This window comes from Pseudoalteromonas sp. C12FD-1 (assembly GCF_037414265.1).
In the GTDB taxonomy this organism is placed as follows: Bacteria; Pseudomonadota; Gammaproteobacteria; order Enterobacterales; family Alteromonadaceae; genus Pseudoalteromonas.
The window spans coordinates 1-57671 of the sequence record NZ_JBBEVD010000044.1; the positions used below are offsets into that span (position 1 = coordinate 1).

General features: G+C 41.2%; 49 protein-coding genes (1 of these 49 running past the window's edge). 20 read left to right on the plus strand and 29 right to left on the minus strand.

The features are described 5' to 3' along the window. Positions 1 to 501 precede the first annotated feature (501 nt). The 3 genes from WDB87_RS04315 to WDB87_RS04325 all read right to left on the minus strand — a co-directional run bounded on the left by WDB87_RS04315 (position 502) and on the right by WDB87_RS04325 (position 1875). On the minus strand, positions 502 to 717 hold the full coding sequence (locus tag WDB87_RS04315; RefSeq protein WP_337849178.1) for a hypothetical protein: 216 nt from the start codon (positions 715 to 717) through the stop codon (positions 502 to 504). 104 nt (positions 718 to 821) lie between these two features. Then, the gene (locus WDB87_RS04320; protein ID WP_337849179.1) at positions 822 to 1331 is read right to left on the minus strand and encodes a GNAT family N-acetyltransferase; all 510 of its coding nucleotides are present in this window, start codon (positions 1329 to 1331) and stop codon (positions 822 to 824) included. 115 nt (positions 1332 to 1446) lie between these two features. Continuing rightward, a complete protein-coding gene (locus WDB87_RS04325; protein ID WP_337849180.1) occupies positions 1447 to 1875 on the minus strand; it encodes a DUF4262 domain-containing protein in 429 nt (142 codons plus the stop codon). A 239-nt stretch (positions 1876 to 2114) separates the two neighbouring features. Here WDB87_RS04325 and WDB87_RS04330 point away from each other — a divergent pair, with 239 nt between their 5' ends. Next, entirely contained in the window at positions 2115 to 3083 is a 969-nt protein-coding gene (locus tag WDB87_RS04330) for an integron integrase (RefSeq protein WP_286247505.1), read from the plus strand. A gap of 252 nt (positions 3084 to 3335) precedes the next feature. Here WDB87_RS04330 and WDB87_RS04335 read toward each other — a convergent pair whose 3' ends face one another. The 7 genes from WDB87_RS04335 to WDB87_RS04365 all read right to left on the minus strand — a co-directional run bounded on the left by WDB87_RS04335 (position 3336) and on the right by WDB87_RS04365 (position 11046). Then, entirely contained in the window at positions 3336 to 4106 is a 771-nt protein-coding gene (locus tag WDB87_RS04335; RefSeq protein WP_286247502.1) for an SDR family oxidoreductase, read from the minus strand. A gap of 9 nt (positions 4107 to 4115) precedes the next feature. Next, the gene (gene mmsB / locus WDB87_RS04340) at positions 4116 to 5015 is read right to left on the minus strand and encodes a 3-hydroxyisobutyrate dehydrogenase (protein ID WP_337849181.1); all 900 of its coding nucleotides are present in this window, start codon (positions 5013 to 5015) and stop codon (positions 4116 to 4118) included. 10 nt (positions 5016 to 5025) lie between these two features. Then, complete coding sequence (locus WDB87_RS04345) at positions 5026 to 6177, minus strand: enoyl-CoA hydratase/isomerase family protein (RefSeq protein WP_337849182.1); 1152 nt, start codon at positions 6175 to 6177, stop codon at positions 5026 to 5028. Beyond that, a complete protein-coding gene (locus WDB87_RS04350) occupies positions 6177 to 6962 on the minus strand; it encodes an enoyl-CoA hydratase (protein WP_286247496.1) in 786 nt (261 codons plus the stop codon). Before WDB87_RS04350 ends, WDB87_RS04345 begins: the two co-directional genes overlap by 1 nt. A 10-nt stretch (positions 6963 to 6972) precedes the next feature. After that, positions 6973 to 8130, minus strand: coding sequence for an acyl-CoA dehydrogenase family protein (locus tag WDB87_RS04355; RefSeq protein ID WP_286247494.1), 1158 nt, complete (start codon positions 8128 to 8130; stop codon positions 6973 to 6975). Positions 8131 to 8271: 141 nt separating this feature from the next. Next, complete coding sequence (locus WDB87_RS04360) at positions 8272 to 9762, minus strand: CoA-acylating methylmalonate-semialdehyde dehydrogenase (protein WP_286247492.1); 1491 nt, start codon at positions 9760 to 9762, stop codon at positions 8272 to 8274. A gap of 102 nt (positions 9763 to 9864) precedes the next feature. Beyond that, positions 9865 to 11046, minus strand: coding sequence for a thiolase family protein (locus tag WDB87_RS04365; protein WP_337849183.1), 1182 nt, complete (start codon positions 11044 to 11046; stop codon positions 9865 to 9867). A gap of 330 nt (positions 11047 to 11376) precedes the next feature. On the opposite strand from WDB87_RS04365, the gene WDB87_RS04370 reads away from it, so the two are divergent. From WDB87_RS04370 to WDB87_RS04410, 9 genes are all read left to right on the plus strand, one after another. Next, on the plus strand, positions 11377 to 11811 hold the full coding sequence (locus WDB87_RS04370; RefSeq protein ID WP_286247488.1) for a MerR family transcriptional regulator: 435 nt from the start codon (positions 11377 to 11379) through the stop codon (positions 11809 to 11811). A 54-nt stretch (positions 11812 to 11865) separates the two neighbouring features. Continuing rightward, positions 11866 to 13041 carry an isovaleryl-CoA dehydrogenase gene (locus tag WDB87_RS04375; protein WP_286247486.1) on the plus strand — a complete coding sequence of 392 codons (1176 nt, stop codon included), beginning with the start codon at positions 11866 to 11868 and terminating at the stop codon, positions 13039 to 13041. Positions 13042 to 13051: 10 nt separating this feature from the next. Beyond that, positions 13052 to 14659 (plus strand): carboxyl transferase domain-containing protein, encoded by a 1608-nt coding sequence (locus tag WDB87_RS04380; protein WP_337849184.1) that lies wholly within the window; start codon positions 13052 to 13054, stop codon positions 14657 to 14659. Between the two features lie 13 nt (positions 14660 to 14672). Further along, entirely contained in the window at positions 14673 to 15443 is a 771-nt protein-coding gene (locus WDB87_RS04385; protein ID WP_337849185.1) for an enoyl-CoA hydratase/isomerase family protein, read from the plus strand. An 8-nt stretch (positions 15444 to 15451) separates the two neighbouring features. Next, positions 15452 to 17443 (plus strand): acetyl/propionyl/methylcrotonyl-CoA carboxylase subunit alpha, encoded by a 1992-nt coding sequence (locus WDB87_RS04390; protein ID WP_337849186.1) that lies wholly within the window; start codon positions 15452 to 15454, stop codon positions 17441 to 17443. Next, positions 17443 to 18345: a hydroxymethylglutaryl-CoA lyase gene (locus WDB87_RS04395; protein ID WP_337849187.1), complete on the plus strand. Its 903-nt coding sequence runs from the start codon at positions 17443 to 17445 to the stop codon at positions 18343 to 18345. The genes WDB87_RS04390 and WDB87_RS04395 overlap by 1 nt, the downstream gene beginning before the upstream one ends. 45 nt (positions 18346 to 18390) lie before the next feature. Beyond that, complete coding sequence (locus WDB87_RS04400) at positions 18391 to 19089, plus strand: CoA transferase subunit A (protein WP_337849188.1); 699 nt, start codon at positions 18391 to 18393, stop codon at positions 19087 to 19089. A 14-nt stretch (positions 19090 to 19103) separates the two neighbouring features. After that, positions 19104 to 19760 carry a CoA transferase subunit B gene (locus WDB87_RS04405; RefSeq protein ID WP_286247477.1) on the plus strand — a complete coding sequence of 219 codons (657 nt, stop codon included), beginning with the start codon at positions 19104 to 19106 and terminating at the stop codon, positions 19758 to 19760. Between the two features lie 313 nt (positions 19761 to 20073). Further along, complete coding sequence (locus tag WDB87_RS04410) at positions 20074 to 20955, plus strand: LysR family transcriptional regulator (RefSeq protein ID WP_286247475.1); 882 nt, start codon at positions 20074 to 20076, stop codon at positions 20953 to 20955. Between the two features lie 609 nt (positions 20956 to 21564). On the opposite strand, the gene WDB87_RS04415 is transcribed toward WDB87_RS04410, so the two are convergent. Both WDB87_RS04415 and msrA read right to left on the minus strand, forming a co-directional pair. Next, positions 21565 to 22236: a substrate-binding periplasmic protein gene (locus WDB87_RS04415; protein WP_286247474.1), complete on the minus strand. Its 672-nt coding sequence runs from the start codon at positions 22234 to 22236 to the stop codon at positions 21565 to 21567. Between the two features lie 201 nt (positions 22237 to 22437). After that, positions 22438 to 23727 carry a peptide-methionine (S)-S-oxide reductase MsrA gene (msrA, locus tag WDB87_RS04420; RefSeq protein WP_337849189.1) on the minus strand — a complete coding sequence of 430 codons (1290 nt, stop codon included), beginning with the start codon at positions 23725 to 23727 and terminating at the stop codon, positions 22438 to 22440. Between the two features lie 196 nt (positions 23728 to 23923). On the opposite strand from msrA, the gene pxpB reads away from it, so the two are divergent. From pxpB to WDB87_RS04440, 4 genes are all read left to right on the plus strand, one after another. Beyond that, positions 23924 to 24583, plus strand: coding sequence for a 5-oxoprolinase subunit PxpB (gene pxpB, locus WDB87_RS04425; protein ID WP_337849190.1), 660 nt, complete (start codon positions 23924 to 23926; stop codon positions 24581 to 24583). 1 nt (position 24584) lies between these two features. Further along, on the plus strand, positions 24585 to 25517 hold the full coding sequence (locus WDB87_RS04430; RefSeq protein ID WP_337849191.1) for a biotin-dependent carboxyltransferase family protein: 933 nt from the start codon (positions 24585 to 24587) through the stop codon (positions 25515 to 25517). Positions 25518 to 25931: 414 nt separating this feature from the next. After that, complete coding sequence (asnB, locus tag WDB87_RS04435) at positions 25932 to 27605, plus strand: asparagine synthase B (protein ID WP_286247466.1); 1674 nt, start codon at positions 25932 to 25934, stop codon at positions 27603 to 27605. After that, positions 27589 to 28428, plus strand: a complete 840-nt coding sequence (locus WDB87_RS04440) for a PhzF family phenazine biosynthesis protein (RefSeq protein ID WP_286247464.1) — start codon at positions 27589 to 27591, stop codon at positions 28426 to 28428. The genes asnB and WDB87_RS04440 overlap by 17 nt, the downstream gene beginning before the upstream one ends. A gap of 4 nt (positions 28429 to 28432) precedes the next feature. On the opposite strand, the gene egtD is transcribed toward WDB87_RS04440, so the two are convergent. Together egtD and egtB are read right to left on the minus strand one after the other, a co-directional pair. Next, entirely contained in the window at positions 28433 to 29407 is a 975-nt protein-coding gene (gene egtD, locus WDB87_RS04445; protein ID WP_337849192.1) for an L-histidine N(alpha)-methyltransferase, read from the minus strand. Next, positions 29404 to 30678: an ergothioneine biosynthesis protein EgtB gene (gene egtB / locus WDB87_RS04450; protein ID WP_286247460.1), complete on the minus strand. Its 1275-nt coding sequence runs from the start codon at positions 30676 to 30678 to the stop codon at positions 29404 to 29406. Before egtB ends, egtD begins: the two co-directional genes overlap by 4 nt. 434 nt (positions 30679 to 31112) lie before the next feature. Here egtB and WDB87_RS04455 point away from each other — a divergent pair, with 434 nt between their 5' ends. Continuing rightward, positions 31113 to 32693, plus strand: coding sequence for a BCCT family transporter (locus tag WDB87_RS04455; RefSeq protein ID WP_286247458.1), 1581 nt, complete (start codon positions 31113 to 31115; stop codon positions 32691 to 32693). A gap of 71 nt (positions 32694 to 32764) precedes the next feature. On the opposite strand, the gene WDB87_RS04460 is transcribed toward WDB87_RS04455, so the two are convergent. The 5 genes from WDB87_RS04460 to trhO form a co-directional block, all read right to left on the minus strand. Next, positions 32765 to 33469, minus strand: coding sequence for a 3'-5' exonuclease (locus tag WDB87_RS04460; RefSeq protein WP_337849193.1), 705 nt, complete (start codon positions 33467 to 33469; stop codon positions 32765 to 32767). A gap of 3 nt (positions 33470 to 33472) precedes the next feature. Next, the gene (locus WDB87_RS04465; protein ID WP_337849194.1) at positions 33473 to 35368 is read right to left on the minus strand and encodes a DUF294 nucleotidyltransferase-like domain-containing protein; all 1896 of its coding nucleotides are present in this window, start codon (positions 35366 to 35368) and stop codon (positions 33473 to 33475) included. Positions 35369 to 35505: 137 nt separating this feature from the next. Then, the gene (locus WDB87_RS04470; protein WP_337849195.1) at positions 35506 to 38583 is read right to left on the minus strand and encodes an efflux RND transporter permease subunit; all 3078 of its coding nucleotides are present in this window, start codon (positions 38581 to 38583) and stop codon (positions 35506 to 35508) included. Between the two features lie 2 nt (positions 38584 to 38585). Further along, positions 38586 to 39602 (minus strand): efflux RND transporter periplasmic adaptor subunit, encoded by a 1017-nt coding sequence (locus WDB87_RS04475; RefSeq protein ID WP_337849196.1) that lies wholly within the window; start codon positions 39600 to 39602, stop codon positions 38586 to 38588. Positions 39603 to 39854: 252 nt separating this feature from the next. After that, complete coding sequence (gene trhO, locus WDB87_RS04480) at positions 39855 to 40862, minus strand: oxygen-dependent tRNA uridine(34) hydroxylase TrhO (RefSeq protein ID WP_337849197.1); 1008 nt, start codon at positions 40860 to 40862, stop codon at positions 39855 to 39857. Positions 40863 to 41060: 198 nt separating this feature from the next. On the opposite strand from trhO, the gene WDB87_RS04485 reads away from it, so the two are divergent. Both WDB87_RS04485 and WDB87_RS04490 read left to right on the plus strand, forming a co-directional pair. Continuing rightward, positions 41061 to 42386: a DEAD/DEAH box helicase gene (locus WDB87_RS04485; protein ID WP_286247446.1), complete on the plus strand. Its 1326-nt coding sequence runs from the start codon at positions 41061 to 41063 to the stop codon at positions 42384 to 42386. Between the two features lie 2 nt (positions 42387 to 42388). Continuing rightward, positions 42389 to 43219: a CvfB family protein gene (locus WDB87_RS04490; RefSeq protein WP_337849198.1), complete on the plus strand. Its 831-nt coding sequence runs from the start codon at positions 42389 to 42391 to the stop codon at positions 43217 to 43219. A gap of 249 nt (positions 43220 to 43468) precedes the next feature. Here WDB87_RS04490 and WDB87_RS04495 read toward each other — a convergent pair whose 3' ends face one another. The 10 genes from WDB87_RS04495 to gyrA form a co-directional block, all read right to left on the minus strand. Further along, the gene (locus tag WDB87_RS04495; RefSeq protein WP_286247442.1) at positions 43469 to 43843 is read right to left on the minus strand and encodes a hypothetical protein; all 375 of its coding nucleotides are present in this window, start codon (positions 43841 to 43843) and stop codon (positions 43469 to 43471) included. Positions 43844 to 43934: 91 nt separating this feature from the next. After that, the gene (gene pyrF, locus WDB87_RS04500) at positions 43935 to 44639 is read right to left on the minus strand and encodes an orotidine-5'-phosphate decarboxylase (protein ID WP_286247440.1); all 705 of its coding nucleotides are present in this window, start codon (positions 44637 to 44639) and stop codon (positions 43935 to 43937) included. A gap of 46 nt (positions 44640 to 44685) precedes the next feature. Continuing rightward, the gene (lapB, locus tag WDB87_RS04505; protein WP_337849199.1) at positions 44686 to 45822 is read right to left on the minus strand and encodes a lipopolysaccharide assembly protein LapB; all 1137 of its coding nucleotides are present in this window, start codon (positions 45820 to 45822) and stop codon (positions 44686 to 44688) included. Positions 45823 to 45824: 2 nt separating this feature from the next. Further along, the gene (locus WDB87_RS04510) at positions 45825 to 46106 is read right to left on the minus strand and encodes a lipopolysaccharide assembly protein LapA domain-containing protein (protein WP_004587873.1); all 282 of its coding nucleotides are present in this window, start codon (positions 46104 to 46106) and stop codon (positions 45825 to 45827) included. Between the two features lie 21 nt (positions 46107 to 46127). Next, the gene (ihfB, locus tag WDB87_RS04515) at positions 46128 to 46415 is read right to left on the minus strand and encodes an integration host factor subunit beta (protein ID WP_004587872.1); all 288 of its coding nucleotides are present in this window, start codon (positions 46413 to 46415) and stop codon (positions 46128 to 46130) included. Between the two features lie 65 nt (positions 46416 to 46480). Beyond that, on the minus strand, positions 46481 to 48148 hold the full coding sequence (gene rpsA, locus WDB87_RS04520) for a 30S ribosomal protein S1 (RefSeq protein ID WP_004587871.1): 1668 nt from the start codon (positions 48146 to 48148) through the stop codon (positions 46481 to 46483). Between the two features lie 95 nt (positions 48149 to 48243). Further along, positions 48244 to 48954 carry a (d)CMP kinase gene (cmk, locus tag WDB87_RS04525; RefSeq protein WP_004587870.1) on the minus strand — a complete coding sequence of 237 codons (711 nt, stop codon included), beginning with the start codon at positions 48952 to 48954 and terminating at the stop codon, positions 48244 to 48246. Positions 48955 to 49061: 107 nt separating this feature from the next. Then, positions 49062 to 50339, minus strand: a complete 1278-nt coding sequence (gene aroA, locus WDB87_RS04530; protein WP_337849200.1) for a 3-phosphoshikimate 1-carboxyvinyltransferase — start codon at positions 50337 to 50339, stop codon at positions 49062 to 49064. Then, positions 50339 to 51421 carry a 3-phosphoserine/phosphohydroxythreonine transaminase gene (gene serC / locus WDB87_RS04535; RefSeq protein ID WP_337849201.1) on the minus strand — a complete coding sequence of 361 codons (1083 nt, stop codon included), beginning with the start codon at positions 51419 to 51421 and terminating at the stop codon, positions 50339 to 50341. Before serC ends, aroA begins: the two co-directional genes overlap by 1 nt. A 110-nt stretch (positions 51422 to 51531) precedes the next feature. Continuing rightward, on the minus strand, positions 51532 to 54231 hold the full coding sequence (gene gyrA, locus WDB87_RS04540) for a DNA topoisomerase (ATP-hydrolyzing) subunit A (RefSeq protein WP_286247428.1): 2700 nt from the start codon (positions 54229 to 54231) through the stop codon (positions 51532 to 51534). A 178-nt stretch (positions 54232 to 54409) separates the two neighbouring features. On the opposite strand from gyrA, the gene ubiG reads away from it, so the two are divergent. From ubiG to nrdA, 3 genes are all read left to right on the plus strand, one after another. Beyond that, positions 54410 to 55120: a bifunctional 2-polyprenyl-6-hydroxyphenol methylase/3-demethylubiquinol 3-O-methyltransferase UbiG gene (ubiG, locus tag WDB87_RS04545; RefSeq protein WP_286247425.1), complete on the plus strand. Its 711-nt coding sequence runs from the start codon at positions 54410 to 54412 to the stop codon at positions 55118 to 55120. After that, a complete protein-coding gene (locus tag WDB87_RS04550) occupies positions 55120 to 55800 on the plus strand; it encodes an HAD family hydrolase (RefSeq protein WP_337849202.1) in 681 nt (226 codons plus the stop codon). The genes ubiG and WDB87_RS04550 overlap by 1 nt, the downstream gene beginning before the upstream one ends. Before the next feature lie 412 nt (positions 55801 to 56212). Beyond that, positions 56213 to 57671 carry the 5' portion of a class 1a ribonucleoside-diphosphate reductase subunit alpha gene (gene nrdA, locus WDB87_RS04555; RefSeq protein WP_286247421.1) on the plus strand. Its footprint extends 824 nt past the window's final position, so only the first 1459 of its 2283 coding nucleotides appear in the window; the start codon lies at positions 56213 to 56215; the stop codon falls past the right edge of the window.

Genomic DNA, 57671 nt, shown 5'->3' on the forward strand with positions numbered 1-57671 from the left:
AAGAAGTGGTGCTAACGCCAGTAAATACAAAACTTAGATTGGCAAGAGTACCTGCATGATAAACGAATTAGAGTTAATGCATAGGATCAAGCATCGGGAGTGGCACAACCACCGACGGCGTTAGGATGGCAATGTAGCTAACGCTGCATTGAACCACGAACATAGACTGAAGACAGGTGCCCCGACGAAATAAGTAAGGTCTGCTCTGTTACTAGAGATAGTAATAACCAACGAATATCAGCAAGATAACCGACGACATTACTTGCTTCATCCTATGTATTAACTCGCTCTAATTCGAGCTGAAGTAATTATGGCTTAAAAAGTTAAGCAAGGTTCAGTGTGTTTAACTTGACAATGGGAGTCATACCAACGCCCCACTAAGGGGCAGTAATACGTAGGCTAAAATTTGGAGCGAAGCGACAGAGCCTACGTGTTACTGTCCCAGCGAGCGAAGCGAGAGCCTTAAGTGGTTTGTTATATGCAATTTCACTACCTTAACGCTTAACTATTTAAGTAAGTGACAACAACTTCAGTAGTTTGTTTGTTACCACATACTTTGCAATTACCTTCTAGGTATTGCTTTTCATCTAAAATGTAAATATTAGGCTCTGTGATACCTAGATCTGCTTCGTCACAGTAATCACACCAAGAGTCATTAATAAAAAACTCTTTATCACATTGCTCCAAATCATCGAAATTTAGATATTGTTTCTTCATAGTTTCAATTGCATATAACGCCGCGATAACCGGCAGGCAAAAGTGGCGCGGCTTTTGCGACAGCAAAAGACGTGACGCTTTTGACTGTCCGGTTCATTGCCTTGTTAGGCGAGTTCTTGGCTACATGCGTAGACGTAGTGATTGAAACCAGATTTCATAATTTCTTTTTCTACTTTCATGCCATTTTTCTCTGCTACCTTACGTGATGCTACATTTTCTGGCCGGATTAGTGAAATCACCTTGCTAAAACCTAGATTTGAAAAGGCGTAGTCGCGACACGCTACTGCAGCTTCCGTAGCATAACCTTTGCCCCAAAATTTTTTGTTAACATGATAGCCAATTTCAACTTCTTCAATGCCTTCTACAGTTTGATTTATTAGACCACAGTCTCCGATGACTTCACCGGTATTCTTTTTCACAAGAGCCCATAGACCGTAATTGTATGTTGCGTAATTATCGATATTCCAAGAGATCCAAGCATTAACCTGATCTTTATCAAATGGAGCTGGATAGTAAGCCATTGTTTCCGCGTCTGAGAATATCTCATATAGAGGAATGAAATCATCCTTCGTCATTTCTCGTAATAAGAGGTTATTGGTTTCTACGATCATCATTATTCGCCTAACACCCCACTAAGGGGCGATAACACATAGGCTAAAATTAGGAACGAAGTGACGCAGCCTATGTGTTAGCGTCCCAGCGAGCAGCGCGAGTGCCTTTAGTGTTTTGTTATACGACACTTACAGCCTCTGCCTGAACTGTAAGCTCACAATCGTTTTCTAATGGAAGTACATTATTCTTGTCAGGCCAGAACAAGACCCAAATTGGTATTTCTCTATCATAGTAATCCAATGCAATACCGGCATATTCGCTTTTCCATTCACTTCGCATTTCTTTAAACATTGTTTCAAAGTTATCGCTAAGAAAGCCGCTAAACTTTGTATCACAGTTAAAAGTCGCTCCGTTTTTTATTTCAGCAGCGATGTTTGAAAGAAGTGTATGCATAACATCCTTTCTCAGGCCGAATACCATAATTTCAGGGTGAGAATAACTTTCGAACAAACCTATTGTATACGCAAAATTTGGTCTATCCCCTTCGGCATCAAATACATACTGGAATTGCCATCCATATTTTTCAATATTATCCGTTATCTGCACAATGTCTCCATGTCGTATAACAACTTTATCAGAGTACACTTTCCTCTTTTAATGAGTAATGTATGTCCTCTTAATTATTTTTAATATTAATAACAAATCCTGTAACACATTGCCAGCTTTAAACTTTAAGTCAGGCTGTTCTTTTATTAAAATGAAGAAAAGAGGAAAACGTCCTCCTTTCTTGACTTAGGAGGAAAAATATCAATACTGTATATAAATACAGCTAAATAGGATTTGAAATGAAAACTAAGTCCCCTTTCCTTAATAGTATTATCGACTATATGTATAGCCATCATTATGCTAAAAAATCTATTGAAACTTATGTCTTTTGGATTACTGCCTATATCCATTTTCATAATAAGCGACACCCTACCAGTATGGGCAATAATGAAGTAGAAGTATTTTTAAATCACTTAACAGTTACAAAAAAAGTGGCAGCGAGAACACAAGCAACCGCTTTAAATGCACTTGCTTTTTTATATAAACATATTATCAAGAATGAACTTTCATTAGATTTAAATTTCATCAAAAGTAACCGCCAACAGAAGCTTCCTGTCGTACTTACACAAACTGAGGTATCGCTACTTTTTAGAAATATACATAAGCGACATTATTTGATAGCAAGCCTGCTATATGGAAGTGGTTTACGGCTTATGGAAGCAGTAAAAATAAGAGTTCAAGATATTGATTTCGAATATAAAAATATACGCATATGGAACGGTAAGGGTAATAAAAATCGTATTGTGACACTTGCTGAAGAATTAATACCAATGCTAAGAAATCAAATAATTCAAGTTGATGAATATTTACAGTTAGATTTAAAAAATGATGCTTACGCCGGTGTATGGATGCCTCATCGACTTAGTAAAAAATACCCAAGTGCTAATAAGTCATTACAATGGCAGTTTCTGTTCCCATCACATAAATTAAGTACAGACCCTGAAACAGGAGAAATAAGACGCCATCACTTAGATCGTTCAGGGGTAAGAAAGGCAGTTAAACTGTCTTCAACAAAAGCTGAAATTAATAAACACGTTACCCCACATACTTTGCGCCACTCATTTGCTACGCACTTGCTGCAAAGCGGCGCTGATATACGTACAGTACAAACACAGTTAGGTCACAGTGATGTACGTACTACACAGATTTATACGCATGTTTTACAACAAGGTGCTAACGGGGTTGTTAGCCCTTTTTCAAGATTATAAATAGCTCAGTAACAAGGCAAAAAGTTAGTTATATAGTTTTTCTACATGAGAAGTTTTTAACGCAGTTAATGAGTTATTTAGAGCGCTAAAATGGTCAACGTTTTAATTCAGCGGGTATCCTACCCATGTACTACAACAAGGTGCCAACGGGGTTATTAGCCCTTTTTCAAGATTATAAACCTCCCCTATTGAAAACAAAAAAGCACAACTCGTTTGAGCTGTGCTTCGAATAATTAAATGAGAGCTGACAAATTACAAACGAATACCGCCGTCTATTTCAACCACGCGACCGGTAAAAAAGTCGTTTTCGATTATGTATTGTGCAGTATGGGCAATTTCGTCGCTTTCACCTAAGCGCCCTACGGGTGTGACTGCCAGCATACGCTGTTTGGCTTCGGGTTTCATGACGTCGGTCATCGCGGTGCTTATTACGCCTGGTGCAATAGCCCCTACGCGTATTCCAAAACGGCCGAGCTCTTTAGCCCATGTGGTGGTAAGTGCTACTACGCCAGCTTTTGATGCTGCGTAGTTTGTTTGGCCTATGTTACCTGCGCGCGCTACGCTCGACATATTAACGATTACGCCGCCTTTGCCTGATTCAATCATGTGGCTTGCAGCTTCTCGCCCTGCTAAAAATACGCCAGTAAGGTTTACATCAATCACTGATTGAAATTGCTCAAGGGACATTTTTTTTACCACTTTGCCGTCTTTAGCTTTTATAAACATGCCGTCGCGTAAAATACCGGCGTTATTTATAAGCACACCAATGTGGCCTAAATCGCTATTAATGGTATTAAATACGTTTTCTACTTCGCTCTCTACGGTTACGTTTGCAGCGTAACCTTTAATAGTGCCAGATACACCGTCAAGCTGTGTTAGTTGCTCGCATGCTGTGTTTAATAACTCTTGCGCCATATCTATAAGTGCAATGTTAGCGCCCATAAGGGCAAATTTTTGCGCCATTGCAAAACCTAAGCCTTGTGCGCCACCGGTTATTACTACCGTGTTATTTTTAATTTCCACGCCTTGCTCCTACTTAGAAAACAGTTTAAAAATGGCACTAAAATCATCACTGCCTGCACCTTGGTGCTGAAGCATAATGTATAAATTTTTAGCCATTGACCCCATTGGGGTTGATGAATTACTTTGCTGCGCGGCTTCCATGGCAAGGCCTAAATCTTTAGCCATTAAATCGACCATAAAGCCTGGTTTGTAATCGTTACTTGCAGGGGCAGTATCCATCACCCCTGGGCATGGGTTGTAAAGTTCAAGCGTCCAGTTACGGCCAGAGCTTGCAGTCATAATGTCGCTAAGTACTTTTGCATCTAGCCCGTTATTAATACCCATTTGCAGGGCTTCGCTGGTGCCTGCCATTAAAATACTTAACAGCATGTTGTTACATATTTTTGCAACTTGCCCTGCGCCAATGTCGCCTGCATGGAATATGTTTTTACCCATATCACTGAGTATTGGCTGTGCGGTATTAAACGCAGCTTTACTACCACCTACTATAAACGTAAGCGTGCCAGCCGCTGCGCCTGCAACGCCGCCCGATACCGGTGCATCTACAAAGCTAATACCCTGCTCGCCAAGTGCGCTGCCAACCACTCGGGCCGACTCTGCATCTATTGTTGAGCAATCAATAATTAGGGTGTTTTTGCTCAGCACATTAATTAGGCCGCTGTCGTCGTTATTACCTAAGTAAAGCGATTTAACATGCTTGCCTGCTGGTAACATACTAATGAGTATATCGGCATTGCTTGCACATGCTTTTGCATTTTCAGCTGCGTGTGCACCTTTGCTTGCAAGTTCATTTAAGACCGACTGGTTTAAATCGAATGCCGTAACAGTGTGGCCGGCTTTAATTAAGTTAGCCGCCATTGGGCCGCCCATATTACCTAAGCCGATAAAACCAATATTGAGTTTAGTCATCGTCTTTCCTTTATGTGTGTGATGGCGTGTGTAAGCCATTGAGTGGGTGGTTTTCGCCAAACCGGTTAGCAAAAAAGCTGTCTATTATTGTTTGTGGTACATCGCTCAGTGTTTTGTACTGCCAATTTGGCGCGCCGTCTTTATCTATTAATAGCGCCCTTACGCCTTCTTGAAACTCTCCTACTTCGCCAGCGCGTATCGACATACCCAGCTCCATTTTAAAACACGCTAATAAGCTTTTGCCTTTACTGGCCTTTAATTGCTCACTAACCAGTACGCAACTTAGTGGGCAACCATGCTTAAGTGACTTTTGAGCACGTTGCAGCCATTTATCGTCAGTAGTTAGGCCTAAAATATAATCAACCTGTTCTTGTAGTGTATTAAGGTCAGCTAATTTTTGAATGGTTGCTAAGTTAGCTTTAATATTACCTTTTGGCATACGCGCAGATTGGTTGTCTAAATCGGTTAATAATTTAGTTAAACGCTCATGATTTAAGCTTGCAGTTTTGCCCCACTTAGCAGCTAAAATTTGCGCTAGCATGTCATCATATTTAGTGCTGTCGATAAAGTGATCGGCAAGCGATACAAAGCGTGCATCTTCACAATTAATAGACGCCGACGTTAGCCCTAAAAATAGCCCTACACTGTGTGGCATTTTATGTAAAAAATAACTGCCGCCTACATCTGGGTATAAGCCTATGGTTTGCTCTGGCATGGCAATGCGCGATGTTTCGGTTACTACGCGGTGGCTAGCACCGGCCATTAAGCCTAAACCGCCACCCATTACTATGCCGCTACCCCAGACTAGAATTGGTTTATCAAAGGTATGAATAAGGTAATCAAGTTTGTACTCAAGGGTAAAAAACTCTTCAACTAGGCTTGTGGGTTTACCTTGCGCCATTGCATTATGCAGGCTTACTACATCACCACCAGCGCAAAAGGCTTTATCGCCTGTGCCTTTTAACAATACCATTGCGATTGCATCATCGTCTTGCCAAGCGCGCAGCTGCGGCTCTAGTAATTTGATCATGTCAAAATTAAGGGCGTTTAATGCTTTTGGTACGTTGAGTGTAATAACCCCAATTAAGCTGCCGTTTGCTGCGGTTGCCGTTTCAAATAGCACGGGGTCGTCGGCATTATTTAATAATGTTAAATTACTCATTAGCCGTTTACCCAATTAGCACGGCGTTTTTCTAAAAAGGCATTAACGCCCTCTTGTTGATCTTGTGTATCAAACAAACCAACAAACAATTCACGCTCAAGTGGTAATACACTGGCCATAGGTTGATGGCGGCCTTTTTGTATAAGCGTTTTACACGCAGAAACAGAGCTTGGGCTTTGTTCGCTTACTTGGTTGGCAAGTTTTAACGCCGCTGCAAAACTCTCACCTTGTGGTACTACTTCTTCTACTAAGCCAATTTGCAGGGCTTTATCGGCTTTTAAGCGCTCGCCGCATAAAATCATGCGTTTTGCCCATCCTTCACCTACAAGCCATGCTAAATTTTGTGTACCGCCCGCGCATGGTAATAAACCCACTTTTGCCTCTGGCAGTGCCATTTGTGCTTGCTCTTCTGCTATACGAATATCACACGCAAGGGCCACTTCTAATCCGCCGCCCATGGCATAACCATTAATGGCTGCAACCGACACCCCGGTAAAATTAGTCAATGCTTCAAATGCTTCACCAAATACACGCGACATATCAGCAGCAACACCTTTATCGCCACTGGCAAATACGTTTAAATCGGCACCGGCGCTAAAAAACTTTTCGCCTTCGCCGGTAAGTACTAAGGCATAAATATTTTTGTTGTTATTAAGCTCGTTAACTTTGTTTTTTAAATCTATTAGGGTGTCTTTTGTCCAGGTATTAGCTGGCGGGTTAGACATAGTTAAAATTGCAACATGGCCTTCGGTTGTTAATTCAATACACGGCTTTGATTGTGACATAACTTGCTCCTTATAAAACGTCGCTTGCAGATTCAGCTAAAATACGGCGCGCTATAATTACGCGCATAATTTCGTTTGTGCCTTCTAAAATTTGATGAACACGCACATCACGTACATGGCGCTCAAGCGGGTATTCTTTTATGTAACCGTAACCACCATGAATTTGCAGTGCATCGTTACACACGGTAAAACCAACATCGGTCGCAAAGCGTTTAGCCATGGCACAGTAGGTAGTTTTTTCACTATCGCCGGTATCAAGTTTAAAGGCCGCAAGCCTTACCATTTGGCGCGCAGCGACAAGTTCGGTATTCATATCTGCAATTTTAAACTGTAAAGCCTGAAACGCAGCCAGTGGCTTACCAAACTGCGTGCGCTCTTTTAAGTACTCTTTTGCGGTGTTTAGTGCGGCTTGTGCTGTACCAATTGAGCACGTTGCAATATTAATTCGCCCGCCATCTAGGCCTTGCATTGCAAATTTAAAGCCTTCACCTTCTTTACCTAATAAGTTGTGCGCAGGTATACGCACATTTTCAAAACTAATTAAGCGTGTTGGTTGTGCGTTCCAACCCATTTTTTCTTCTGCTTTACCGTACTCAACGCCTTGTGCGTCGGCCGGTACTACAAATGCCGAAATACCCGCTGCACCTTCGCCGCCTGTGCGTGCCATTACCACTAATACTTCGGTTTCGCCCGCGCCCGATATAAACATTTTTGAGCCGTTAATAACGTATTCATCACCCTCAAGTACGGCTTTTGTTTTTAGTGATGCCGCATCTGAGCCCGAGCCAGGCTCTGTTAAACAATAAGAGGCAAGTAGCTCGCCCATTACTAATTGCTCTACGTATTTGTCTTTAACTGCGTCGGTACCAAAACTTGCTACCATCCACGTAGCCATATTATGAATAGTTAACATGGCCGTTGTAGCAGTACAGCCCATAGCAAGCTGCTCAAATATAATGCTTGAATCTAAGCGTGATAACCCAAGGCCGCCGGCTTCCTCTGGCGTGTATAAACCACAAAAACCAAGCTCGCCTGCGGCTTTAATCGTATCTTTAGGAAAAATATGCTCGCGATCCCACTTTGCTGCATGTGGAGCAAGTTCTGATTCGGCAAATTGGCGTGCAGTTTCTGCAAAGGCGTGTTGATCTTCTGATAAGTTAAAGTCCATGTTAGACCTCTTTAATTGTGTGTTGTTAGTGTGCCCTATTGGGATAGGTGTGAAGAGCGGCAAAGGCTGATGTGTGTGTTCTATTTGCTTGTCAGCGAGTTTAGCCTTTGCGCCCTTCTTTATTATTATTTTTGAGTGTGTTTATTTTAAATTAATGCTCATGTTTGGCCCTGAAGCGATGTCGTCTTCAAACCAACGTGAGGTAATGGTTTTAGTTTCTGTGTAAAAACGTATACCTTGCTTACCGTAGGTGTGAGTATCGCCATAAAACGAGCCTTTCCAACCAGTAAACGAGAAAAACGGCAGCGGCACCGGAATAGGCACATTAATACCCACTTGGCCTACTTCTATTTCGTGTTGGAATTTACGAGCCGCAGCGCCGCTTGAGGTAAATAGTGATGTACCGTTTCCGTATGGGCTTTCGTTAATAAGGGCAATTGCTTCCTCAAGCGTATCTACAAACATACAGGCAAGCACAGGACCAAAAATTTCTTCTTTGTATAAATCCATTTCTTTTGTCACATCGGTAAATAGCGTTGGGCCAACCCAGTTACCTTGCTCGTAGCCCTCTACTGTATAGTTTGAACCATCAATTAAACAGGTGGCGCCTTGCTCTTTACCGCTTGCTATAAGCGATAAAATACGCGCTTTTGCGGCTTTTGATGTTTGTGGGCCGTAGGCTGCGTCTTTGTCATCCCATACGCCTGGACGTACGTTTTCAAAGCCTGCTTTTATTTCATCTACCCACTCACTTGCTTGGCCTACAAACACAGCCACCGAAATACCCATACAACGCTGACCTGCTGCACCAACCGATGCGCCGACTAGGTTATTTACCACGTGCGATTTACTCGCATCTGGCATAATAACCATGTGATTTTTAGCACCCACACACGCTTGTACGCGCTTAAGGTTTTGTGTGCCTTTAGAATAAATATAAGCACCTACACCACACGAACCCACAAACGAAATTGCACGTACGGCTTTATCTTCTAATAAACGGTCTACTTGCGGTTTTGTACCATGAACCACTTGTAATACGCCTTTTGGTGCGCCGGCTTCAATAAATAGTTCAGCTAAGCGCATTGGTGTGAGTGGGTCTTGCTCAGAGGGTTTTAAAATAAAGGTGTTACCACATACAATAGCTAGCGGAAACATCCAAAGTGGGATCATCGCCGGAAAGTTAAACGGCGTAATGCCCGCACATACGCCAAGGGGCTGCATGTAAGAATAGGTATCGATTTTACGGGCAACGTTTTCCATTGTTTCGCCCATCATTAATGACGGTGCGTTAGCTGCTTGCTCTACTACTTCAATACCGCGCCATACATCGCCTTTTGCATCTTCGAATGTTTTACCTAGTTCGTGGCAAATAATGGTTGCAAGCTCATCGTGGTGTTCTTTTAATAGCGCCGCGTATTTCATCATAATGCGGGCACGTTCGGTAATAGGCACATCTTTCCACGTTTTGAATGTTTCTGAGGCCGAGGCAATGGCTGCATCCATTTCTGAGTCGGTAGTACATGGAACTTGTGCAAGTACTTCTTGGTTTGCGGGGTTAATTACATCAATAAGCTCGTTTGAAGCCGATTGAACAAATTCGCCATTTATAAGTAGTGGAACTTGGTGCATGGGTAAATCCTGTTGTTAGTGTGTTCTTTTAAAAATGGCACCGTTTTGTTATTAGTATGAGTACGGTGCATTTTAGTTGCTGTTAGTTAATTAACTGCTTTGTTAGTAAGCCTCTACAGCCATGGCTACGGCTTCGCCGCCACCAATACATAAAGACGCAATGCCTTTTTTAAGACCACGGTTTTTAAGGGCATGAATAAGCGTAACTAAAATTCGCGCGCCGCTGGCGCCAATTGGATGGCCAAGTGCGCACGCACCGCCATTTACATTTACTTTGCTCTCATCAAGCTTTAATTCGTTAATAGCAAGCATGGTAACCATGGCAAAGGCTTCGTTAATTTCCCAAAGATCAACATCAGCAGTAGTCCAACCTGCTTTTTCAAGCACGCTGTTCATTGCGCCCACGGGTGCTACTGTAAATTCGCTTGGTTTTTGAGAGTGAGTACTGTGCGCTACAATTTTACAAAGCGGTGTTAAGCCTTGCGCTTTTGCTTTTGATTCGCTCATTAATATTAGCGCTGCGCCACCATCAGAAATTGACGATGAATTTGCCGCAGTAATAGTGCCGTCTTTTTTAAAGGCAGCACGAAGGCTTGGTATTTTTTCAGGGCGTGCATTACCCGGTTGTTCGTCAACCGATACGGTTACATCTCCCTTACGGGTTTTTATAGTGTGCGGTGCAATTTCGTTTTCAAAACTGCCGTTTTCGATTGCCGCATTGGCTTTGCTTAACGAACCCAGTGCAAACGCATCCATTTGCTCACGGCCAATGCCATATTCATCGGCGGTGTCTTGCGCAAAACAGCCCATTGCTTTGTTATCGTAAGCATCTTCTAGGCCGTCGCTCATCATATGATCTTTAATTTCGCCGTGGCCCATACGCATACCGCCACGCGCTTTAGGTATAAAATACGGTGCGTTACTCATGCTTTCCATCCCGCCAGCAATTGCACTACTAATTGAGCCCGCTTTAATTAAATCGTTTGCTAGCATGGCGGCTTTTAACCCAGAGCCACATACTTTATTAATGGTGGTAGCACCCGTGCCCAGAGCAAGGCCTGCTTTTAACATTGCTTGGCGAGCTGGCGCTTGGCCAAGGCCCGCTGGCAATACACAGCCCATTATTACTTCATCTATTGCATCATTTGCTAAACCAGTTTGTGCCAGTGCACTTGCAATGGCGGTAGCGCCAAGCTCGGTAGATTGTGCATCGGTCAATGCGCCCATAAAACCGCCCATTGGCGTACGCTTTGCTGCTACAATTACCACTGATTCTAAAGTCATAATTAACTCCGTTGTATTTATATGCAAATAGTTGTTAGAATATTTGCTCTATTAATTTAGTATTCATTTATTGTTTAGCACCCTTACACAATACTAACGTTTACGCTAACGTCAACTAAAAAACGTTTAATTTTTAGTTTTAAAAGTGTAAGCATTATTTTCCAGTAACGGCAATGTGAACAAATATCAAAAATAAACCATTGAATATTAAAAATATAATTTAATATTCCACACCAACACTCCTTTATAAATAGTTTCATACCACACCAAGCTTTACCTTTACGTAAACTTCACTTATATTGGAGTTATTCGAATGAGGTAAACACAACTATGAAACCAGATAACCAAACAAACTTTGCAAGTTCTGCAAAAGCGCCTAGCAGCAGCGATCAAACCTTTAGCATTAGCGATTTAGCTAAAGAGTTTGATATTACCACCCGCTCTATTCGTTTTTACGAAGACCAAGGTTTAGTCAGCCCAGAGCGCAATGGCCAAACCCGTATTTATTCAAAACGCGACAAAGTTCGCTTAAAACTAATACTGCGTGGCAAACGCTTAGGCTTTACGTTGGCTGAAACAGGCCGTTTGTTTGAACTGTACGACGCCGATAAATCAAGCGCTAAACAGCTGGTAACTATGCTCGATTTAATAGCAGAGAAAAAAGCCGACCTTTCTCAGCAAATGGACGACATAAAAGTTGTGCTTATGGAATTAGTGACAGCGGAGCGCCGCTGCAGAGACACACTTAATAAAATAGACGAGTAGCCTATTTTAATAATAAAAACACACTGACAACACACACTCACACAGGAATGAATCATGAGCACTATTTCACTTTATAAAGAGATGAACTTTGGCCTAGGCGAAACCGCCGATATGATCCGCGACCATGTAAATAGCTTTGCAAGCCAAGAAATTGCGCCACTGGCTGAGCAAACTGATATTGATAATGCGTTTCCTAATCAGCTTTGGCCGCAAATGGGCGAAATGGGTGTATTAGGCATGACCGTTTCTGAAGACTTTGGCGGTGCAGGCTTAGGTTACTTAGAACATGTAATTGCAATGGAAGAAATTAGCCGTGCAAGTGCCTCAATTGGCTTAAGCTATGGTGCGCATTCAAACTTGTGTGTAAATCAAATTAACCGTAACGGTAATCAAGCACAAAAAGAAAAATACCTACCAAAACTTATTAGCGGCGAACATATTGGTGCCCTTGCTATGAGTGAGCCAAACGCAGGCTCTGACGTGGTATCGATGAAACTAAAAGCCGAAAAAAAAGGCGATAAATACATTTTAAATGGCAATAAAATGTGGATCACCAACGGCCCCGATGCAAACACATTTGTCATTTATGCAAAAACAGATTTAGAAGCCGGCGCTAAAGGCATTACCGCATTTATTGTGGAAAAAGACTTCCCAGGATTCTCTACTGCGCAAAAGCTAGACAAACTTGGTATGCGTGGATCAAACACGTGTGAACTGGTGTTTGAAAACTGCGAAGTACCCGAAGAGAACATTTTAGGTAAGCTAAACGAAGGCGTGAAGGTTCTAATGAGCGGCCTTGATTACGAGCGTGTGGTACTTGCTGCAGGCCCGCTTGGCATTATGCAAGCCTGTATGGATATAGTGGTGCCATATATTCATGAGCGTAAACAGTTTGATACCCCTATTGGTCAATTTCAGTTAATTCAAGGCAAAGTGGCCGACATGTATACGCAAATGAACGCTGCTCGCTCATACGTTTATACCGTAGCTAAAGCATGCGATCGCGGCGAAACCACCCGTAAAGATGCTGCTGGCGCCATTTTATATGCCGCTGAGCTTGCCACTAAAATGGCGCTAGATGCCATTCAAATTTTAGGTGGGAACGGCTACATAAATGAATACGCCACAGGGCGCTTACTACGTGATGCCAAATTATACGAAATTGGTGCTGGCACATCCGAAATTCGCCGCATGCTTATCGGCCGCGAACTATTCACCGAAAGCCGTTAAGGATTAAATTATGACGATATTAAAATCGAGCGTTAATCCTCACGATCCTACTTTTGTGCAAAATCACAAAAACATGGCCGCTTTAGTTGATGATTTACAAAGCAAAGTGGCCACCATCAGCTTAGGTGGCGGCGCTGCGTTAAAACAGCGTCACGAAGGTCGTGGTAAATTATTTGTACGCGACCGTATTAGTACTTTACTAGATGAAGGCTCGCCATTTTTAGAAATTTCACAATTTGCTGCCTTTGGTGTGTACGAACAAGAAATTGCTTGTGCGGGTGTAGTTGCCGGTATTGGTCGCGTTAAAGGCATTGAGTGCATGATCATCGCAAACGATGCCACAGTAAAAGGCGGTACGTACTTTCCGCTTACCGTTAAAAAGCATTTACGCGCACAAGACATAGCCGAGCGCTGCCACTTACCGTGTATTTATTTAGTTGATTCGGGCGGTGCTAACCTGCCCGAGCAAGACGATGTATTCCCTGATAAATTGCATTTTGGGCGTATTTTTTATAACCAAGCCCGTATGTCGGGTAAAGGCATTCCTCAAATTGCTGTGGTAATGGGGTTATGTACCGCTGGTGGCGCCTACGTACCCGCTATGGCCGATGAAAGCATAATAGTAAAAGAGCAAGGCACTATATTTTTAGCCGGCCCGCCGCTTGTAAAAGCAGCCACAGGTGAAATAGTAAGCGCTGAAGAACTTGGCGGCGCCGATGTGCATTGTAAAACATCAGGCGTGGCTGATCACTTTGCTGAAAATGACGAGCATGCGCTGTCTATTGCGCGCCAATGTATTGAGCGTATTAATTACACGCGCCCTACAGCCCCTCTTTTAGAAGATGTTAAACCGCCACGTTACGATATAAACGAGCTTTATGGCATTGTAGGCACCGACCTTAAAAAACCATTTGATGTGCGTGAAGTTATTGCCCGTACGGTTGATGACTCATCGTTTGATGAATTTAAACGTTACTTTGGTGAAACGTTGGTAACCGGTTTTGCCAGTATTTACGGTAACCCTGTTGGCATAGTGGCAAATAACGGCATTTTATTTAGTGAGTCGGCGCAAAAAGGCGCACACTTTATTCAACTATGTGCACAGCGCAATATTCCTTTAGTGTTTTTACAAAATATTACCGGCTTTATGGTGGGTAAAAAATACGAAGCTGAAGGCATAGCAAAGCACGGCGCAAAAATGGTAATGGCGGTGTCGTGTGCCGATGTGCCTAAATTTACGGTGCTAATTGGGGGCTCTTACGGCGCGGGTAACTATGGTATGTGTGGCCGTGCATTTGAACCAACCATGATGTGGATGTGGCCCAATGCCCGTATTTCAGTAATGGGTGGAGAGCAAGCCGCTGGTGTAATGGCACAAGTTAAGCTAGATGGCTTAGCCCGTAAAGGCCATAGCATGAGCGAGCCAGAAGTTAACGATTTTAAAAAGCCAATTATTGATCAATACGAAGAGCAAGGCCATCCGTATTACGCAAGCGCGCGCTTGTGGGATGACGGCATTATTGACCCTGCCGATACCCGTAACGTATTAGGCCTTGCCTTGAGTGCAGCTAAAAATGCACCACAGCAAGACTCTAAATTTGGCGTATTTAGAATGTAACCGGAGTGCAAAAATGTCAGTAACACTACAAATAACAAAATCTAATGTGGCTGTACTTGTTTTAAGCCGAGTTGAAAAACGTAACGCATTTAATAGTGAAGTAATCCACGAGCTTATTCAGTGCATAGAGCATGCAAATACGCTCGACATTCGCGCTTTGGTTTTAAAAACCGAAGGAAAGCATTTTTCTGCCGGTGCCGATTTAGCCTGGATGAAATCAATGGCTGATAACAATTACGCCGATAACCTTGCCGACTCCATGCAACTCGCTAAATTAATGCAGGTGTTAGCGACCTCTCCTCACCCAACTATATGTGCTGTACAAGGCGCTGCGTTTGGCGGCGCTCTGGGCTTAATTGCTTGTTGCGATATTGCCCTAAGTAAAGATGACGCCCAGTTTTGCTTAAGTGAAGTGAAATTAGGACTTATCCCTGCGGTAATTAGCCCCTATGTAATTAAAGCCATTGGTGAGCGCGCTGCGCGTCGCTACTTTTTAACCGCCGAGGTGTTTGATGCCCACACAGCAAAACAACTTGGTTTGGTTCATCAGGTCACCGGTAATTTAGATTGTGCGCTTGATAACATGCTGCAAACATTAATCGATAACGGCCCTGTCGCTGTAAAAGCCGCTAAATCATTAATAAACGATGTAGCAAATAAGCCAATTAACGATGAACTTATTGAGCTCACGGCCGAACGTATTGCAAAAATTCGTGTATCAAATGAAGGCCAAGAAGGGCTAAGTGCCTTTTTTGATAAACGCCCACCCGCTTGGCAACTGTAGGATTAACTATGAACACACACACTTTAAAAAAGATACTCATTGCCAACCGTGGTGAAATTGCATGCCGTGTAATGCGAAGTGCAAAACAAATGGGCCTAACAACAGTGGCTGTTTATTCTGACGCCGACAAACATGCACAACACGTAAAAATGGCTGATGAGGCCTACCACATTGGCCCAGCACCAAGTAAAGACTCATACCTAGTCGCCGACAAAATTTTGCAAGTAGCTAAAAATGCAGGCGCTGACTGTATTCATCCTGGTTATGGATTTTTATCTGAAAACAGCGAATTTGCTAAAGCCTGTGAAGCAAACAATATTGCGTTTATTGGCCCACTAGCAAGCAGCATAGAGGCTATGGGCTCTAAAACCCGCGCCAAAGAAATAATGGCCGCTGCCAATGTACCATTAGTGCCTGGGTATTATGGTGATAACCAAGACCCTGCTTTTTTACAATCTGAGGCTGAAAAAATTGGCTATCCCGTGCTAATTAAAGCTGCCTTTGGCGGCGGCGGTAAAGGCATGCGCGTAGTTGAGCAAGCCAACGATTTTATAAATGCACTTGAGGGCGCACAACGTGAAGCAATAGCCGGTTTTGGAAACGACTTAGTACTACTTGAGCGCTACGTTGACCAGCCTCGCCATGTTGAAGTACAGGTATTTGCCGATAACCACGGTAACTGTGTTTATTTAGGGGATCGTGATTGTTCCCTGCAGCGCCGTCATCAAAAAGTTATTGAAGAAGCGCCAGCGCCTGGTTTAAGCGATGAACTACGCAAAGAAATGGGGGAAGCCGCAGTACGCTGCGCCCTGGCTATAAATTACAGAGGTGCAGGTACCGTTGAGTTTTTGCTGTGCGGTGATGAGTTTTTCTTTATGGAAATGAACACTCGCCTGCAAGTAGAACACCCAGTGACAGAAATGGTAACTGGTGTAGATTTAGTGAGTTGGCAAATTAATATTGCCGCTGGGCAAACACTGCCACTTACGCAATCAGATATAGAACTCCAAGGCCACAGCTTTGAAGCACGTATTTATGCAGAAGATCCAGCTAACGACTTTATTCCCTGCTCGGGCACAATAGAAGCGTTGAGCACACCACTTAACAGTGAGTTTGTACGTATTGATACCGGTATTGCACAAGGCGATGAAATAAGCCCGTTTTACGACCCTATGATTGCAAAGCTGATTGTGCATGATGATAACCGAGAGCAAGCATTATCGCGTTTACGCCAAGCACTTGAGCAATTTCACTTAGCGGGTTTTAGCACTAACATTGGCTTTTTACATAACTTAGCAATCCACCCTACGTTTGCTCAAGGTGCGCCAAGTACCCACTTTATTGCTGAGCAAGGTGATGCATTGGTGAGTATTGATAGTATCGCCCTTGAAAAAGCACACGTAATTGCAGCCTTTGCTTATCTTGAATCGCTTAGCGCTAAAAACGAAACTGTTCAAAGTGCAAGCCCTTGGCAGCAACTCAGTGGTTTTACACTTAATGCACCGCAAAAAATAAATATTCCATTTACAGATTTACCTATAAACGCCGTTAAAACTAAAACAGGCTATGTCATTAACCATAATGAAGAACTGTTTGAGGTTATGGGTGAACTAAACCAAAACCAATGCTGCGTGTTTATTAATGGCGAAAAATTTACCGCCCATGTAAGCCACATTGATAACAGTATTAGCGTGATGTTTGCTGCGCTGCAAATCAAGCTTACTCTAAATACTAAACATTACATTAGCAGCCACGAAAGTGACGCCCTACCACTTGCAGCGCCACTTAATGGCACAGTAGTTAAGCACTTAGTTGAAGTAGGAAGCATTTTAACCAAAGGCGATGCGGTTGTTATTATTGAAGCCATGAAAATGGAATACACACTGAGCGCTCCGCACGATGGTATTTTACAAAGTTATTGTTTTGCCGAGGGCGAACTTGTAACCCATGGTGCCCTACTTGCCATTGTAGAAGATACCACGGCGCAGGAGGCATCGTAATGACCGCCTTTCCCAAAAAAGTGCGTATTGTAGAAATGGGTGCCCGCGATGGTCTGCAAAACGAAAAAGCCGTACCTACAAAAGATAAAATTACCTTAATTAATGCACTCAGTGATGCAGGCTTAAAAGATATAGAAGCAGGGGCATTTGTATCACCTAAATGGGTGCCACAAATGGCCGACTCAGCCGACGTGATAAAAGCACTTGATTTACCCCATGTAAATTTAAGTGCCCTTACGCCTAATTTAAAAGGTGCTCAAGCTGCCCTAGATGCAGGTGTTAAGGAATTTGCTATTTTTACTGCTGCAAGCGAATCGTTTTGCCAAAAAAACATAAACTGCAGCATTGATGAAAGTATTGAGCGCTTTAGTGAATTAATGGCGTTTGCAAAAGCCAATAATATACGCGTGCGTGGTTATGTAAGCTGCATTGCCGGTTGCCCATACGAAGGTGACATAGCGCCACAAAAAGTGCTTGAAGTAACACAAAAACTACTTGCACTTGGCTGTTATGAGGTAAGCCTTGGCGATACTGTAGGGGTTGGTACCGCCAATAAAATTACCGAGGTGTTATCTTTATTATTACAGCACATAAATAAGACGAAATTAGCAATTCACTTCCATGATACTTATGGTCAAGCGCTCACAAATATTTACGCAGCACTGAGCTTAGGTATAGCCACCATTGACGCTGCCGTTGCAGGCCTTGGCGGGTGCCCTTATGCTAAGGGTGCGTCAGGAAATGTTGCCACTGAAGATGTTGTTTACTTACTCAATGGGCTTGGCATAGAGCATGGAATTGATTTACAAAGGTTAAGTAACGCAGGTTGGCAAATTACGCAAGCACTTGGCAAAGCCCCTGTAAGTAAAGTGGCTATTGCACTGCACAACACACAAAAATAATAGTTTGACTTGCCAAATGGCAGTTAACACAATGAGGAGAGACTCATGGCCGGTTTTGATAAAGTAGTTTCTAGTTACGAAGCTGCAATGGCAGGTTTAAAAGATGGCGATACCGTAATTGCTGGTGGTTTTGGCTTATGCGGCATTCCTGAAGGCTTAATTAAACAAATTAAACAAATGAAAACCAAAGAGCTAACAGTGGTTTCTAATAACTGCGGTGTTGATGACTTTGGATTGGGTATTTTACTTAAAGACAAACAAATAAAAAAAGTGATTGCCTCATACGTTGGCGAAAACGCCCTATTCGAGCAACAACTTCTTAACGGCGAAATAGATGTAGAGCTTACCCCACAAGGCACGCTTGCTGAAAAAATGCGCGCCGGTGGTGCAGGTATCCCAGCTTTTTATACCGCTACAGGTTACGGTACCCCTGTAGCTGAAGGTAAAGAAGTAAAAGAGTTTAACGGTCGCCCTTATATTTTAGAAGAGTCTATAACGGGTGAATTTGCCATTGTAAAAGCATGGAAAGCCGACCGATACGGTAATTTAGTATTTAGGCACACCGCTATGAACTTTAACCCTATGGCGGCAACCGCAGGTAAAATTACCGTTGCCGAAGTAGAGGAAATTGTAGAGCCCGGTGAACTTGAGCCTAGCCAAATTCATACCCCAGGTATTTTTGTAAATCGCGTTATTAAAGGCAACTTTGAAAAACGCATTGAACGTGTAACAACACGAGATTAAGCAGGAGCATAATTATGGCATTATCACGTGAACAAGTTGCAATGCGCGTTGCACAAGAACTTAAGGACGGCTACTACGTTAATTTAGGCATAGGAATTCCGACACTCGTCGCAAACTATGTACCTGAAGGTATTGAAGTTATGTTACAGTCCGAAAATGGCTTGTTAGGTATGGGTCCCTACCCAACAAAAGCAGAATTAGACGCCGATATGATCAACGCGGGTAAAGAAACCGTGACAGCTGCAACAGGCGCAGCCATATTTAATAGTGCAGATAGTTTTGCCATGATACGGGGTGGTCATGTAGACTTAACCGTTCTGGGTGCATTTGAAGTTGACCAGAACGGCAACATTGCGTCGTGGATGATCCCGAAAAAGCTGATTAAAGGCATGGGTGGCGCGATGGACTTAGTCGCTGGCGCGAAAAATATTGTTGTTACTATGACCCATGCAAGTAAGCATGGTGATTCTAAATTGCTAGAAAATTGCTCTTTACCCCTTACAGGCGTTAATTGCGTTAAAAAAATAGTAACAGATTTAGCCGTATTAGAAGTTAAAGACGGCGCATTTCATTTATTAGAGCGTGCTCCTGGCGTATCAGTTGATGAAATAATTAGTAAAACAGCAGGTAAACTACTTGTTGACGGTGAAGTACCAGAAATGGTTTTTTAACGCTTTACCATGTACCGACCTCATTCCCAGTGCCAATGGCGCTGAGTTACCCAAAATCCCTCGCAAGAGGGATTTTTTTTGCCTTTAAAAATATTCTTAAGCTTTTCACACATATGTAGTAAATATTATCTATAATACAAATAACTATAATGTAAGCGCTTAGATTATTTGCACTAATTTGTAGAAGCTATGCACCCTTTTTGTGAACTAGTGCTATATTTAAAATTAAACTATTGATATTATTATATTAAATTATTGGTTCGATTATTGCCTGTTAAAGGCGTCTTAAATTAATTAAACAATTCTGGAAAACATGCAAACTCCTATTCGAGGCCTCCGCTCTTTTTGCTTTGCAGCAAAAAGCTTAAGTTTTAAACATGCAGCTAAAGAGCTGTACTTAACGCCCTCTGCGGTTAGCCATCAAATAAAACAACTTGAAGAACAACTAGGCATTGAGTTATTTCAGCGCCAAACTCGCTCAATTAGTTTAACCGCTGCGGGTAAAAACTTTTTTGATGCCATTTCGCCTATTATTTATACCCTTGAAAACACCATCAATGAATTTAGTCAGTTGCAACAAAATACCAATATAACTATTACGCTGCCTGAATTTTTTGCCAGTGAGCTACTCATGCCTAAATTAAGTGAGTGGACATCTGAGCACCCTAATATAAACCTGCAAATGGATACGCTTAAAACACGTAAAGAGCTTACGCGCCATAGTGACTTATCGATTGTTTTATCATCGAGTAAACCCACTGAGGGCCTTACTACTGAATTATTTAATTTAGAGTATATTCCTGCTTGTAACGAAAAATTATTAAAACAGTGGAAAGACGATCATTGCCAAGCATTAAATCAAGTTCCTTTAATCCTTCACAAAGCAAGGCCGTGGGCATGGCACCAATGGGCTGAAAAAGCAGGTATAGATGACTTTTCGCCTACGCAAATCATACAAATTGATAGTATGTTTGGGGTCGCTCGTGCAGCGCAACAGGGCATTGGCATTTCACTTATACCGCTGCCTATTAGCCAAAGTTGGTTTGATGAAAAATGGCTTTATAAGCTATTTCAACAGCCTCTTACAACTAAAGATAAATACTACTTAGTACAACACGAGGCTAATACGCCAAATCCTGCATTAGACCTATTTGCTAAGTGGGTGGTATCTACTTTTAGAAAAATTCAAAGTTAAATTATTTAGGGTGTCGAGCTCGCAAAACCTGCAATACTACTTTTTAATTATTTAAAAATAGTTTTTTAATCGCCACCCTTTTGCCCCATTTCCTAACCTTTAAATTTATTCATTTAAAAACAAAAAGATAAATCCAGGCTTTAGACTAAAGTCTATAGCTTAATTTTTTTCACTTATTAGTTTTATTTTTATCGTTTGTATGACTTATATGATTATTTTAAAGTTAACTTATTGAAAGCAAGCAGCTAAACGTTTTTACTTATTAGACATTATTTACTGTTTTGCACCAAATAAATGCAACCTTTTTAGAGGTAATAGCTCTAACAAGGTAAGAAAAGAATCTTATATTGTGTGTGTAAGATGTTGTCAGTGTGAAAAAGCAGTTCAAGTTAGGTGGTGACTTAGTTTGAACTGTTTTTTATTCCACCAGCAGCACGCAGCAATAACTAAATTAGCTACTTTGTAGCAAACCAAATCTTATATTGTGTGTGTAAGATGTTGTCAGTGTGAAGAGCGGTTCATGTGAGGTGGTGACCTTATATGGGCCGTTTTTGTTTTATAAACACTATTACCTACCCCAGCGTTTTTACCAATTCACTTAATTAAGTATTATTCAACTATAAAGTTATGCTTTTTTTTAAGCTGTTTAATGGTGTTTTCATTCTGTTTTAAAAATACATTAAACTTTTTAACCAGCTGTGGGTGTTTAATGCTCGATAACATAAACGCTTGGCGATCAACAGGCAGCTGATGCTGAAAAAACACAGGTACGGGTGTATCAAAAAACTCTTCTATATTGTATTTAAGTACATCGTGTGAAATATATATACAATCAACTCGCTCTTTATGCAGCAAATAAATCATCTCGATTACATTATCATTTTCAACGACTTTTAGCTCTGGGCTAGACGTTAATTTACCAAGTCCTTGCAATGTAAAGCCGCGAACTTTTGCAAGTGATTTGCATTCTTCAAGTTTAATATCGTCTTTTAAGCTCGCTATACCTGTATGTGTAACCAATGAAGGGACTGAATAAATAATACTTTGTTGATGCTGATTTTTATAACTTGCTTGCCAGTGCGGGTTATCGGGGTATTTAAAGTCAACATGATGATGCTCTATAAACTCTTTATAAAGGCGCGGAATTGGCAAAGTGTAAAACTCAAACTTTATATTCTGTTGTTTGGCAAATAGTTCCAATAACTCTTTGCTAAAACCAAAATAGTCACGCTTGTTAGTGCCACTGCCATCGTAATAAGGCAGGTATTCTATATTCTCCACCCCTATTACATATTTTTCGACAGGTTGTGCTAATACAGGGCTTATAGTAATAAGCCCTGAGACAATTGCTAACGTATTAATCAGTTTGATAATAAAATGCCGTTTTTTGTCATTTGCTTTATTAATTTATATATCATATTCACAGTTAATTAAAGTTTAGATTTATTACATATATAAGAGCGAACTGATAGCTCATATAAATCAGCTTTTATTACGAGGTATAAACTCCAGCACAGTAGCATTAATACAGTATCTATCTGTACCTCTTGGCCCCTCACCTTTAAATAAATGCCCTAAATGAATACCTGTGCTTTTTGATTTAAGCTCAATGCGTGTCATTCCCCAGCTAGTATCTTTATGCTCAGTAACACTATTTTTAACCGGGTGTTTAAACGATAACCACCCCGTTCCTGAGTTAAATCTATCGCGGGTATCAAATAATGGCTCACCACTTAATTTATCTACAAATACGCCGTCGGGAGTGTTTTTAAATTCTTTATACTCTTTACAGTAAGGTCTATCGGTGCGCTCATGAAATGCGACTTCGTAGGCATCACTATCGCCTAGTTTAAAGGCGCCAAGCGCTTTGTAAAATTCAGCAGAGGTCGCGTAGCCTTGATGCGCATACACCTCTTTACCATTTTCTAAAAACAAAATGGTGGGAGTTGCCCATGTTGCCGATTTTATAGTTAAACCATTGAGCTCATCAGCATGACGAAATGTTAAAGGGATTGAGCCCTTGTAATCGTTTGCTACTGTTTTTTTAAACTTTTCGCAATAAGGGCAGTACTCACGCGAATCTAGTACCACAATCTGCTTGCCAGTTAGTAAAAAATTATTGTCTATATCGGTTTTTTTAGACTTATTAAATACCACACCAGTAGCGTGATCTGGGCAGTAGCCATTTGGATTCTTTTGTAAATAATTTTGATGATACTCCTCGGCAGATACAAACCCCTCAAGAGGCTTTATGTCTGTTTTAATCTGTCCATAACCTGCTTTTGTTAATAACGGCTGATACTCGGCTTTAACTTGCTCTGCAAGCTGGGCTTGCTCTTTTGTGGTAGTAAGAATAATTGATCGATACTGCGTACCAATATCATTACCTTGGCGATTCAATTGTGTAGGATCATGACTTTCAAAGTAATGCTGTAATAATGCTTTAGAAGAAATAACATTGTCGTTGTACATAACTTGTACTACTTCAGCGTAGTTATTTTCATCGAAGCGGCGTGATTTATCAGTGATATTGTTATATGTAGCTTTAAAGCCATGACCATCTGCATAGCCTGACTCTGCATCGATAACCCCTTCTAATGCTTCGTAGCGCTTTTCTGCCCCCCAAAAACAGCCAGAACCTAACACAATGGTTTTTATATGCATTGTAGCCTCTACGTTGCTGTGCTCTATTTTTTCGGTTGATAAAGCAAAACAACCGGCGCTAAACGTAATAGCGGCGCCAAATAAATAAACTGAGTGAGAAAATGTCATAAATACCTCTTAATACCTACGTGTTTTAATTAAGACCTAACATCCCTTGTTTTAATTTCAGTAAATAGATACGTGCTAAATTTGAATACAGTTTGAGTCTGCATTTCATTTTCATTATTTTTCTTATGGCTAGGTACTGAATAAATAAACAAAACTATGTTAGCTTTGCTGCACGTTGTATAAAAAGATAATAATTATGACTGAACTTTTACAAGTCGTGGCGTTAACAAATACTAGTTTGCTCCTTAGTGCATCACACCATAAACAAAGTGATGCACTTAAAACGCAAAGAAAAATTTGGGCACTCACTGCACAACTAAAACAATACGATGAATTTTCTGATTTAGTCCCAGGCATGAACTCTTTAACGCTTTATTTAAAATCGCAAGCTCATTTAGAAAAATGGCAAAACGCTTTGCCTGATTTATGGGACAAAGTAAAAGCAACAACATTTAAAGGCACTCACCATAAAATACACACCACTTATGATGGAGAAGATTTAGATTTTGTTGCCAAAAAAACTAACCTAACTCACCAACAAATTATTCAAATACACAGCCAAGCCACTTACCACGTTTTATTTTTAGGGTTTCAGCCCGGTTTTGCTTACCTACATGGATTAGATTCACGCTTGCATATCCCACGCAGAGACACTCCACGTACTAAAGTACCTAAAGGTGCCATTGCTTTAGGCGCAGAGCAAACTGCTATTTACCCAGCAGAAACACCTGGCGGTTGGCATATCATTGGCCACACAAACACGCCCCTTTTTGATAGCACACATCCTGAGCCATGCTTATTCAAACCCGGCGATACGCTATCATTTGTTTCAATAAATACAGTGCAAGGAGCATAACGTGATAAAAGTACTTAAACCCGGCGTGCAACTTACAATTCAAGATAGCGGGCGCTGCGGTTATCGCCATTTAGGTGTTAGCCAAGCGGGTTGTTTAGACCCTTACGCACAAATAATTGCCAATAAATTAGTGGGTAACAAAGATAATGACGCTGTGCTTGAGGTTACGTTAGGCCTGTGCGAGTTACAGTTTGAAGCAGATGCCATTATTGCCCTACTAGGCGCTGATTTAAACGCCACGCTTGATGAAACGCCCCTCTACCCAGGGTGGAGTTACCAAGTAAACGCCAATCAAACTTTAAGCTTTGATACAGGTCGAGCTGGTTTGCGTGCCTATATAGCCGTACAAGGCGGCATTGATGTTAAAGATGTCATGGGTTCAAAATCAACCGATTTAAACGCGCACTTTGGTGGCTTAGCAGGTAAAGCACTTAGCGAGGGCGACATTATTCCTATTAAAACATCTCCCCTGCCAATAACGCGTTTTATACAGCGCGGAGCTATTACTCCGCCGAAACTAAAGGTGATCAGGATACATGCAAGCCCGCACGCACAAATACTAGGTGATACGCTTCTTAAACAGTTTTTTTCTACATCGTTTAAAGTATGCCATAACAGCAACAGGATGGGACTTAGGCTAACAAACGAAAGCCCTCTAACTCATAGTCACTCACTTGCCTCTGTTGGCACTGCCCCTGGAACAATTCAATTACCACCCAGTGGCGAGCCTATTGTATTACTAAACGATGCGCAAACTACCGGTGGCTACCCTATACTTGGCACTGTAATAGAGGCCGATTTACATCAATTTGCGCAATTTAGACCCGGTGACTCTATTGAATTTAAGCAAGTCACCCTTGAGCAAGCTCACTTGGCAAAACAAAAGCTTAAAGGTCACTTGCACCAGCTCAGTTTAGCGCTCAAATATAGTTGATTTTAAGATGAGGTATAAATCTATTTCATTACGCTATTTAAAGTATTAGCGAGGCTCTATTCACGTGTAATAAGTAAGCGTAGATTACTTAATTAAACGCATAAAATTACAATAAAATAATTTAAGCTTCGCTTTAATTTATGCACACACTTGGTGCGTTTGTATGGTGTGCTTTTTTTCAAACACTGCACTAAATGCCTTACTAAAGCGACTTTAACCACCAAAAGTGCTGTAAATATAGACACACCTGTGAGTGATGCACTAGTTTGGTGCGCGCACTTTTCACTTGGTGCATAAATTATTCTTAATTAATTGTAAAAGCAGTGTGACTTGAGTAATTATTTCTGATAAAACAAGGTTTCGCAGCATAGCAAAGTTGCCCTGCTGCACACATAATAGGAATGAGGAGTTACTATGTGTTCAATTTTTGGTGTATTAGATATTAAATCTAACGCCACTCAATTGCGTACCCAAGCAATTGAAATGTCAAAACTACTAAGGCACCGTGGCCCAGATTGGTCTGGAGTGTATTCATCTGAAAAAGCGATTTTAGTGCATGAGCGCTTAGCCATTGTTGGTGTATCAAGCGGCGCACAACCTTTATACAACCCTGAAAAAACAAATATTTTAGCGGTTAACGGCGAAATTTATAACCACAAAGAGCTGGCAGCAGAGTTAGAGGTTGATTTTGAATTTCAGACTCAATCAGACTGTGAAGTTATTTTAGCGTTATACAAACAAAAAGGGCCTGAGTTTTTAGATGACTTAAATGGTATTTTTGCATTTTGTTTATACGATGAAGAAAACGATGCGTACTTAATTGGCCGCGATCACATTGGTATTATTCCGCTTTATACTGGTCACGATGAGCATGGTAATTTTTATGTTGCCTCAGAGCTAAAAGCGCTTTCACCGATTTGTAAGCACATTGAAGAGTTTCCACCTGGGCATTACTTATACAGCAAAGATGGTGAGCTTAAGCCTTATTACAAACGTGATTGGGAAACTTTCGACGCAGTTAAAGATAACAGCGCACAAGCGCAAGACGTTAAAGAAGCATTAGAAGCGGCAGTTAAACGCCAGCTAATGTGTGATGTGCCTTACGGTGTGCTACTTTCTGGTGGTTTAGACTCGTCGGTTATTTCGGCTATTACGCAACGTTTTGCCGCTAAACGTATTGAAGATAACGATGAAAGTGACGCATGGTGGCCTAAGCTACATTCATTTTCTGTTGGGCTTGAGGGTTCACCAGATTTAGCCGCTGCGCAAAAAGTAGCAGATATGATTGGCACAGTGCATCACCCTATTCACTTTACCATTCAAGAAGGTATTGATGCACTTCGTGAGGTTATTTATCACATTGAAACGTATGATGTAACCACCATTCGTGCCTCAACGCCAATGTATTTAATGGCGCGCCAAATTAAAGCTATGGGTATTAAAATGGTGTTATCGGGCGAAGGCGCAGATGAGCTATTTGGTGGCTATTTATACTTCCACAAAGCGCCAAACGCACAAGAATTTCATGAAGAGCTAAACCGTAAAGTATCAAAGCTGCATATGTTTGACTGTTTACGAGCTAATAAGTCTATGGCTGCATGGGGCGTAGAAGCACGTGTACCGTTTCTTGATAAAGAATTTGTTGATGTGGCTATGCGTATCAACCCAGAAGCTAAAATGTGTAAAGATGGCAAAATTGAAAAACACATTTTACGCGAAGGTTTCGATGGCTACCTGCCTGAAGAAGTACTGTGGCGTCAAAAAGAGCAATTTTCAGACGGTGTTGGCTACAGCTGGATAGACACGTTAAAAGAGTTTGTAAACGAGCAAGTAAGCGACCAAGAGCTTGCTAACGCTAAGTTTAAATACCCAATTAACACACCAGATTCGAAAGAAGCGTACTACTATCGCTCTATTTTTGAATCACACTTCCCGGGGGATGCATCAGCTAAATGTGTACCACATGGTAAGTCGGTTGCGTGTTCAACCCCTGAAGCACTTGCATGGGATGCATCATTTCAAAATAATGCGGATCCTTCAGGCCGTGCTGCTGGCGTTCACAACGACGCGTATGCAAGCAAAGGCTAAACGCCCCTTTTTATCGCAACGTAGGCTCAATCAGCCTATGTTGCGGTATATAAAGCATCTTTATTCAGTTCCTGTATTTTCTAGCTCACAGCATCACTTAGCCGGTTCAAGTGCGTTAATTGTTATTTATACGCAAGGGTTGAGTACTCGCGTAATGCAAAAAATTGCATCAAATTCGCAGCACCCTGCTAGCGTTTTTATAAATGAAAATGAAATTTCTCGCCGTATATGTAACATTCGCTGGTTTAATCAAACATCAGAAATTAAGCGCTGCGGCCATGGCACCCTTGCTGCTGCAAAATGTTTATTAGCACACTTTGGTTTTTGTCCTTCACACTTTATTTCAAACGATAAAGAACGGTTTAAAATTAAGCTAGCTACAGGCCGTGTACAACTTCAGCTGGCGGCTATTAACTCCAAAAAAAGTGATGAGAGTAACAGTCTCTGTGATGTGTTTTCGCACTCTATAAAAGCAACTTACTCAACAGCTTATAAAAATGGCTATACCGTTATACTGTTTAAAAGCATGGCTAATTTAAAGCATTTAGAGGTTAATTTTACACGCTTGGCAAAAGTGCATAACAATGCGGTGATAGCACTGCAAATAGATAGTACTAATGATACCAACGCAAGCGTGTATTTTAGGTATTTTGCGCCGCAATTTGGGATAAATGAAGATACTGCAACTGGCTCTGCGGTGTCGATTATTGCGCCACTTATTTTTAGACTATATGGTTTAAATAAAGTAAGCCTTATACAACAATCACCAAAAGGCGCGCTGCTAAACTATACGTTTAGCAGCAATCAGGTAGTTGTGAATTAAGCTATTACATTGGCCTTAGTAGGCAAAGTGCAAAGTAGCTTTTCTCGTCTTGCCAAGTTTGTTCAAGCGATAAATTAGCTTGGGCAGCAAGATTTTTAAACGACTCAAGGGTATATTTGTGCGAGTTTTCAGTGTGAATGCTCTCTCCCGCTGCAAAGTCTATTTGCGTGTTGTTAATTACCACGCTTTGATTACATTTGCTCACTAAATGCATTTCAATGCGGCTATGCACTTCGTTAAATCGAGATTCGTGTTTAAAATTATCTAAAATGAACGTGCCATTTAATTCGTTATTTATTCGCTGGAGTAAGTTTTTATTAAAGGCGGCGGTAATGCCAGCTTTATCATCGTAAGCATCAAGTAACACTTGTCGCTCTTTTACTAAATCAATACCTATTAATACATAGCCATCAACACCGCATAAACGGTGAAAATTATTCATTATTTCAATGGCTTTTACTGGCGCAAAGTTACCCAGTGTAGAACCTGGAAAATAGACTAAATTTGTTTGGCTATCTAAGGCGGTGTCTTTTGTTAACTTCTTAACCATTTGACTATGGGTAAAATCGCCTAGCAATGGCGTAATTGCTAGCTCCGGAAATAACGGTGATAAATGCGCTAGCGAATAATTAAGCATTTCTGATGATATTTCAAAAGGAACAAAGGTTTTTACATTGCTCATATGGGCGAGTAAATACGCGACCTTTTTACCCGAGCCACAGCCAGGCTCAATAATTGATAGGTTCTCGGGCAGTCTACTAGCAATCGCTTTTGAGTAATCTTCTAATATGGAAAGTTCAGTGCGGGTAACATAGTACTCTTGCAATGAAGTTATTTGCTCAAATAAGGCCGCCCCTTTATCATCATAGAAATACTTACATGGCAGCGACTTTTGCTGTTGAGCTAGTCCATGTAATACATCATTTAAAAAGTCTAGATCGGTTATTGATAGCTGATTAATTGCTGTTACTTGGCTCATAGTATGTCCTTTGCTAGTCTAATGCCGCTGCACATCCACGCTTGATGTGGATAAAAAAAGTTACGGTAAGTCTGCCTTAAATGATCTTTTGGGGTAAACACACACCCGCCACGCAAAACCATTTGGTTATTCATAAATTTACCATTGTATTCCCCTGCGGCTCCGCTAAAGGGTTTAAAGCCTGGGTAAGGTAAATAGGCGCTATTAGTCCACTGCCAGCATGTATCGCTTAACTGCGAGATAACATCAAGGTTTTTACATGCACTTGGCGTGAGCAAATCGTTTTGTCGTTGTATAAGTGCTTGTTGCTGTGCTACATACTCCCACTCAAACTCAGTAGGTAGACGCGCATTTACAAAATTAGCGTAAGCCGCTGCTTCAAAATAGCTTACATGGCTCACTGGCGCATCTAAATTTAAAGGCTGTAGCCCGTAGAGGGTAAATTCAAACCATCGCCCGTCAATATAATGCCAATACAAAGGGTGACTAAGTTGCTCGGTATTTATATTAGCCCAGCCATCACTTAACCAAAATGAAGGGTTTTTATATCCGCCCGCCTCTATAAAATGTAAGTACTCTCTATTAGTCACTAATCGATTAGCAAAACTAAACGCATGGATAAGCGCTTGGTGTTTAGGTTGTTCGTTATCGTACGAAAAGCCGTTTTTAGCATTAGCCCCTATATTGGTTATGCTTTGGCTAAATTCGGTAAATTTTAAAGTGCCTAATGAATCACTAATCATTGGTGAGTAACTTGGGGCTTGGCTGTAGGCAGGAAAGCTTGGATTAACCGAAAAATTATACTTAATATCCATTAGCATGAGCTCTTGATGTTGCTGCTCATGATTCAGTCCAAGTTCTATAATATTGCACAGTGTTTGGTTAGTGCCTAATTTAAGCAACTCGTTTAGCGCATTATCAACATAAGCTCTGTAGCGCAACACCTCCTCTAAACTAGGGCGAGATAAACTTCCTCTGTTAGCGCGCTTAAATTGCTCACCTATGCCGTTATAGTAGGAGTTAAAAAGCACCTTAAATTGTTCATCAAAGAGCGTGTAGTTAGGCAGATACTTACTAAGTAAAAATGTTTCAAAAAACCACGTGGTGTGAGCTAAGTGCCATTTCATTGGGCTTGCATCGTCCATTGCTTGTAGTTGGCAATCTTCTGCGCTGAGGTTTTCTATAAGTGTAAGACTATGTTGGCGAATTGACTGAAATTGAGCGTGTATTTTTTCAGTGCCGTGCGCTTCATTCGTTTTCTTGTTTAGCATATTAATGTTAGTCCTTTCACTCTTTGCGATTAAATAAAGCCTACGCCAGATTTTACCTTTATTCATGTTACATAATGATTAAATCAAACCCTCTACCCATTTAAAACGTAGACTAATGAATTAACGACTAAACGAGTTTGGAGGCGCTGCTTTAATTTTAGTTTAATAACAAACTAATTTTTAACACTCACTGAATTAACAATAGCTTATCTTTTTGGTGATAAATAGCTTTTAGCGCTAAGTAATCAGGCATATAACACCAAATAGTTTTACATTTACGATTTAACTCATACACTATTAAGGGTATGATCAGCGATTAATTTAGTTAGTCCTCAAATAAGTTTTATTGAAAATAATGCAACTTACTCTGTGGCTAATTAACTTAGTGTTATGCCGGAATTCTCTGGCTTGTTAGGACAACATAAGAGGTATTCATGAGCGAAAATCATGACAAGTATAGTATTGATAATACGGACTACACCGTAGGTCAAGATAACGTTCAAAAATGGGGGTTTGATATACACAATCCTGTTTTTGGTATTAGTGCCGGTTTGATTGTCATCTTTTTAGTCGCCATTCTCGTTTCGGATGCGCAAACAGCCAAAGCAACACTTGATGGTATTAAACTCGATATAATAAATAACTTTGATGCGTTTTTTATGTGGGCAGCAAACTTCTTTGTTATATTTTGCTTGGCATTAATTGTATCGCCATATGGTAATATTCGTTTAGGCGGAGACGGTGCTAAACCATCGCATTCACGCATTTCATGGCTTGCCATGTTATTTGCCGCAGGTATGGGTATTGGCTTAATGTTTTGGGGTGTTGCAGAGCCTGTAGCCTACTTTACAGGCTGGTACGAAACCCCACTTAATGTAACTGCAAATACACCAGAGGCTGCAAAAGTAGCCATGGGTGCAACCATGTTTCACTGGGGTCTTCACCCTTGGGCTATTTATGCCGTTGTAGCGCTCTCACTTGCGTTTTTTACTTATAATAAAGGTCTTCCTTTATCAATTCGTTCAATTTTTTATCCACTATTAGGCGACAGAGCGTGGGGCTGGCCTGGTCATATTATTGATATTCTTGCCGTACTTGCCACTTTGTTTGGCCTTGCAACCTCGTTAGGTTTAGGCGCGCAGCAGGCTTCTGCCGGTATTAATCATGTATTTGGTACCGATGGCGGTGTAGGCGCACAATTATTGGTTATTATTGGCGTTACCTTACTGGCTATTATCTCAGTTGTACGCGGCATTGACGGTGGCGTAAAGGTACTTAGTAATATAAACATGCTCATTGCATTTGCCTTACTTTTGTTTGTTGGTTTAGTTGGCTTTGCTGTGGCAATCGGTAACGTACCCAATACTGTTATGGGTTACATTGAAAATATTATTCCACTGAGCAACCCACACGGCCGTGAAGACGAAACATGGATGCACGGTTGGACTGTATTTTACTGGGCATGGTGGATTTCGTGGTCACCGTTTGTAGGTATGTTTATTGCGCGTGTTTCTCGTGGTCGTACAATTAGAGAATTTTTAATCGCTGTATTATTAATTCCTACTGCGGTTACTATTTTATGGATGTCTATTTACGGCGGCATTGCAATAGACCAAGTTGTTCAAGGTGTTGGTAGCTTAGGCGTAAACGGTTTAACTGATGTGCCTATGGCAATGTTCCAAATGCTAGACGAACTGCCTATGTCAAGCGTGCTTTCGTTCTTGGCTGTGGTTTTAGTATTAGTGTTTTTCATTACCTCTTCTGATTCGGGTTCATTAGTTATCGACTCAATTACAGCAGGCGGTAAAGTGGATGCACCTGTACCACAACGTATATTTTGGGCTACGGTTGAGGGCTCTATAGCTGCGGCTCTATTATGGATTGGCGGCACAGAGGCAATACAAGCCCTGCAAGCGGGTGCGGTATCAACGGGTCTTCCGTTTACAGCTGTACTGTTATTAATGTGTGTAAGCCTACTGTTAGGATTACGTACTGAGCCTCGTACGGGTAAATAATACAGTTTAGTAATACATTTAATAAAAATGCCGCATTTATTGCGGCATTTTTTATAGCTTTGTATGCTTATTTAACCAAGTAGCTCGAACAGTGGTGTATCTTCACGATAATGATACTGAACTTGCGCTATAAGCAACTCAGCCGTTGCCAGAGCATCAGTTAGCGCATTATGGTTATGATAAGCCGGCAGTGAATACCGCGCGCGGCAATCAGTTAACCTAAGCGAACCGACCTTTTGATTAAACAAACGTCCTATTAAGCCTTGGCGAGCACGCAATGCTCGTTGCTCAAGCTCCATGGTGTCGACTAATGCAAACTGGATCCCTTCGTTAATTCGCGCAAGTAATGCATTGTTTAAAAAGTGCCGCTCTATCGCTGCATAATGCACCACCACAACTTTTCCACTAAGTGCATTAAGTAGCGGCCCTAGACGAGAGGTTAAATCAGGAGCATCATCCACTTCTGAATGCGTAATACCATGAATAACAATCGACTCCTCACTTAAGCTTTTACGAGGCTGCACTACCCAATGCTTAGCAAGTGTGCAATACACCCTTTGCATTGTAAAGGGGACTAAGCCAATACTAACTATATCGTCCACCTCACTATTTAGACCGGTTGTCTCAAAATCAAGAGCCACAAACGAAATGTCTTTTAAAGGCGCGTGGGTTTCACCATAAGCGTGTTGGTAAAACGCTTTTAAATGCTCATTTTTAGCGTTGTTAGCAAGAGTTTTATAATGAGCCTGCCAGTCAAAATACGTTTGCTTAGCCATTCGTTACTTAACACCTACATTAGCTGAATAACTAAATTTTAAGTAACTTTGCGCTTTTTCGAGTATCGCAAACGCTTCTTTTAAATTGCGTTGCTCAAACGGCGAAAGTAAATGCGGGTCTATGTCGTTATCGGGCTCTTCTTCTTGCTCTATTTGCCATGCTTGATGACGAATTCGCATCATGGCAATGTATTCTAATGCGTCACGTAAATCCTGTGCTTTGCCCTCAGGTAACAAGCGCGACTCAATAATATCTTCAAGGCGTTCAAACGAATTTTGCTTACGAGAGCCTATCGCCAGAGCATGCACTCTTATTACATCAGAAAGCGGCGCAGTGCCTCTACGTTTTAAGTTCATTGAGCGCTTATGTTGGCCGTTATGCTCAAGCACAAAGCCTTTAAAAAAACCAAGTGGCGGTGTACGGTTTCGGGCATTGGCGGCCATATTTGCTAAAAACACACGGTTTTGTTTACTTTGCTTAGCAATAAAAATTTTAAGCTCGTCGGCCCATTTAGTTTTACCCCACACACCATCTAAATCAAAAAATATTGAGCTGTTAAGCAGTGCTTGTGGTTTAGGTAAGGCTATCCACTGTGAGAATTGATCAAACCATTGTGAGCGTGTTTTACGCCATTTTTTAAACGAGGCCATAATCTCGCCGCTACAATAGGTATAACCACATTGCGCTAAGCCATCACACACAAAATCAGAAATATTTTGAAAGTACTCATTGTGTTTTTCATCATCGTAATTGTCATCCAAAATAAGCGCGTTATCTTGATCTGTTACAATAAGTTGTTCATCTCGCGCCATAGAGCCTAACGCGATAAAACAATAAGGTACTGGCGGCGGGCCATATTTTTCTTCAGCCAGTACTAACAAGCGCTGTTTAAAAGTACGCCCTATTACCGCAATTGCCGTACCAATCATATGTGAATTAGCATCTTCGTTTACCATACGTACAAATACATTGGGCAGCTGGCGCGCATAATGTGCTAAATCTTCAATGGTTTGCTGCGCTAAAATACCGCGCACCAAGAGTAAACTACTTTGCGACTCGTACCTTAAAATATCGGATAATGAAATAACCCCAATTGGCCTGCGTTTTTGTACCACAGGTAAGTGGTGCAAATTGTCGCGCAGCATGGCAAGCACGGCCTCAAATACATAGGCATTTGAATCAAGCAGTACAAGATTAGTTGACATAATTTTATCAGCAGTAACATCAAGCCCTAGGCCTTGTGCTACCACTTTTGTGCGTATATCGCGGTCGGTAATAATACCTACTATTTGACCATCATCTTCTTCTGGGTCGTCGCTTATTGGTTTATCTAAATCGGTAACTAACACAGAAGATACCGCTTCTTCTGTCATTACTTTTGCAACATCTTGTATGGTGGTTTGAGTACTTAGCGTTACCACATCACGGTGAATGAGCGATTTAACTTTGGCGGTTGTTAAATCGTTGCTGTCGGCTTGCTCAACTAACGCTTGGCGAAGGCGTACATTGCCATCGGCTTCAAAATAATCAGCAAAGCCGTCAAACTCATCACAATAACGGTTAAATAGTTCAAAGTTAATGCAATAAACTAGGGTGTCCTCTAATGCCTTTGCAGGAAAGCGCACTTTACGATTCATCAACAAGCCCATTTGGCCAAAAATACCGCCCACATCTAAGCGGTTATAAAGCTCGTTGTTACGACGATAAATTTCCACAGAGCCACTGCGAATTATAAATAAATCAGCAATGTCTTGGCCTAACGTTAAAATATCAGTTTGCGAGCGGTAGTAAGCTACCTCAACTTGTTGCGCAAGCTCGTTTAAAGCGTTTGTTGGTAAGTCATCAAATGGCGGGTGCTGCGCTAAAAATTGCGCAATTTCAACTTGTTCGGCTTGCATTGGGGATTCCTTGTGGCCACACAAAAAGGCATGTATATGCTCAAGTGGCTATCTTAACAAACAAGGTATGCCAATCAAGCCATAACCATGCCTAGTACACGTTTAATTTAAAAACGTTGCTGGGCATGGCTTTAAGGTTAGATTTTTTCAAGCTCTTGTGCGAGCTGCTTAGATTCATCCCCCCTTGGCGTGGTAAAGCGTGCTAAACCTAAGTAAATTACCGGAGTAAGATAAAGCGTAAACAACACCGCAAGTGCTAATCCGCCAAACACCACCCAGCCAATGGCATTTCGGGCCTCAGCCCCTGCGCCTGTAGAGAGAATTAACGGTAATGCACCAAGTAGAGTCGATATAAGAGTCATCGTAATTGGGCGCAAACGTACCAGTGCAGCTTGCTCGACCGCTTTTCTGACTGTTAAACCTTGATCGCGTAATTGATCTGCAAACTCAACAAGCAAAATTGCGTTTTTAGCGATTAAGCCTATCAGCATGACTAAACCAATTTGAGAGTAAATATTTAGCGATGTGCCGGTTAAATAAAGCGCTAATATGGCCGATGTAATACCAAAGGGAACGGTTATCATAACCACAATGGCACTATTTACATTTTCAAATTGGGCAGCCAACACTAAAAATACAATTAAAAAAGCAAAAACATAAGTTACAAGTACTTCGCTGGATGTTTCTTCATAGGTTAGTGCTTCGCCTTTAAACGCAAGTGCAATACCTGGTTCTAACGACTGCTCAGACACCGTTTTTATTTGCTCAACTAAATCAGCAATGGTTAACGATTCTGGCAGCTCCATGCTTAACTCTATAGAACGGCGCTGGGCATGACGCTCAAGCTCTGCTGCCACGCCTTCTTCAGAAATATAAGCCACACTACTTAAAGGAACTAAACTACCATTACCGGCCCTTATGTATAAATTAGCCAGATCGCTTGGGCTGTTTATTGTTTGGTTTTGCGCTTGCAACATAATTGGCACAGACTGATCACCAATGTTTAAATCTTCTACGTCGTCGCCATTTATTGCTGCGCGCAAGGTAATAGCAATGTCGTTTAGCGATACACCGAGCTCTTGTGCACGGCGCCTGTCTATATTTACTCTAAGTTGTGGTTGAGAAGGCTGATATGAGATACGCACAGGTGCCACCTCAGAAACAGCCTTTTCAAGAGCCGCAGAAAACTGCTGAGCCGCTTTAAATATTTGCAAATAATCTTGCCCAAGCAGCGCTATTTCAACGCCTCCACCTTGGCCACGTAAATTTAAACTATTAGCACCCCCCGGGTAAGCCGGTGCTCCTGGAATATCGCCAAGTGGCTGACGTATCTTATTAATAATTTCTTGTTGGCTAAAGTGCCTTTCATCCCAGTGTTTTAGTGGCACAGTAATAAACACAATATTAGGGTCCCATTGGCCTACCACAGTATAAATAGACTCAATTTCGCCGCTATCTACAAACGGAAGTAAAATATCTTCCATTTTTATTGCTTGCCTATCCATAAAGTTAAGCCCTACACCATCTGGGCCTCGTGCAAATATACGAATTTTACCTCGGTCTTCTGTGGGCAAAAGCTCGTTATCTAAACTGGCGTACAATGCACCTGAGCCTGCTGCAACCAATAAACAGAGCGCAAACGTAAGCCATGCATGGTTAAGCACTTGATGAATTGTTTTTGTATAAATACCACCCAACCAATGGCCTAGTTTAGCAAATGGGTGAAAACCGCCCTGCTTTAACTTTAATTTGGAGGTAAGAGCAGGCACTAATGAAAGTGCCACAAAGCTTGATATAATTACCGCACCGGCAAGTACTCCACCAAACTCTCTGAATAAGCGACCCGCCGTAGATGGTAAAAAGGCAATGGGTATAAATACAGCGGCAAGTACAGCCGTGGTTGCTACAACAGCAAAAAACACCTCGCGCGTGCCTATTACAGCAGCTGCCCGACGCCCTAAACCTAGCCCCCGCTGGCGCTGAATATTTTCACTTACTACTATGGCATCATCAACAATTAAGCCTGTGGCTAATACAAGCGCCAACAAGGTTAAAATATTTATTGAAAAACCCAGTGCCCATATAAGTGCTAAAGACCCTATTAAGGCAACAGGAATAGCAAAAGCAGGCACTAAAGTGGCGCGCCAAGAGCCAATAAATACCCACAAAGTGACAACCACTAACAATACTGTAAGCAATAAAGAGTAAATTACTTCATCTACTGAGCTTCTTATAAATTGTGCGTCATCGGAGGTAAGTGTAAATTCTATTTCTGGAAAGCGTGTTTGCATACTTGTAATAAGTTTGAGCACTTCATCTGATATTTCAATTGTATTTGATTGTGCTTGTCGAATGATTTCCATACCAATAACGGGCTTACCATTTAGCCTTACCATAGAGCGCGGATCGGCAGGGCCAAAATACACAGCCGCAATATCACTAATTCGAGTATCGCCTTGTATTATAATATCGCCCACTTGCTCTGGAGTAATGGAGGTTGCATCGGCACGTACAATAATTTGCTGATCGTTTGACTTCAAACTCCCTGCTGGCACATCAAACGGCGCTTGGCTAAGTACTTGTGCTACATCGGGCACTGTTAAATTAAAGCTACTTAGTTTTAACGGGTCAATTCGTACTCTTAATACTCTTTCTCTATCACCGTTTAAGCGTACATCTGCAACACCCGGAATAGTTAAAAATTGCGGCGCTAAGTCAACATTTACGCGCTCGGTAAGCGCTTCAAGCGATAAACTTTCACTCGAAACAGTAAGAGATACCACCGCTTCGGCGTCGTTGTCGGCTTTAATAATAGAAACCCGCTCCACTTCCTCTGGAAGGTCTCGTTCTACACGTGCCACAGACTCACGCGTTTCATTTGCGGCGTCATCTAAGTTTATACCTGGTCTAAATTCGACCACAATACGTGCATTTCCCTCTTCACTTTGTGCGCGTATTGATTTAACGCCACTTACACGCGCTACTGCGCCTTCTAATTTACTGGTTACTTCAGTGTCAACGGTCTCAGGCGAGCCGCCAGGAAATGGGGCCGAAACCGTAATACGTGGCCTATCTACATCAGGAAGTTCTCTTACTTCAACACCCGCAATAGCGGCAATACCTGCAATAATAATTAATAAGTTAAGCACCACAATAAGGACTGGACGGCGAATCGCCATTGAGGGTAAATCTTGCATCATAGGTTGTTGTTTCATACCTACTCCTGCGTATCTTTAGCGAGTAAATTAAAGCTTAGATCTTGGCCTGCACGTAAGCGTTGTACCCCTTCAACAACTAGAATATCGCCTTTATTTAACGGCCCAGAGACTAACAATCGCCCCGCCAAACGCTGCTCTATTTTTACATCAACACGTGTGGCTTTTTTATCGACGCTGGTCCATACATAAGGGCCTGTAGCTCCCCACAGTAATGCAGCTTCAGGAACTGCTGCAAAACGCTCCCCTAACACCTCAATATGAACCCTAAAACTCATACCAGGTAAAAATTGTTGCTTCTCATTATTTAGCTTTGCTTTAACACGTAAAGTACGAGTTTGCGGGTCTACGCGTGAGTCTAAATAGGCAATATCAGCCTTAATGGCAACTTCTGATTGCCAAGGAAATACCGTTAAGCTGCTTTTATTACGCAGCATACTGATAGCGGACTCCGGTGCGTTAAAATTTATATACAGACTTGTTGTGTCATCTATTGTGGCAATAGGGGTTTGCTCGGTTATTCTATCGCCAACCTCAACATCTGTTAAACCCATAATGCCATTGAACGGCGCAATTACTTTTCTGTCTTCAAGTTCAGTTTGAGCCTGTATGAGGGTGACTTTGGCCAGCTCTACAACCGTTTTAGCGTCGTCAACATCACTTTTAGGCACTGCGCCTTTGGCCTGACTTTGTTCTAATCGTTTTAATATTCGCTGGGTATCGGCAAGTTTAATCTTAGCCTCATCAAGTACGGCTTTTTGCCTACGAGAATCAAGTTCGAGTAAAGTATCGCCTTTTTTTACTTTATCACCTGGCTTAAAATAAACACCTGTTACTCTATCGCCTACAGCGGGGTACATTACAACTGAATGAATTGCTTCTGTATTTCCTACCGCTTGCACTTGTTGTTTTACACTTTCGAGAGTAATTTTTTGTACAACAACGTTCGCACTCATTGCAGGAAGGCTGAACAACAGCAGCAAACTGAGCACACCGATTAAAACATTTTGCGATTTCAAAGTAATACCTTAATTAATTATTATTCCCATTACCTTACGAAGTCTAACAGCTGATTGATCAATAGGTAGGATAGAACGACAAATTAGCAAAACTATTAGATGAAATTAATTGGTAATACCAATTAATTTTTGAAAAAGGCGCCTAAAGGCTGAGCATTTATACAAATACAGGCAGGATTAAACTAAAAAGTGGCTATTTAAATAAAAAAGCCCAGTATAAACTGGGCTATGTAGATAATATGGAGTTAAAGATTATTTACCGCGCTGCGCTTCTTTTTGTGCTTTTTTAGCTTCTTTACGTTGTTGTAAAACCGCTTGCGCTTCATTACCAATATGCCCTTCACCACGTGCTTGTGCTAATTCTATTTGCTTTTGACGCTCAGCAAAACGAGCACGCTGCTCATCGGTTACATTGTCAATACAGTGATGACACGAAACGCCTTCCATGTATTCTGGCTTTTGCTTTTCGTCTTCTGTAATCGGCATACGACAGGCATGGCATTGATCGTAAGAGCCTTTTTGTAAATCATGATTTACTGCTACACGATTATCAAAAACAAAACACTCACCTTCCCACATTGTTTCTTCTTTTGGCACTTCTTCTAGGTATTTTAAAATACCGCCTTCAAGGTGGTAAACTTCATCAAACCCTTGCTCTTTCATATAAGCCGTTGATTTTTCGCAGCGAATACCGCCGGTACAAAACATGGCTACTTTTTTGTGTTTTTCTGGATCTAAATTTTCTTTTGCCCACTGAGGGAACTCACGGAAAGTTTTGGTATTAGGATCGACCGCATTTTGAAAAGTGCCAATTTCAATTTCGTAATCGTTACGTGTATCAATCAAAATCACATCAGGGTCTGATATTAATGCATTCCACTCTTGGGGTTTTACATAGCTTCCCACTACTTTTAGTGGGTCAACCCCTTCAACGCCCATCGTAACAATTTCGTTTTTTAGTTTTACTTTAGTGCGGTAAAACGGGCATTCATCATCGTATGATTCTTTAGTTACTATGTCTTTTAGGTTTTCTTGTGTATCTAACCACGCAAGTAAGTTGTCTATTCCTTCGCGCTTAGCCGATACAGTACCGTTAATACCTTCAGCAGCAAGCAATAAAGTACCGCGTACTTTGTTTGCTTCCATCACTTCTAAAAGGGGTTTACGCAGTGCTTCAAAATTTGGCAAGCCTACAAATTTGTACATTGCACACACTACAAAGTGCTCGGTTGTTACATCATTTTTATGAACAGCAGTCATTTTGCTTCCTATTTTGCTTTGATAGCCTTAAGTGGCGTTTACCGAATCGTAAATCCGGCGCATATGGGGCGCGTATTTTACGCTTTTTATAATTAATTGCAAAAAATAGCGCGTTAGAATGGTTTTTACTGTCGGCACAACCCATGTGTAAGCTATAATGCGGCCATTAATTTAAGTTGCACATTGGAGAACACGACTTTGCACTTTACTGATCTTGGGATTGATACTCGCCTTGAAACACAATTAGCACATCAAGGGATCACCCAGCCCACAGATATTCAAGCACATGCAGTGCCTACCGCACTTGCAGGGCATGACATTTTTGCTCAGTCAAAAACTGGGTCGGGCAAAACATTAGCGTTTTTATTACCTGCTGTTCAGCGAGTGATGAAACAAAAAGCGCTCAGTAAACGCGATCCTCGTGTCCTCATCGTTGCACCAACCCGTGAGCTTGCAACCCAAGTATTTACTCAATTGCGTTTATTAATTGCAGGCACAAACATTAAAGCTGTAAAAATACTCGGTGGCGAGAACTTTAACGATCAAATTAAAGCCCTTCGTAACGACCCGCACTTTGTTGTGGCAACCCCAGGGCGTTTGGCCGATCACATCACTAAACGCTCATTACAATTAAGCGGACTAGAGCTATTAATTTTTGATGAAGCCGATCGTATATTAGACTTAGGTTTTACTGAACAGCTAAAAATGATTAACGAGCAAGCTAATCATCGCTTGCGCCAAACATTACTTTTTTCAGCGACACTAGATCATGCTCAAGTCGATGCTCTATCGCGTAATTTATTAAAAAAACCAAAGCAAATTACACTGAGCGCCGCAAACGAGCAACACAGTGATATTAAACAAACACTCTATTTAGCCGATCACCTTGATCATAAAGAAGCATTACTTGAGCATTTTTTAAAACAAGATGATGTTGGCCAGTGTATTATTTTTACAGCGACCCGTGCCGATACAAGCCGTTTAAGCGAAGCATTAAATACAAAAGGTTTTAAATCGGTGGCTTTAGCTGGCGATTTAACACAGAGCAAACGTCTTGATATTATGGACTCGTTTAGCCGCGAAAATTTTAAAATTTTAATCACCACTGACGTTGCTTCACGTGGACTGGACTTATTAAGTGTAACGCACGTTATCAACTTTGATTTACCAAAACACGCTGAAGAATATGTACACCGTATTGGTCGTACAGGCCGCGCCGGATTTAAAGGTAATGCATTATCGCTAGTAGGTCCTAAAGACTGGACCAGTTACTTAGCAATTAAGTCGTTTTTGAACGACGAACTGGTTTTTGCAAGCGTTGATGGCCTTAAAGCTAAATTTAAAGGTATAAAAGAGAAAAAGCCTGCAACAACCGTTGTAAAAACTAAAAAAGTTGCACAGGTCAAAAAGCCGCAAGTTAAACGTAAAGCTAAACCTAAAAAACCAGCTGCACCTATAAAAGCCCCGATGAATATTGATGGCAATTCTCCAATGCGCCGTAAAAAAAAGCCTGAGCAGGAATAATTATGAGTTACCTAGGAACAACACAAACCTTATTTGTAAAAGAAGTGAGCAATGAAGGTGCTTACCTTGATGGTCACGATTTAGGGGAAGTGTTTTTACCAAAGCACGAAATTAAAGATGAACTTGAAGCTGGCGATAGCATAAGCGTTTTTATCTTTTTAGATAACGCCAATTTACCAACAGCAACAGTAAAAAAACCCCATGCTCAAGTAGGTGAATATGCACTGCTTCGTGTTAAAGAAATAAATAGCATAGGTGCTTTTTTAGATTGGGGTCTAGAAAAAGATGTTTTAGCTCCATTTAATGAGCAAAAACCACGTATGCAAGAAGGTCATTCTTATTTAGTTCGCTTGTATTTAGATAATGCAAGCCAACGTATTTGTGCATCAAGCAACTTTAACCGCTTTTTATCAAAAGATGAGCCTGAGTACACACACCTACAAGAAGTTGATTTAATTGTTGCTGGTAAAACAGATATTGGCTACAAAGTGCTTATTGAAGAGTCTCACTTTGGTGTTGTTTTTTACAATATGGTATTTAAAAACTTATTTGTAGGGCAAAAGCTTAAAGGCTTTATTCAAAAAGTACGAGAAGACGGAAAAATCGACGTTATTCTTGAAAAACCAGGCATGGGTAAAGTAAGTGAGCTTGGCGATAAAATAATGGAAAAGCTTAAAAACGAAGGCGGCATACTAGCTATTGGTGATAAATCTGATCCTGAACTTATCAAAAAAGTATTTTCAACCAGTAAAGCTAACTATAAAAAAGCCATTGGTGGTTTATTTAAGCAAGGCTTGATTGACATAGAAGCCAAATCTATCCGCTTAAAATAGTCGTACACTTTTATAAGCGCTAACATTATGTTGGCGCTTACGGTTAAAAACGTTTCTAAATAGTTTAATTAAATAATCGTTAAAGGATGATAGAACGTTTGATGAATAAAAACGTTAGTTAGCTATTATTAATAACGGCACTTATTTTGCCCTACTCTTTACCTTCACCTCGTAGTAAGTGAAATTTATTAAACGAAGCTAAAACTAAGCTTCCTCCGCTTAAAATAATTAGGGGATCGCTAATAGGCATTAACCCATAATACGCTTATACGGTAACGTACATTCTGTATACTGCTTAGAATAATCTAGTATCTCAGCTTTAGTTTCTAAGCTTAGTGGCGCCAACCTAAATACTTTATTTTCACATTCAATTTGTTTGTCGTCATGATTTGAAATGCAATCTGACGTAGTTACGTTTTGGCGCGTTAATCGCTCTTCATTTTTATAGCATAAGTGATGCGCGTAGCCATGCATGGTTTGCTTAAATTCAAATAAATCCACAGGATAATTTGCGACTAGGTCGGTAATTGTCGCTACTCCATCATATGCTTTACTAGAAAAAACATATTTATTTACTGAAAAACCTGCAACAACAATTAAAATAGATCCAAAAATTAACTTCAAAATAAACCCCTTACTGCATTCTTAGTACTAATGTAGCATAAAAATGTATTCATAAAAGGGGTTTAGCACTAAATAATTGCTTTTTGTTAACTTAAACCAAAGTTTTATTAACATCGATTAAAGTTTGTACTGGATCTGACGATTGTGTTATTGGTCTACCAATCACTAAGTAATCGCTTCCGGCTTCAATAGCTTGCTTTGGTGTCATAATTCGCTTTTGGTCGCCCACATCACTACCAGCAGGACGAATGCCAGGAGTAACTAGCTTAAACTCGCTACCTAATTGCGCTTTTAGTGCTTTCGCTTCTTGGGCAGAACATACTACGCCATCAAGCCCAGCTTCTTTTGTTAATTTAGCTAAATGAATAACTTGTTCTTGCGCTGATTTTTCAACACCTAAACGCTTTAGCTCAGCTTCATCCATGCTGGTTAGCACTGTCACTGCAATTAATAAAGGGGCTTTATCACCAAACTTTTCAAGTGCAAGCTTTGCCTTATTCATCATTTCAAAACCACCAGATGCATGAACGTTTACCATCCAAACGCCCATATTAGCCGCTGCGGTGACCGCTTTTGCCACTGTGTTAGGAATATCATGAAATTTTAAATCTAAAAATACATCAAAGCCTAAATCAATTAACTGTTTAACGAATGCAGGGCCGAAATAAGTAAACATTTCTTTGCCTACTTTTAAACGACACGTATCTGGTGAGAGTTTTTTTACAAAATTAAGAGCCGCCTCTTGTGAGTCGTAATCTAGGGCAATAAGAACTTTTTTTGTATCTTCTAAAGACATAACTATCCTAATGAATGGCAGTAAAGTTATAAATAGTTGGGGGTTATTAAAATCCGTCTAGGCCTCTACTTGGCACAATGGTTTCCCAATGTTTACAAGATGGGCAGTTCCAATAAATTGTGTGGCTTGTAAAACCACAATGTTGGCATTGAAAGTCTGGTTTTGTAGCTATATACGATGTAACTAGCTTGTCAATTTCATCAAGTACTTCTTTGATATTTGGGTTTTTATCACCCATTAGCTGTAGTAAAAAGCTAAAACCTCTAATTGTTGGCTGGCGTTTTAAGCTGTCAGTTAAAAACTCAAATGCCTGTTTAGTATTTCCCTGCTCTAACAATGCTTGGCAATGTTTTATTTTTATTAGTACCCCACCTTTGTCGAGCAAGTCACATAATAAATCATGAAATTGATGTGTTAAATTTAACTGCTTATAACTATGTGCAAGCTGGTCAATAAATAAAGGTGCAAACAACGTAAATTGGCAAACTAATTCACGCCAATAGTAAATTGCTTTTACGTAGTCTTCGCTTGTGTAAGCCGATAACCCTAATTCGTATAAAGGGCGAACCGCTTTGTAATTTAAACTAATGGCTTTGCTCATTAATTGCGGTTTATTTTCACTTAGGGCAGCTTCGCTGTAAAAATTAGCAATTGCTTTAAAATGCTGTTCTTTAACAAATAACTCACTATGGGCTTCGAACATATTAATGCCCTTTTCCCACTCTCGGGTTTGCGAGTATAAAGTAATAATTGGGTCAAGCGCTTGTTCATGCCCCGCTTTAACAAGCCACACTAAATGCTCTTCTGCACCATCTAATAAGCCGGCCATAATATAATCTTCGGCTAATTCTAGGCGGCTAGCGGCAGCTTGTTGTTCATTTAAACTTGGATGTTTTAAAAGGAGTTCATGGATTTTTATTGCGCGGTCAAGCTCACCTCTTCGGCGAAACATGGTAGCAAGGGTTGAGTAGTGGTCGACAGAGTCAGCAGCAACCTCTAATAAGTTGATTAGGTGCTCTAAGCCCTGATCTTCTTCTCTGTCTAGTAAAAACTTTAAGCCTTTACTGTATTCAGAAGTGATTTGACGGTTGAGTTGATGAGCTTGGTTTTTTGCACTATTTTTGCCCATAATCCAGCCATAACCGGCAGCAACAGGCAGTAGTAAAAACAAAAGCTCAATCATGATTAGGTGTCTTTATTAGCAATAAGCTTACTATTATTTTTTTCTGGCGCTAATTGTTTTTTTAAGCGGTAATTTTGCCACTTTAATTTAGAGAACAATTTAAAGCTAATAAAACACCCTATTATTACACCCAGTATAAAGCAGATACTTATTATTACAGCGAGTGGCAAGGTATTACTGGCAATAATGTAATTTATTTGTACTAATTGTGGATTTTGAGAACCCAATAAAAATGCGCAAAATAGGCATAGTACAACCAGAATAATTTTTAATACCTTAAACAAGTAACTACTCCAACTGGTTAACTAGGCAATACTCTCGTTTACGCGGTCGCGTAATTCTTTGCCTGGTTTAAAATGAGGTACATGCTTACCATCAAGCTCTACTGTATCGCCAGTCTTAGGGTTACGACCTGTGCGAGGAGCGCGGTAATGCAAAGAGAAACTACCAAAACCTCTGATCTCAATACGATCTGAAGTAGATAATGAGCCGGCCATTTGTTCAAGAATTTCTTTTACTGCATTTTCAACATCTTTCACTGGAACGTGTGCGTGCTGTTCGGCAAGTGTTTCTATCAGTTCTGACTTAGTCATAGCGTTTCCTTAAAGAGAATAGTGGAAGGGCAAAACTGCCCTTCCAATTAAAAACTAATTAGTAATTAGTCTTTTTGTGCATTTGCGAAAGCAGCTGCCATTGCGTTTTCAAACACTGGCTCTTCTTTCTTAAGCTTCTCTAGTACTTCTTTCTCTTCTGCTTCGAAAAGAGCTTTAACAGATAAGCTTAAAGTGCGGTTCTTACGATCAACGCCAACGTATTTAGCTTCGATTTCGTCGCCTACAGAAGCAACAGTCGTTGCATCTTCAACGCGCTCTTGAGCGATATCAGCTACACGGATGTAACCTTCAACGCCTTCGATAAGCTCTACAGTTGCGCCTTTCGCATCAACTTCAGTCACTTTACCTTTAACAATAGCACCTTTTTTGTTTGCATCAAGGTAGTTATTGAAAGGGTCAGCTTCGATTTGCTTAACACCTAGAGAGATACGTTCACGCTCTGGGTCAACTTGCAATACGATAGCAGTGATTTCGTCGCCTTTCTTGAATTCACGTACAGCTTCTTCGCCAGGCGTGTTCCAAGAAATGTCTGAAAGGTGTACAAGACCATCAATACCACCGTCAAGACCGATAAAGATACCGAAGTCAGTGATTGATTTGATCTTACCAGTAACTTGGTCGCCTTTGTTTTGTAGACGAGCAAATTCCTGCCAAGGATTAGCAATACATTGCTTAAGACCAAGAGAAATACGACGACGCTCTTCATCGATTTCAAGAACCATAACTTCAACAGTGTCACCTAGTGAAACAACTTTTGAAGGGTGGATGTTCTTGTTAGTCCAATCCATTTCAGAAACGTGAACTAGACCTTCAACGCCTTCTTCGATTTCTACGAAGCAACCGTAATCAGTAAGGTTAGTTACACGACCAGAAAGCTTAGAACCTTCTGGGTAACGACCAGCGATAGCTGCCCATGGATCTTCGCCAAGCTGTTTAAGGCCTAGAGATACACGAGTTTTATCTTTGTCGAATTTAAGAACTTTAACTGCGATTTCGTCGCCAACATTAACGATTTCTGAAGGGTGCTTAACACGCTTCCACGCCATGTCAGTGATGTGTAGTAGACCATCAACACCACCAAGGTCAACGAATGCACCGTAGTCAGTAAGGTTCTTAACGATACCTTTAACTTCTTGACCTTCAACAAGGTTAGCAAGAAGCTCTTCACGTTCTTGTGAGTTTTCAGATTCGATAACTGCACGACGTGAAACAACAACGTTGTTACGTTTTTGATCAAGCTTGATTACTTTAAATTCAAGCTCTTTGCCTTCAAGGTGAGTTGTGTCACGTACTGGACGAACATCAACAAGTGAACCAGGTAGGAAAGCACGGATTGAATCAACTTCAACTGTGAAACCGCCTTTAACTTTACCGTTGATAACACCAGTAACAGTTTCTTGCTCTTCACATGCTTTCTCAAGACGGATCCACGCTTCGTGACGCTTCGCTTTCTCGCGAGAAAGGATAGTTTCACCGAAACCGTCTTCGATTGCATCTAGTGCAACATCTACTTCGTCGCCTACAGCAACTTCTAGTTCACCAGCAGCATTTTTGAACTGCTCTGCAGGGATAGCACTTTCTGATTTAAGACCAGCATCTACAAGTACAATGTTATTCTCGATAGAGATTACTGTACCTTTAACAATAGAGCCTTGCTCTGCTTCAAAACCCTTTAAGCTTTCTTCAAATAACTGCGCAAAATTTTCTGACATACGAATATACGTCTCATATATTAATACCAATAAGCAACCATGCTGCATGGGGTTGTTAAAATAGCACTGGCGTCCTGCTGGTGCATAAAATGTGTTTAGCTTCGTTTAGGAAGCTTGCCTTGTGAGATAGCAATATCGACTAAAGTTATAACTTTATCAAATACTTGCTGAGCGTTAAGCTCGCTTGTATCTATTTCAATTGCATCATCAGCAGGAACAAGCGGCGCAACGGTGCGATTCATATCGCGCTCATCACGAGCCTGAATGTCCTGTAATAGACCACTTAGTGTAACATCAAGGCCGCGCTCATTCAACTCAACATAACGTCTACGCGCACGTTCTTGTGCACTGGCGGTTAAATATATTTTTAATGGCGCATCTTGAAAAACCACAGTGCCCATATCTCGGCCATCAGCAATTAAGCCTCGTTCCGTTTTAAACGCTCTCTGGCGTCGAAGTAACGCTTCACGTACACGGGGTAATGCAGCTACTTTAGAGGCAGCTGCCCCAACCTCTTCGTTGCGAATTGTCGAGGTGACATCTTCGCCTTCTAATATAACTTTTCCAGCATTAGTTTGGCTATCAACCAAAAACTGCACATCTAAGTTTGCAGCAAGCGGGACAAGCGCTTCTTCGTTGTCCAATGCTATTTGGTGATGAAGTGCGGCAAGGGATAATACACGGTAAATTGCGCCGCTATCCAATACATCCCATCCCAATTTGTCGGCTAACAAGCGACAAACAGTTCCTTTACCTGAACCACTTGGGCCATCAACGGTGATTACGGGCATTAATAACGCCTGCATTTAAAACCTCCTGCAATGCACACCTAAATAAAACCGCGATATTATACGTCACTTCTGCAAATAGATCCGCTTTAGTGTGTAACTTTTTATAATTATTTATAAAAAGCCTACTCACTTACTGATGCTAAAACCTTGAAAAAGGTTGGAAAAGTTTTATATGTACACTTAGGATCGTTGATTGTAATAGGCTTTCCACCTACCGCTACCATTGCAAAACACATGGCTATACGGTGATCGTCATAGGTATCAATAGCCACATCATTAAATGTTTCCGGTGGTGTAATTTCGATAAAATCCTCACCCTCTACAACCTCAGCACCCACTTTACGAAGTTCAGTTGCCATTGCATATAAACGGTCAGTTTCTTTTACACGCCAGTTATAAATATTACGTATAGCTGTAGGCCCTTTGGCAAATAACGCTACAGTTGCAAGCGTCATCGCTGCATCTGGAATCGCATTCGCGTCAATATCTACGCCATTTAATTCGCCTTTACGTACAACTAAACGCTCATCATACCAATCAATCTGCGCTCCAACTTGCTCCATTACTTTTGCAAAACCGATATCACCTTGCACTGATTTTGCACCAACACCTTTAATTTCAATTTCGCCACCGGCAATAGCCGCTGCCGCCACAAAGTAAGACGCTGATGATGCATCACCCTCCACCATAATACGCTCTAGTGATTGGTATTGTTGGCCGCCTTTAACTTTAAATGTTGTATAGTCACTGTGCTCAACAATCACCCCAAAACGCGCCATTACATCTAACGTAATATCAATGTAAGGCTTAGATACCAAAGTACCCTTAATGGAAATTTGCGTATCACCACTAAATAAAGGGGCAGCCATAAGCAATGCAGTTAAAAACTGACTCGAAATACTGCCATCAATTTCAACAGTACCGCCTTTAATTTGCCCACCAATGATTTTTAATGGTGGGTAATCTTTATGTTTTGTGTAAGTAATATCGCCGCCAAGTGCTTGCAACGCATCAACTAAGTGCCCTATTGGGCGCTCTTCCATGCGCGGCTCACCTATTAGCTCATACTCGCCAGATACAGCAGCAAGTACCGCTGTTAAAGGACGATAAGCAGTACCTGCATTCCCTAAAAATAAAGGTTCACTTGGGGTTTTAAATACGCCGCCAACCCCTTCAACAGTTGCCACGGTGCGATCATCATTGAGCGTTACGTTAACACCTAGTAGTTTTAATGCCCCCAACATATGGCGAATATCATCACTATCTAGTAGGTTTTCTACAACGGTAGTCCCTTGAGCCAACGCTGCTAACAATAAAATACGGTTTGATAGGCTTTTAGACCCTGGTAAGGTGACACTGCCATTTACACGAGAAATAGGCTCTAAACGAAGCTGTTCCATTAGCTATTCTCCTTAGCAAATGCCGCCATAAAATCAACCAATGCTTGCACACCTGCAAGTGGCATTGCGTTATAAATACTTGCGCGCATACCCCCTACTATTCTATGCCCTTCAAGGGCAAGTAAACCGGCTTCTTTAGATTGCGTTACAAATTTTTCGTTTAAGCTTTCATCGTTTAACCAAAACGGTACATTCATACGCGAACGACAATGCGTCGCTACTTTATTGGTATAAAAAGGTGATTCATCAATAAAGTCATAAAGCAGCTTAGCTTTAGCAATATTTTGTGCTTCCATTGCCTTTACGCCACCGTTTTGCTCTAGCCATGCAAACACTTCGGCTGCTAAATACCAAGCAAAAGTAGGCGGTGTATTAAACATGCTGCCTTGTTTCGCTTCAAGCGCGTAATCTAGGATACCTGGTTTAGCTAACCCTTCACGCTCAAGTAATGTTTTGCGAACAATAACAATAGCAATACCTGATGGACCTATATTTTTTTGGGCACCAGCATAAATTAAATCAAACTTATTTACGTCAATTTCACGCGACAAAATAGTCGACGACATATCGGCAATAATAGGCGCCGTTGGGTGACTCGGCACATCAAAAATCTCTAATCCGTCTACCGTTTCATTTGGGCAGTAGTGAATGTAAGATGCATCTTCAGGTAAATCCCATTGCGCTACTTCTTTTATAGAAAACAACCCATTTTCGTCATTTCTAACATTGATTGAGTGGGTTTGAGTAAATTTATTAGCTTCGTCAGTGGCACTTTTAGACCATACGCCGTTCTCGCAATAAACCGCCGCTTTACCATTTTGATGTAAATTTAATGGCACAGCGCTAAATTGTCCGCGACCGCCACCATGCATGAATAACACTTCAAATTCATCGCTAATGTTCATTAAACGACGAAGGCTAGCTTCGCATTTTTCAGTAAGCGCTAAAAAATCTTGACTGCGATGGCTTATTTCCATCACAGAGACACCTAAGTCTTGCCAGTCTAAAAATTCTTTTTGTGCTTTTTGCATCACAGCTTGCGGAAGCATAGCTGGCCCCGCACAAAAATTATATTTACTCATTACCTTTGCCTCATTCCAGTAATTTAAACTTTTTTGATAAACAAAAAAGGGTTATTAATTTTTTTCAACATGATTAAAAAAAGCGGCCTTAGCCGCTTTTTCAATTTCAGTTATTCAGAAGGTGGATTATCATCCGTTGCTTCTTCATTTACTGTATCAACCGTTTCAACGTCTTCAATATCAACTAAGTCACTGTCTGTAACTTCAATCTCTTCGATACGTTGTAAACCAACTACTTGCTCTTCGTCAATAGTTCTGATCAAAATAACACCTTGGGTGTTACGTCCAACTGTCGATACTTCATTAACACGGGTACGAACAAGTGTACCACGGTTTGAAATAATCATTATTTCATCGTTGTCGTCAACTTGTACAGCACCAACTACTGCGCCATTACGCTCACTCACCTTGATAGATACAACACCTTGTGTTGCACGGCTCTTAGATGGATAATCTTCAAGTTGAGTACGTTTACCATAACCATTTTCAGTCACGGTTAAAATAGCACCGTCAGATTTTGGCACAATTAATGACACTACGCGTTGGTCGTCGGCCATTTTAATACCACGAACGCCAGTAGCAGTACGACCCATAGGACGAACACCTTTGAAACGAATTTCAGGGTTGCCTTCTTCGTCAAGTACCGGGTTGCCGTTTTCATCAACTACAGTAGACTCTTCCGCTTCTTTAAAGCGTACTACTTTACCTGCATCAGTAAACAACATAATTTCGTTGCTACCGTCGGTAATATCAACCCCAATTAGGCTATCGCCTTCGTTGAGGTTTACCGCAATAATACCGCTTGCACGTTGACGGCTGTATGCCGTTAGTGGTGTTTTCTTCACGGTACCAAACGCAGTTGCCATAAAGATGTACTTATCTTCTTCGTACTCGCGTACAGGTAAGATAGCAGTAATACGCTCATCATCTTCAAGTGGCAGTAAGTTAACAATTGGCTTACCGCGTGCGGCGCGACTAGCCAGTGGTAACTGGTATACTTTAAGCCAGTACAACCGACCCGCAGTCGAGAAACATAAAATGGTGTCGTGGGTGTTAGCCACTAAAAGACGCTCAATGAAATCTTCATCTTTCATCTTTGTTGCTGACTTACCTTTACCACCTCGGCGCTGCGCTTCGTAATCAGACAGGGCCTGATACTTAACATAACCTTCGTGCGACAAGGTCACAACAACATCTTCTTCGTTAATCAAATCTTCAAGGCTAATGTCGTGCGCTGCGGCGTTAATTTCTGTGCGGCGCTCATCACCATATTGCTCTTTAATTTCAACTAACTCATCACGAATAACTTCCATTAAACGCTCAGGGCTGCTTAATATATGTAATAATTCAGCAATTAAATCTAACAGCGATTGATACTCTGCTAAGATTTTTTCATGCTCAAGGCCGGTTAGTTTGTGTAAACGTAAATCAAGAATTGCTTGCGCTTGTTGCTCAGAAATATAGTACTGACCATCGCGAATACCAAGCTCGCTTGCGAGCCAATCTGGGCGGGCTACGTTGTCTTCGCCTGCTTTTTCAAGCATCGCTTGTACGTTACCTAAATCCCATGGGCGAGCTGTTAAGGCAACTTTAGCCTCAGCTGGGGTTGGCGATTTACGAATAAGCTCAATAATTGGGTCGATGTTGGCAAGCGCAATTGCTAAACCTTCAAGGGTATGAGCACGGTCGCGCGCTTTACGTAAATCAAATACGGTACGGCGTGTAACCACTTCACGGCGGTGAATAACAAACTCTTCAAGCATTTCTTTTAAGTTGAAACACTTAGGTTGGTTATTAATTAATGCAACCATATTCATACCAAACACAGTTTGTAACTGAGTTTGTGCGTATAGGTTATTTAAAATAACTTCACCTACGTCACCACGTTTGATCTCAATAACGATACGCATACCGTCTTTATCTGATTCATCACGTAGTGCGCTAATGCCTTCAATTTTTTTATCTTTAACAAGCTCAGCAATTTTTTCAATTAAACGTGCTTTGTTAACTTGATAAGGAATTTCGTGCACGATAATGGTTTCGCGGCCTGTTTTTTCATCGGTTTCGATGTCGGCGCGGGCACGCATGTACACTTTACCACGGCCGGTTAAATAAGCATCTTCAATGCCTTTTTTACCATTAATGATGGCAGCCGTTGGGAAATCAGGACCTGGGATGTAATCCATTAATTCATGGATTGTTAAATCAGGATTTTGAATAAGCGCTAAACAACCATTAACCACTTCAGTTAAGTTATGTGGTGGAATGTTTGTTGCCATACCTACCGCAATACCCGATGAACCGTTAACTAGTAAGTTAGGCACTTTGGTTGGTAAAACGTCAGGAATTTGTTCGGTACCGTCGTAGTTAGGAACGAAATCAACCGTTTCTTTTTCAAGATCGGCTAATAACTCATGCGACATTTTTGCCATACGAACTTCTGTATAACGCATTGCCGCTGCTGAATCACCATCAACCGAACCGAAGTTACCTTGGCCATCTACAAGCATATAACGTAGTGAGAATGGCTGTGCCATACGTACGATGGTGTCATAAACTGCACTGTCGCCGTGTGGGTGGTATTTACCAATTACGTCACCGACCACACGGGCCGATTTTTTGTAAGGCTTATTCCAGTCATTACTAAGCTCGTTCATTGCAAACAAAACGCGGCGGTGAACAGGTTTTAAACCATCACGTACGTCTGGTAATGCACGTCCTACAATTACGCTCATTGCGTAATCAAGGTAGGAGTTTTTTAACTCGTCTTCAATATTGACTGGCAGAATTTCATTGGCGAGATCAGTCATTTGATATCACATTCCTTCAGTATCAGCTCTTAGCAACCCGGTATTAGGCGCCAAGAGTATTTGTTATTATTTCTAAGCGACCATGCTATCACAATTAATTTAAATTTACAGGCGCAAAACTTTGCGATTTATCAATTTAGCCCTATATAATGGCCTCAGATTGACGAGGAAGTATTTTATGACCGAACATCAAAATGTAGATAACGCAGAAATAGCAAAATTTGAAGCCATTGCAGAGCGATGGTGGGACCAAGACGGAGAGTTTAAACCTCTTCACGAAATCAACCCATTACGATTAGACTTTGTGGCTAACAAAAGCCAAGGCTTATTTGATAAAGAGACACTCGATGTAGGCTGTGGCGGCGGCATTCTTAGTGAAAGCATGGCACGCATGGGCGCACACGTAACCGGTATAGACATGGGCCAAGAGCCACTCACTGTGGCCAAACTACACAGCCTAGAAACCGGTGTAAATGTTGACTATATAAAAGTACCTGCAGAGGAGTTTGCAACCCAGCACCCTGCTCGCTTTGATGTAATAACCTGTATGGAGATGCTGGAGCACGTACCTGACCCTGCTTCTATTATTCATGCAGTAGCAAAGCTTGCCAAGCCTGGGGCTGATGTGTTTTTCTCAACACTAAATAAAACACCTAAAGCTTACTTGTTTGCTATTGTAGGTGCTGAAAAGCTATTAAAAATGGTGCCTGAGGGCACTCACGATCACAACAAGTTTATCAAACCTGCACAACTTATTGCATGGGCTGAGCAAGCCGGTTTAAAAGTACGTGCCAGCGCAGGCCTTAGCTACAATCCGCTTTCTAAGCAGTATTCATTAAATACCGATGTGAGTGTTAATTACATTCTTCATTTTGAGAAGTTAGCGTAATGGCTAGCTCTCATACCCACTTAACTCCTTTTGAGTACGACGCTTTTTTATTTGATTTAGATGGCACCTTGCTTGATACAGCAGACGATTTAGGTGCTGCTTTAAATGCCGTACTTAAAAGTGAAGGTGTTGCGCAAGTGGCGCCTGAGGCGTATAGGAAAGTAGCTTCTAATGGCGCCGGCGCATTACTTGAACTTGGCTTTAAAGCGCAATGGGCATCGCAACCACAAACTGAACGAATAAAACAATTAGTCAGTTACTACAGCCAAAACCTAGCCATACACACCCACTGCTTCGAAGGCATAGAATCATTACTCATAGCCCTTGAGAACCAAGGTATAAAATGGGGAATAATGACCAATAAGCCAGGGTTTTTAACCGATCCACTAGTGGCTGCTATACCCGCTTTAAAAAATGCACACGTTGTGATCAGTGGCGATACTCTCGCCGAGGCTAAACCATCACCTTTGCCCTTATTACACTGTACAAAACTGATGAACGTAGATCCTAAACGTTGTTTATACGTAGGTGATGCGCAACGAGATATAGAAGCAGGTAAAGCCGCAGGTATGCACACAGCAACAGCGCTTTGGGGCTATATACCAAGTATTGATGTAGCTAAGGGCTGGGAAGCCGATTTTAACTGGCACAGCCCTATTGATGCTTTTAACCATATATAGTGCCATGTAAATTATTAAACACTATATATTGTGATTGTGTTAGTTTTTACGCAAAGCTTGATGATAAAAAAAGCAGTCGAAATTTATTTTCAAATTGCGTAAATTTAGCTGATCATTAGTTGATTTTTACCTATTTCAACTTAAATGATTGTTCAAAGGTGAGTGACTACTAACACAAATACGTTATCCCAAAGTTATCCACAAATAGGGGCTATTATGTCCCTTGCAAATCAGCTCAGACCACACTATCTTGTGATCTCTAAATTGAACAACACCAGATATTGTGGCCAAATGTTATTCAATTAAATTCGCCAATACGGTGAAACTTATAATAAATGAATACGTACCTTGCTTTAGCGAGGTATAAAGCATTGGTCAAAATACATAATTCCCAAGGAATACAGGCAAAGCTATGAACCAACAGTTATCTGTAAGCAAGCGTGACGGGCGTAAAGAGCCTCTAGATCTTGATAAGATCCATCGCGTTATTGAATGGGCCGCCGAAGGTTTAAACAACGTATCGGTTTCACAGGTTGAATTAAAGTCACACATTCAATTTTACGACGGTATTCGTACAAAAGACATTCACGAAACCATCATTAAAGCAGCAGCCGATCAAATTTCAAAAGAGTCGCCTGACTACCAGTACTTAGCTGCCCGCTTAGCTGTATTCCACTTACGTAAAAAAGCGTATGGCCAGTTTGAGCCTCCACGTTTATTTGACCATGTTACAAAAATGGTTGAAGACAAACGCTACGATGCTCACTTACTTGTTGATTACACAGAGCAAGAGCTTGACGAGCTAGATGCGTATCTTGATCATTCGCGCGATCTTAACTTTAGCTACGCAGCAGTAAAGCAGCTTGAAGGTAAATACTTAGTACAAAACCGTGTAACAGGTGAAATTTACGAAAGCGCCCAGTTTTTATATATCTTAGTGGCTGCGAGTTTATTCTCTGACTATCCGCGCGAAACGCGTACTGACTACATCAAACGTTTTTACGATGCAGTATCAACATTTAAAATCTCTTTACCTACGCCAATTATGTCGGGTGTGCGTACGCCTACGCGTCAGTTTAGCTCGTGTGTACTTATTGAATGTGGCGACAGCCTTGATTCAATTAACGCCACATCATCTGCCATTGTTAAGTACGTTTCACAACGTGCAGGTATTGGTATTAACGCTGGGCGTATTCGTGCATTAGGTAGCCATATCCGTAATGGCGAGGCGTACCACACAGGTTGTATTCCTTTTTATAAGCACTTTCAAACAGCAGTTAAAAGCTGCTCGCAAGGTGGCGTACGTGGCGGTGCTGCAACGTTATTCTACCCGCTTTGGCATTTAGAAGTAGAAAACCTACTGGTACTTAAAAATAACCGTGGTGTTGATGATAACCGTGTTCGTCATTTAGATTACGGCGTACAGTTTAATAAACTAATGTATTCTCGTTTAATTAAAGACGACTACATTACGTTATTTAGCCCATCAGATGTGCCTGGCCTTTACGATGCATTCTTTGAAGACCAAGACGAGTTTGACGCGTTATATGTTAAATACGAGCAAGATGAGTCAATTCGTAAAAAGCGTATTAAAGCGATTGAGCTTTTCTCAATGTTCGCACAAGAGCGCGCCAGCACAGGCCGTATTTATTTACAAAATGTGGACCACTGTAATACGCACAGTCCGTTTATTTCTAAAGTTGCGCCAATTCGCCAATCTAACTTATGTTTGGAAATTGCATTGCCAACAAAGCCGTTAAATAACGTAAACGATGAAGAAGGCGAAATTGCACTTTGTACGCTATCTGCATTTAACTTAGGCGCTATTGAGTCACTTGATGAACTTGAAGAGCTTGCCGAGCTTGCAGTAC

What these genes read in the sequence shown, in the direction of transcription:
- WDB87_RS04315 (WP_337849178.1), bottom strand. Translation starts at nt 717, where the DNA reads ATGAAGAAACAATATCTAAATTTCGATGATTTGGAGCAATGTGATAAA.
- WDB87_RS04320 (WP_337849179.1), bottom strand. Translation starts at nt 1,331, where the DNA reads ATGATGATCGTAGAAACCAATAACCTCTTATTACGAGAAATGACGAAG.
- WDB87_RS04330 (WP_286247505.1), top strand. Translation starts at nt 2,115, where the DNA reads ATGAAAACTAAGTCCCCTTTCCTTAATAGTATTATCGACTATATGTAT.
- mmsB (WP_337849181.1), bottom strand. Translation starts at nt 5,015, where the DNA reads ATGACTAAACTCAATATTGGTTTTATCGGCTTAGGTAATATGGGCGGC.
- WDB87_RS04345 (WP_337849182.1), bottom strand. Translation starts at nt 6,177, where the DNA reads ATGAGTAATTTAACATTATTAAATAATGCCGACGACCCCGTGCTATTT.
- WDB87_RS04350 (WP_286247496.1), bottom strand. Translation starts at nt 6,962, where the DNA reads ATGTCACAATCAAAGCCGTGTATTGAATTAACAACCGAAGGCCATGTT.
- WDB87_RS04355 (WP_286247494.1), bottom strand. Translation starts at nt 8,130, where the DNA reads ATGGACTTTAACTTATCAGAAGATCAACACGCCTTTGCAGAAACTGCA.
- WDB87_RS04360 (WP_286247492.1), bottom strand. Translation starts at nt 9,762, where the DNA reads ATGCACCAAGTTCCACTACTTATAAATGGCGAATTTGTTCAATCGGCT.
- WDB87_RS04365 (WP_337849183.1), bottom strand. Translation starts at nt 11,046, where the DNA reads ATGACTTTAGAATCAGTGGTAATTGTAGCAGCAAAGCGTACGCCAATG.
- WDB87_RS04370 (WP_286247488.1), top strand. Translation starts at nt 11,377, where the DNA reads ATGAAACCAGATAACCAAACAAACTTTGCAAGTTCTGCAAAAGCGCCT.
- WDB87_RS04375 (WP_286247486.1), top strand. Translation starts at nt 11,866, where the DNA reads ATGAGCACTATTTCACTTTATAAAGAGATGAACTTTGGCCTAGGCGAA.
- WDB87_RS04380 (WP_337849184.1), top strand. Translation starts at nt 13,052, where the DNA reads ATGACGATATTAAAATCGAGCGTTAATCCTCACGATCCTACTTTTGTG.
- WDB87_RS04385 (WP_337849185.1), top strand. Translation starts at nt 14,673, where the DNA reads ATGTCAGTAACACTACAAATAACAAAATCTAATGTGGCTGTACTTGTT.
- WDB87_RS04390 (WP_337849186.1), top strand. Translation starts at nt 15,452, where the DNA reads ATGAACACACACACTTTAAAAAAGATACTCATTGCCAACCGTGGTGAA.
- WDB87_RS04395 (WP_337849187.1), top strand. Translation starts at nt 17,443, where the DNA reads ATGACCGCCTTTCCCAAAAAAGTGCGTATTGTAGAAATGGGTGCCCGC.
- WDB87_RS04400 (WP_337849188.1), top strand. Translation starts at nt 18,391, where the DNA reads ATGGCCGGTTTTGATAAAGTAGTTTCTAGTTACGAAGCTGCAATGGCA.
- WDB87_RS04405 (WP_286247477.1), top strand. Translation starts at nt 19,104, where the DNA reads ATGGCATTATCACGTGAACAAGTTGCAATGCGCGTTGCACAAGAACTT.
- WDB87_RS04410 (WP_286247475.1), top strand. Translation starts at nt 20,074, where the DNA reads ATGCAAACTCCTATTCGAGGCCTCCGCTCTTTTTGCTTTGCAGCAAAA.
- msrA (WP_337849189.1), bottom strand. Translation starts at nt 23,727, where the DNA reads ATGACATTTTCTCACTCAGTTTATTTATTTGGCGCCGCTATTACGTTT.
- pxpB (WP_337849190.1), top strand. Translation starts at nt 23,924, where the DNA reads ATGACTGAACTTTTACAAGTCGTGGCGTTAACAAATACTAGTTTGCTC.
- asnB (WP_286247466.1), top strand. Translation starts at nt 25,932, where the DNA reads ATGTGTTCAATTTTTGGTGTATTAGATATTAAATCTAACGCCACTCAA.
- WDB87_RS04440 (WP_286247464.1), top strand. Translation starts at nt 27,589, where the DNA reads ATGCAAGCAAAGGCTAAACGCCCCTTTTTATCGCAACGTAGGCTCAAT.
- egtD (WP_337849192.1), bottom strand. Translation starts at nt 29,407, where the DNA reads ATGAGCCAAGTAACAGCAATTAATCAGCTATCAATAACCGATCTAGAC.
- egtB (WP_286247460.1), bottom strand. Translation starts at nt 30,678, where the DNA reads ATGCTAAACAAGAAAACGAATGAAGCGCACGGCACTGAAAAAATACAC.
- WDB87_RS04455 (WP_286247458.1), top strand. Translation starts at nt 31,113, where the DNA reads ATGAGCGAAAATCATGACAAGTATAGTATTGATAATACGGACTACACC.
- WDB87_RS04460 (WP_337849193.1), bottom strand. Translation starts at nt 33,469, where the DNA reads ATGGCTAAGCAAACGTATTTTGACTGGCAGGCTCATTATAAAACTCTT.
- WDB87_RS04465 (WP_337849194.1), bottom strand. Translation starts at nt 35,368, where the DNA reads ATGCAAGCCGAACAAGTTGAAATTGCGCAATTTTTAGCGCAGCACCCG.
- WDB87_RS04470 (WP_337849195.1), bottom strand. Translation starts at nt 38,583, where the DNA reads ATGAAACAACAACCTATGATGCAAGATTTACCCTCAATGGCGATTCGC.
- trhO (WP_337849197.1), bottom strand. Translation starts at nt 40,862, where the DNA reads ATGACTGCTGTTCATAAAAATGATGTAACAACCGAGCACTTTGTAGTG.
- WDB87_RS04490 (WP_337849198.1), top strand. Translation starts at nt 42,389, where the DNA reads ATGAGTTACCTAGGAACAACACAAACCTTATTTGTAAAAGAAGTGAGC.
- pyrF (WP_286247440.1), bottom strand. Translation starts at nt 44,639, where the DNA reads ATGTCTTTAGAAGATACAAAAAAAGTTCTTATTGCCCTAGATTACGAC.
- lapB (WP_337849199.1), bottom strand. Translation starts at nt 45,822, where the DNA reads ATGATTGAGCTTTTGTTTTTACTACTGCCTGTTGCTGCCGGTTATGGC.
- ihfB (WP_004587872.1), bottom strand. Translation starts at nt 46,415, where the DNA reads ATGACTAAGTCAGAACTGATAGAAACACTTGCCGAACAGCACGCACAC.
- rpsA (WP_004587871.1), bottom strand. Translation starts at nt 48,148, where the DNA reads ATGTCAGAAAATTTTGCGCAGTTATTTGAAGAAAGCTTAAAGGGTTTT.
- cmk (WP_004587870.1), bottom strand. Translation starts at nt 48,954, where the DNA reads ATGCAGGCGTTATTAATGCCCGTAATCACCGTTGATGGCCCAAGTGGT.
- aroA (WP_337849200.1), bottom strand. Translation starts at nt 50,339, where the DNA reads ATGGAACAGCTTCGTTTAGAGCCTATTTCTCGTGTAAATGGCAGTGTC.
- serC (WP_337849201.1), bottom strand. Translation starts at nt 51,421, where the DNA reads ATGAGTAAATATAATTTTTGTGCGGGGCCAGCTATGCTTCCGCAAGCT.
- gyrA (WP_286247428.1), bottom strand. Translation starts at nt 54,231, where the DNA reads ATGACTGATCTCGCCAATGAAATTCTGCCAGTCAATATTGAAGACGAG.
- ubiG (WP_286247425.1), top strand. Translation starts at nt 54,410, where the DNA reads ATGACCGAACATCAAAATGTAGATAACGCAGAAATAGCAAAATTTGAA.
- WDB87_RS04550 (WP_337849202.1), top strand. Translation starts at nt 55,120, where the DNA reads ATGGCTAGCTCTCATACCCACTTAACTCCTTTTGAGTACGACGCTTTT.